Here is a 55,339-nt window from a genome sequence, read left to right as displayed (position 1 = left end):
GGGCTGACGAGCCTGCCGCCCGCTTCGCGCAGCAGGTCGCGCAAATCCCAATGCCCGCGAATGTCGCGCGCAAAGCGATCAATCGCATCGATGATGACGGTATATCCGGCGCTGCGGTTCTTCTTTAGGAAGGCTACCATCGCGCTCATGCCGGGGCGATTGGTGACGCCGCCCGTCATGCTGTCTGTGAAGACTTCATGCACATCGAACCCGGCAAAGCGCGCATATTCGCGGCATGTGGTTTCTTGTGAGCGCAGGCTCGTGCCGCGCATGCCAGCTTTCTCTTCGCTAACGCGGCAGTAGATTACGGCTGGTTTGATGTTTGAATCGGTCATGCGCTGCCTCCGTCAGGTTTCGATGCGCTCTCCATGTTGGTTGATGGAAGCAGCGTACCATTTCCGGGAACAGGGGCGGACGCCTCGTTAAACTCCGCGAAGATCAGTCCACAGAGATCAACCGAATAGCCGAGACGGGCAAAGTGGCCCATGATCGACCAGAGCGTGTGGAGGAATTCGGCCTCCTGCTGTTCGGTCATTCCAAGAACAGCGATATCCGCCCGATAATCCTCAGGATCAAACTGAGGGGCTGGGCGAGCGCCGGAGCCAGTGAAGCCGAAGAAATCAACTCGGCCTTGCCATTATTGTCTAGTATATCAATCCCGCTCATCTTCAGCCTCCTTTCCAGCTATTCTTTAAGCTGTGCTGATAATATAGAACATTTAGCGAACAAACAAGGAAATCATTCCTAATTTGTTCAGTTGCTTGCTCGATTCTTGGTTATGAAATCGCCGCTCGCAACGGTACACCAGGGCAAACTAATCAGTTTTTGCTGGTGTCAGGCCGCTGGCCCGTTAGATCTCAGAACGTTAGCGGGCCGCGGGGGCTAGGATTTATTGCAGAAAATGCATGGCAATGGCCTGATGCTCAACGTGCGGTTCTCTACCGAGGCCGCGCATGATCTGCTTTATGGCTTTTGTATCGGCTTGCCCGTGAAGAAGGTCGCGGCGATTGCCCAAGTCAGCCCGAGGGTTGCGCGGGCTGCCTATATCGCACTGCGAGACGCGCTCTCAGCGTCGCAATTCATGATCTGGCACCAGATGCGCTCGGCATCGCTTTACGATGCCACGCCCATTGATGTGCATATGTCCGTTCTAGCTGAACCAATCGCGGCTTGTTACTTCGACCGCTTCTGCCAACGGAATTACGCGCTCGGCAATAGGCAAAGCCGCCTGTGCCGGAAATGTCCGATCCCGGCAGCACTGCGCGCCGACATGGACGAAGAGGGGCGCGACCACGCACGCGGCTTGGCTGAAACGATCGTCCGCGAAGCCAGCGGCGCGCGTGCCTTTTACGCAATGCTGGGCATGCGAGAGAAGCCCTTCGCCTCTCTGCCATACCTACAGATCATGCACTACCGGACGGTGACAACTGCTCTGGACGCGGTACGAAAACGCAGTGGAGCAATCGATCTTAAAGCCGAGACACCGCTGTCACCACGGACCCTTTACAGGCGCATGGTGGATCATCTTGAAGCGTTCAAGGTGGAGGTTGGATAATCCCGGAAGGGGAGATAGCGCTCTTCGCAAGATGTGCGGTGTAGTACCGCAATCTTGGCAAGGGGGCCGCTAGCGCGCCCCCGTTGCATCCCCCAGGCTAAGGAGGCATCAACAACACTTCACTGAACTTTGGCAAGAAATTCGGCCAGGCCGTTTGGCGCGTCAGATTTGGCTGCAAAACTGGTTAATACGATTTCTGATCGGCGGACTTTAGCCTTCGGCGGCGTCAACGCACCGAAATGCGCTGTGTTGTCATTCGAGTAGTCATCTGCGAGTAAGGACAACCAACGCTCAAAAAACCAATAAGCAAACTTACCACGGTATCTTTCTGCGGGCACGAGCATCTCAAATTCTTCCCTCATACTCGCTAGAACTTCAACACTTGGTTCGGTCTCAAACTGGACAATTTCAGTTGCATTTTTTGTTGGCGGAGTGACCTCTGAGAGGCCCACTAACGCCACATCTTGAATTCGATCAGGAACATGCGTTTTGAGCTTTAGCCCCAACCGCTTTCCTACAAACAGGCGGAAATTCACATCTTTGCTAACAGCTAAAAATCTATCGTAAACACCGCTGAATATTATAACGATGGGATCGCGTATGTCCGGCCTTGAATGACAGTGAAACTCATTCTTTAGGAACTCTCGCAGCGCGTTTTCTGTAACCAAGTAATTTTCTATTGAATAGAATTCTGTCATGTAGGTGGCATCCCCACATGGATGGCCCTGCAAATCGTCAAAATCCCGATCAATAAAGAAGAAGACATTTTCTCCTAAATTGTTCATATCCGCTTCTACAGCTCTTCTAAGTTGCAAAGTTTGCCTCTTTCCAGAGCAAGGAAACGGCTCGTACTTCAATCCTGGGCGCAACCTGCTAATCCATGTGAAGTAAACTATTTTGTCGTCATTTCCTTCAAAAACAAAAATTGGTGTATTCGGGATCATAGAACGTAAGCTTATAAGGCCTATCTTCAAAACAGATGGATTTGCCCTGGAGCTTTTCAGTTCATCAATATAGGTGCTCTCGACGCGCTCAACATTTATTTCAGTCATCCAAATCTTCCAAGCCAGCTTCAGGGTCCAATTTTTGTGCGGCCTCTACATCAATTGCTAACTCGAGAGGTCGTGCGAATGGGTCCAAGGCATTGTCAAAAATGAACGGAGAATGAGTGATCGCAATAATTTGCTGACATAGTGGAGCGTTTATAACATCTGGAATGATCTCTCTTTGCCAATCCAGTGACAAAGAAAGCTCCGGTTCGTCAATAAGTACTATTTTTTTGTTTGGGTAGAGAAACAGTTTTCCGAATAGTGAGACCATTTGTTTCTCGCCAGACGATAATGCTTCTAGAGAAATTTTACGACCGGATCGCACACTCTCTGCGTAAACCTGCAGCGTCCGCCGGTCGAGACGCAACATCTTATCATCAATACCTGCAATACGGTCTCCCTTGTTGTTGTCGCGAGGCATAAAGTCCTCAGCCATTCGGGGAGACAGGTACTTGTTACAACTATCAATAAAATCTTGAACAGGTTTTTCCACTACACTGGTCGCGTCAATCACAGCGCTAAGCTTACTCAAGAAATATCTTAGAAATTTATTTGATTCTGTCGGAATTTCTCCGCCTGAATAAATCTTTTCGATGTTTGGTACGGACACATCTTGAAATGATTGAAAAGGGCCGACGCGACGGCCTTCTTTGAGCCGAGAAAAAAATAAACTGAGATCCGCTTGAGTGGGGATCGCTTCTGAATCGTAATTTCCTCTTTCCAACGTCCCGTCGATAAGCTCGTTGACAATGTCGGCACTGATTTGGCGATAGCCTTTGTTAGAATCTATCAGGATCTTCTGATTTAAATCAGAAAGTCGCTCCGAGATGTCGGCCAAACCAAATTGTATATCGCCTGAAAATAATCCAGATTTATTGAAACGAAATTTCGTTCGTTTCTTCCTTCTATACGGTGAATCTTGCTCAGCAGTCCAAGGTATTTCTATTCGTCTATAAGTGGGAAGGTATACAATCTCTGTGTCTTTAAGGACCGACGCCACGGCTTGGCTAATGGACAAAAGCTCAGGCGAATGTGCGAATGCACTAACTTTGGCCTTTTCAAGGGCTTCCACCACATCAACATGGCGATATCCAACTACGTTTCGAACCGCAGTGTAGACGGGTTCATCGTCCATAAGGCGCAAATCCAACTTGAGCCGATCAAAATCTTCTATAAGAAAAGTTAACAAGACTAGCGGATCTTGATCTGACCTACGCGCCAGTCGTGAAATTTCGCTCTCAGCTGGTATATCAAACAGGCTAATTATGTCTTCCCGGCGAAGAACGAGTTCTTTTTCTACATCACGAAGTTTGCAACGTATTTCTGTAAATATTATTTCTTTAAGCCTAGAGTATTGTCCTTTTAGAAATGCATCTAAAGCGCCAAGTAAAGTTGTTTTTCCGGACCCATTTTGAGCGATTAGGACGGTCGCAGCGTAGGGGGATGAAAGGGAAATAGACCTATAGCCATGTAACCCGTTGATGCTAAATCTCTCGACTATGGATTCTGAGGAGCCCTTGCGATAAGTCCTGGAGGTTTCATCGTCATTCTGGATCATTTGTAATGTGCCTCTAGGAACTATATTGAGATTTATTGTAGTTCATTTTCACCTTATTCTCAATGTCCACTTTTAGAACTTGCGATAGCGAATACTGAATTTAGCCTTGCAACGAGCATCGCGCAACATGCCAGAAAGCTCGGATCTGTCCCAGTAGTTTGGTAAATCGGGGGTGAAGAAGCCGTGATCGCGAGAATCGAGCAGGCCTTTGTCGCCGCCTGTGGCGCGTCGAATATCTTCCACCTGCAAGAGTGGGCGTGATTGCTCAACAAGATTATCGCCTGACCCGTTGACCTGGTTGTTGTTGACGTTGAAGCCGCGCACCATGATGGAAGTTTTGCCTGAACGATGTTCAATGTCTTTCAGCGTTTGATCGTCGGGCAGGCCGCGATAGAGCGTGTGCGCGACGGCCTTCTTCCAGAGACGGGACGTTTCGCGGCCATAGCGGGATTCGATCTGCGCAGCGGCATTTTGGAATACACCGAGGAAATTGATCCCGCCCTCACGGTAGAGGGTGAGGATTTCATGGAAGTTCGAGACGTAAAGCTGACCCCATTCCTCGCCCACAACGAGGGCGCGGAGGGGGCCGTGCGCTGAGACGAAGCGCTGGATGATTGCCGCCGTCATTGCCCCGACGAAGGTGCGACTACTATCTGACGTGGCCGATCCAATAATGAACAATGCCGTAGGCGTAGTTTTCATCTCAGCCGGATCGAATGAATTGTGCTCGGTCACTCTGCGCGCTGCCGCGCCAGGCTGGAATGCTTGCAGCCGTTCGATGACCAGCGAAGAATAGGCGTTCCACTGATCGTTCGAAGCGGTCAAACCAGCAATTTGCTGACACATGCCGGAATCGTCCTGCATCCGGTTATCACTGGCCCATATTAGAAGATCGTCAGCGATTTCATCCGCTGAGCGCCCAAAGAAATCCCACAATCCGCCGGGGGTGCAAGGCCAGCGTTCCGATGGGAAACGCGCCGTGATCTTATTATAGAGCGCAAAGGCAGAGCGTGTGCCTTGCCCGATCCAGCGATGAGCTGGGTTTGGATCAATAGGCACCAGATAGCTTGCCGCGTCATACGCGGCTTCATTCAGAATGCCATAAAGCTCAGGACGGGCCGCAATCTCGATAACACGCGAATTGATGTTGTAGCTGTCTGATGTGTAGCCGTAGAGATTACCGGGATTGATGAAGCGAACAATGTAGCCCTGCCGCTCAAGCGTTTTCCACGACACCCAGGCAAGCTCTGCATCCTTGGGATCTGTGATGATCTTGGTCAGATGCGCCGTGCGCGGCGATACAAGGTTCGGTGCAAGAAATCTGGTGAGCTTTCCCTTGCCTGCCTGCGCATCTATGGCCACGGGCTCTGTGCCGCCATAGACGACTGGCTGACCCCGAAAGAAGCCCAGCTCAATGCCTTTTCTGAGGTTTTTGTATTCACTGGGATGCTTCATTCGATCAGCCTGGACTTTCTCAAGGCGGATTCATCATCGAGGACCGCATGGCCAAGCTGGCCACTTGGATTTGCGTGAAGCATGGCTTGCAGTTGTTGCTGTGCCTGTGTCTCCGCCCGAATGCGGGCGGTGCGCATTTGCGCAGCGTCCCGCCAGGCAAGATATTGCTGGTAGCGAGATATGAGCATCCAAAGAACGTGAAGGGGGCGCGATGGGCTGCTCATGATCGACGCTCTTCCTCATCGTCCCAGGACGCATAAGTGAATGTCGGGGATGGCAGCGCATCCCGACGAGGGACATCGAGGGTGTTACTTTGTTCGTTGACCGGATGCTCGGCCGGGGCTGCGCGCCTTTGCGCGAGGACTAAGATCGCTTCGATACCAACCGAGCCGAGACAATAGCCAATCGCCATCATGACCCAGGCGGTGCTTTGCTGAAGAGGCGTGCGCATCATGATGGCGCATATCGCCACGAACAGGATCAGTGAGACTGCTCCCAAAAGGCCGCGCTTGATAAAGGCACGCGCTCGCGCTGGTTCTATGTGAATAGGGCCTAAAGCCAGTGGCTTCGACCATGCCAACGCCGCGATGATGGTCAACACAAAGGCGATGAAAGCGAAGAAGAAAAACAGCGCCATGGCCACCAACACAACGGCCATCACGATCAGGCCGATATAATCGGCGGGTTGCGCCTTGTTGTATCGTTGCTGGTTCATACCAGTACTCCCTATGAACGTTCGAGACGCAGGCCGATGGATCGCCGACGCGATTGGTCCTGCGTTTGATGGTTACGAGTGAATTTGAAGAAGCGCCCGATGTCGCCGCGCAGCTCCAGGAGCTGCTTGGCCTGAGCGCTCCGCAGCTCTTTGAAGTCCATTTGAAGCGCGGCGCGCTGTTCACGCTGCGCGTCGATCAGGCTTTGCCGCTCGTGCGTTTGTCGCTGGCGCGATTGCTCCGCTTCGTGCTCATTGGCACGGCGAACGTCGCGATACTGGCCGGTGATACGGTGCCACAGGCCGCGCAGGCCCATTGGCAGGCGCGCCGCACGCTCTCGGGTTTCTGTTTCCCATTGCACGGCCTGCCGGGTGCTGAGCGCTGCCCGTTCTGTTCGGTGCGCTTGCGTCATCGCGGATTTTGCCGCGTTCAATTCGGCGGACCGCTTCGCGAAGGACTTCTTGGATTCTTCGATATGCCGCCGGAGGGCAGGCGTCATACGCTGCCCAATTATTTCCTTGGTTTCATCGACGGATTTCAGGTGATCACCCTCGCCAAGGCGCTGGCGTACCTCATTGGTTTTGAGGTCCAGCATGCGCGGGAGGGACCAGACTTCACCCTGATGATCGAGGATGACAAAGCTGCGCTTATCGCCTCGTGCGAGAAAGAAGCCGCGTTCTGAGATGGACCGCTCGAAAGATGATGAGTTGTCAGAGCGCTGCCAGCAATCTTGCAGCGTGGATTTGAGCCAGCGTGGATCAATGCCCTGGCGTTTTGCCTGCTGCCATTCCGCCAGTGTGAAGTTGGTTGGATTACGCTCGCTTGCGCGCTCCAAACCGCGCGGCAATTTCCAGCCGTGCTCAAGGTAGAGTTCGCGCGAAACGCCCATGAGCTTTTGTTTGAAAAAGCTCATTTGCTTAGCGGTCATCGTGTCCGCATCAATGCGCGACCAGACAGCATGAGCATGGCGGCGGCCTTCTTTTTCATGAAAGACAATCGCGCGCGGTTGGTCTTCGAGGGCGAGATGTTTTTCGATGCGGCCTATGGCTTTTTCAAAATCATCCACCGACACCCGCGCGTCGGCAGGCGGGCTGAGCGAAAGCGAGAAAAGATACTGGCGGCACTTCGTGCCCTTGCTGATCGCTTCAACTTCGCGAAAAGCGTCACGCAGATTGTCAGAGGCAAAGCCGCGCAGCTCATGAACAGACAAATGCTCATTGTCATCCATCTTCATCAGGTGCGCCGCCAAATCCTGACCGCCGCCGCGTTGTGAGGCTTTGAGGATCATGCGCGGCCTCCTGCACGATGGCCGAGAGCAACCAGCAGCGCCGACCGAATTTCTTGCACAAGCGCAATCGCGGCGAGCAGTTCGGCTTCGGTTTCCGGGGTGAGGGCGAGCGCCCCGATCTCGGCGGCGCGGGCCATATCCTGCAAGGAGCGAAGAAGATCAGAGCGACCAAGCAGTGCCAGTGCCCGCGCAAGCGCCTTCTTGTCCTCTATGGCCAGGACCTTTCGGCGCTTGCGCCTCTCAGGCATCCCATCCAGAAGTTTGGCTTTGATATAGGCACCAAGCGGAGCGCCCGCAGCCTCCATAGCTAAGCGGGCGCGGTCCGTCTCGCTCAGTCTTATCGAAAAGGGCGCGAGGCGTTTTGCTCTGGCTGGGCCGGTTGTGGCGGTGTGGTTGAAAGTGCCATCTAAGGACATGGCGGCACCGGAGGCTTGCCAGCCTTCAGGTACTCAAGATGGGTGTTCCAATCGGCTAAAACCTCGAATAATTCGTTCGAAGTCGCGCCCTCAAGGCGCGCCAATAGTTTCAAAGGTTTAGCCGCAAATTGCCGTTTCAAAACGGCTATCCTACGGTCTCGGCATCGCGCCGGTCTGGCTGGCAGATGAAACCTAGCTGGCGCTTATACGCCGGTAAGGATCCGGCACCTTCATAGACATATATCCATTGCGTCAGTCGTTTTTGTGCAGGGCGCCGAAGGGTACAAAGCCGGAGGGATCGGCGTAGCAAGGGGTGTTGAAATAGCCCACCACAATGCGTTGTGGGCCGGCGTGAAATCCCGAGTCGAGGCTGTAAACGTTCTCCCTGCCTGGCTCTATGGCGGCAATGTTGACGCCGCCATTGTCGAGCCTTCGGTCCCGGGTCAGCGTCCAGCCCTTGTCCTGCCACTGCGCGTATACTTCTTCGAGAACGGCGCCGGCATCGTCATTGGCCGCCACCAGACGCGTGCCGATCCAGATGGTATAAATATCATCGCGCATACTCCCGTCCGGGGCCTGGCATCGATTGGCCCGGACCTCGAATTTTTGGCGCTCAAGCGGCACTGTTTCGAGGAAGCGCTCGATATGATCCGTGAACGCCCTCGCTGCCTCTTGACTATCCCGGTGCGGCGGGTCTGCCATCTGCGCCTCTGCTGGTAATGAACCAAGAAGCGTTGCCGTAATCAGCCCGACCGACCATGCGGCGGCTTTTCGCCCTCGTGGCAGTTCCTTGTCGTTCATTATTGTCCTCCACCGATGTCCTGCTCCATTAAGGCCACATAGCCATCCCGCAGGATGGCGAGCATGTCTCTTTGCTGGTTCACGTCATCGACCAGTTTACCCATGGCATAATTGGTGCGCCGGGAGGTGCAGTCCTCGGCATCCGGCGCCGGTCGCCGCAACTCGGCCGCTCTTTCCTTCACCTCATCCTGCTGCGCTTCGGGAAGGACCGAAAACAGGGCGATCAGAGCGTCGTAATCGATGCGATACCGGCCCGCATGGCAGACGTCAGCGTAGTCCATGTGCTGATGCGTATCATCGAGCGTGAAAACGGAACGGTTCATGAGATCGCATGCTGCCTACAATGTTTCGATTTCCGTCGCTGAGCCCGTTATAGGCAAGCGGTGGCAGGTCGGAATCGGGCGTGAGCCAGTCCAGCGGACGGATGAGGTCCAACGAGGCGGCGAGCTGCAACAGACACAGCACGCCCGCAACAGCCGCAAGGATTTTGCGGGCAGAATCCCGGGGAGCAGAGGGGCGCAGGACCGTAAAGGCGAGCCCCAGCCCGGCAACCGCCAGAACCATGCCGACAAGGTTGATTTGCTCGTCCCTGACCGTTGCGCCGTTTACGGTAACGGTCTGCGAACAGCCCAGAAAAACGAAGAATGGCAATATGCCAAGCAGAACGGCGATCAGCGGCGTTTTGAACCGTAAAAACAATATTGCCTCCTTGTAATATCGTTACCCGGCCAGCTCAGCATTGGCCGATTATTCTCGCGATATCCAACCCGTCCCCGATCCGCTTCCCCTCCACGATGAGGCAGTCGCCTTTGGCATAGGCGGCGATAACGGCTCGGGTGACGGCGGGGTCAGCACTCGTGAAGCGCGGTTCGGGCTGATTTTGGCGGGCTATCGGAAAGCCCCGCTCGTTTTTATCCGCTGAAATGGGGAAGATGCCCTGCCAGGGACACGGCGCCATATAGCACATCACCCCCGTCCGCCCGACACCCCAGAAGGAATGACCGGCATCGATATCGCGCTGGAATTCGGCGGAAAAGGCGGGCGCGGAAAGGCCAGCCAGGATGGCAACAAACAATAGCGGTTTGGCCCGATAGCTCATTTGAGGTCTCCGGATTGTTTCTGCCTGTAAGACGGCAGCGCATTGGAAAACCTTGGCCGCTCCGAAAATTTATGTCCGGGGCGCATCGAATTGCCCGCCACACGTAAGTTGGGATGCATGGATATAGCGGGCAGCTCTGCCGAAACGGCAAGCTATAGGGCAGGTGTGCCGACCGTAACGCTCCGAAGCGCCACAGTAGGAGGCCGCAATCGAGGCTGGTTCACGATGCCGCCGATCGCAATGAAATGGTGGTCAGATTGGCGAAGGCGGAACTCCAGTGATCGTCGGCGAATGCTGATGGCCGGAATATCGACTGTGGCAAGGGAGAAGCGTCGCTTCGGTTGCCCCGGAAATCCTCACTCGAACAAATCCAGGTTTTCCGATTCAATCTGTGGGAGGTCCTCGATGATGCCTTCGAGATGAGCTTTCATGGCGTGCTCGGCGCGATCGGCGTCGCGTGCGTCGATGGCGGCGATGATGGTGTGGTGCTCGGCGATCAGTGCGCCCATGGAATCGGGCTTGCGCAACTGGAGGTTGCAGACCCGGTCGATATGGGCCTTGACGTCGGCGATGACGCTCCAGGCCATGGCGCAACCCGCCCCGCTGGCCAGCGCCATGTGGAACTGCTCGTCCTCGCGCCGGAAGCGGTTGTAATCCTGAGCCTCGCTCGCCGCGGCCTGACGCTTGAGGATCGCGTCGATGGAGGCCCGCACCCAGGGATCAAAGGTGAGGCACGCCCGCCGCACCACCGCGGTCTCGATCGCCTCGCGCACGAAGCGCGCTTCCATCATTTCCCGCGCCGAAATCTTGACCACGTAAGTGCCGCGCTTGGATCGCACTTCGACAAGCTTGGACTTGGCCAGCGCGATCAGCGCCTCGCGCACCGGCTGGCGCGACACCCCGAGCCGGTCGGCGATCTCCTGCTCGGACAGGCGTGTGCCGGGCAGCAATTCGAGACGAATGATGGCCTCGCGCAAATCCCGCTCCACCTGAAACGCCGAGCTGGCGCCGACGTCTCCCAGTTTTTCCAGTCTCAATGATTCGATGTTCATGGGCGCCATTGTATCCGTTGACAACTGGAATGTACTACCATACCCTACCATACAACAGCAAAAATTGCGACCCCGAGGAGGAAGGCGAAACGCCGTTTGCCCATGAGCCAACAATCGAGCTACATCCGCCCCGACCTGGCCGATGCCCGCCTCGCCGCCCCCCGGCGCTACCGGATGGTGGTCGGCGGCAAATCGGTCGACGCGCAATCTGGCAAGCTCATCGAGCGCGAAAGCCCCGGCCATAACGGCAAGATCGTCGGCATCTGGCCCGAGGCTTCCGCCGATGATGTCAAACTCGCCATCGGGGCGGCGCGCGAGGCATTCGATAACGGTCCCTGGCCGCTTATGTCGGGGGCCGAGCGCTCGACGATCATGCTCAGGGTGGCCGATCGGATTGTCGCCCGCGCGGATGAGTTGGCGCTGGCCGAATGCCTCGAAGTCGGCAAGCCCATCACGCAGGCCAAGGGCGAAATCCTCTATTGCGCCGATCTCTGGACCTATGCCGCCGGCCAGGCGCGGGCGCTCGAAGGCCAGAGCCACAACGCTATCGGCGATGATCGCCTCGGCCTGGTCCTGCGCGAGCCCATCGGCGTCGTGGGCATCATCACCCCGTGGAACTTCCCCTTCATCATCGCGTCCGAGCGCGTGCCCTGGGCCATCGGGGTGGGCTGCACCGTGGTGCTCAAGCCGTCCGAACTCACCTCGGGAACCTCGATCATGATGGCCGAGCTGGCGCTGGAGGCGGGCCTGCCCGAAGGGGTGTTCAACGTGGTCACCGGCTATGGCGACCCTGCCGGCCAGACGCTGGCCGAGGACCCGCGCACCGACATGATCGCCTTTACCGGCTCGGTCCGGGTCGGCAGCCATTTGGCCGAAATCGCCGCCAGGCAGGTCAAGCGCGTCGGGCTGGAGCTGGGCGGCAAGGGCCCCCAGATCGTCTTCGCCGACGCCGATCTCGACGCCGCCGCGGATGGCATTGCCTATGGCGTCTATCACAATGCCGGCCAATGCTGCATTTCGGGCAGCCGGCTGCTGGTGCACGAGGATATCCGCGACGATCTTCTGGCCCGCGTCCTCGATATTTCGCGCCGCGTGCCGTTCGGCGACCCGCTCAACGAGCGCACCAAGATCGGCGCCATGATCTCGCGCCAGCATCTGCAAAAGGTCGATGGATATGTCAGGGCCGGCCAGAGCGAGGGGGCCGAAGTGCTGATCGGCGGCGCGGCCGAAAGCGGGGACGGGCTGTTCTTCCAGCCGACGGTTTTTGCCGGCGTTCGGCCCGAGATGAGCATAGCGCGCGAGGAGATTTTCGGCCCGGTGCTTTCGACCATCGGCTTTCGCACGGCGGATGAGGCGGTGGCGCTGGCCAATGACAGCGAATACGGGCTCTCGGCCAGCGTATGGTCGACCAATCTCGAAAACGCCATGCAGACCATCCGCCGGGTGCGGGCGGGGCGGTGCTGGATCAATTCGGTGATCGACGGCACCGCCGAGCTGCCCATCGGCGGCTACAAGAAAAGCGGCGTCGGGCGCGAGCTCGGCCGCTACGGGTTCGACGAATATTCCCAGTTCAAGGGCATCCACGTCACCTTCGGAAAGCCGCCGGTCTGGTTCGGCGGCTGACCGCAAAGCACGCGGAAGAAATCGGCGGCGCGTCGAGAGGGGTCGCGGCCGAAGACGATTGTCTGACACATCCAAGGGAGGAAACCGGAAATGTCATTCAAGGGACTATCCTATGCCGCCGCCGCCGGGCTCATGGGCGCTTCGCTCCTGTGCTCGACCGCCATGGCCCAGAGCGTGGGGCCGGACGAGCAGGTCACCGCGACCATGATCATCTATCTCGATCCCAGCGTTCAGTTTTTCAATCCGGTCGTACAGGGCGCGCGGGACGCGGCCGAGGCGTTCAATGTCAGCCTCGACGTGCAATATGCCAATAACGATCCGGTCCGGCAGACCGACCTGATCGAAAGCGCCACCGCCGCCGGGGTCGACGGCATCGCCGTCGCCATCTCGTCCTCGGACGCGTTCGACGATTCCATCTGCGCGGCGGTCGAACAGGGCATCATCGTCATCGGCTTCAACAATGACGACCTCGAAGGCGCGGACGGCAATTGCCGCCAGGCCTATGTCGGCATGAACGAGGAAGCGTCGGGATACGAGCTCGGGCTGCGCATGATCGATGCGTTCGGCTTGCAGGAAGGCGACGTGGTGTTCAACCCGCGCGAAATCCCCGAAGCCACCTTCGCGGTCGCCCGTGGCGGCGGCATCGAGCGGGCCATGGGCGAACACGGCATCATCGTGGAATCCGTTCGCGCCGGCCTCGATCCTGCCGAAGCCCAGAACATCATGACCCAGTTCCTGATCGCTAATCCGGACGTCAAGGCCGTGTTCGGCACCGGCTCGGTCACCTCGACCGTGGGGGCGGGCGCCATCCGCGATGCGGGGGTCGACGTGCCCTTTGCGGGCTTCGATCTCGCCGTCGAAATCGCCAATGCGGTGGAATCGGGCGAGATGTTCGCCACCATGGACCAACAGCCCTATCTTCAGGGCTATCACCCGATCGCCCAGATCGCCATGGCGGCCCGCTACGGGCTGACCCCGACCGATGTGGATACGGGCCAGGGCGCCTTCCTCGATGCCAGCCGGATCACGGCCATCAAGGACCTGATCGGCTCCTATCGCTAGGCACCATCGTTTCGCTTCCCGAACTCGTCGTCCCCGGCCAAGCCCGAGGACGACGAGCCAGATAATCCGGTGCGACGGATCGGAAACGCTCGAAATGCCCCACCGCAACGAAAACTCCAAGGGAGCCCGCTCCATGACGCCCATCGCCGAAGGCGTTTCTGCCCCACCTCCACGCGGGGCCGGCCATTATGCCCGCCGCTTCCTGGCCAATCCGGCCGGGTCCATTCTTCTGGTGTTCGGCATCATCCAGCTTGCCTGCATCATCTGGGCGCTGCTCCATCCCGACGATTTCCGCTATCTGTCGCCGCAGAACCTCGCCATCCTGATGCGCGCCGTGCCGGTGCTGGGATGCCTCGCGCTCGGAGTCGGCGTCCTGATGATCGCGGGCGAGTTCGATCTTTCAGTCGGCTCGGTCTATGCCCTGACCGCCATCGTCATGGCCGTGCAGGTCGAAGCGGGGATGAGCGCCTTTCTCGCCGCGCCGCTGGCCATCCTGATCGGCGTCGCCATCGGGGTGCTCAATGGACTGATCACGCTGCGGTTTCACCTGCCCTCCTTCATCGTCACGCTGGGCGGCCTGTTGTTCTGGCGCGGGGCGGTGCTGCTCTATAATGGTGCGGTGCAGGTGCGGTTCGACCCCGAGCCGCTCTTTTCCGATATCTTCGCGGGCACTTTGTTCGGCTTCAACGCCGCTTTCCTGTGGTTCGTCGCGCTCAGCATCGGGTTTTACGCGCTGCTGCACCATCACCGCTTCGGCAACCACGTCTTCGCCACCGGCGGCAACCGCGCAGCGGCCACCGCCATCGGCATCAATACGGGGCGGGTCAAGATCATCGCCTTCGCCATTGCCGGCGGCATGGCGGCGGCGGCGGGCATTCTCGCCACCTCCCGCGTCGGTTCGGTCCAGCCGGGCCAGGGCACGGGGCTCGAACTCCAGGCCATCGCCGCCTGCGTCATCGGCGGCCTGTCGCTGCGCGGCGGGCGTGGCTCGATCATCGGGGTGTTCCTGGGCGTATTGCTGATCCATACCATCACCAACGTGCTGCTGCTGCTGCGCGCGCCGGGCTTCTATCTCGAAATGTTCATCGCCGTCCTCATCGTGGGCGCGGCCATCCTCAACCAGCTCATCGAACGGCGGGGGACGGCATGATGGCGAACACACCCATTCTCGAACTTCACTCCATCACCAAGCGGTTCGGCGGCCTCGTGGCGCTCAACGAACTGAGCTTCCATATCGGGGAAGGCGAGGTCATCGGGCTTCTGGGCGACAATGGCGCGGGCAAATCGACCACCGTCAACCTGATCTCGGGCATCCACCGTCCCAGTTCGGGTCATCTGTCGGTCGACGGCAAGCAGACGCTGTTCACCTGCCGCACCGATTCCGCCGAAGCGGGCATCGAGACGATTTACCAGAACACCGCTCTGGTCGACGACCTCTCGATCACCCGCAACATCTTCATGGGCCGCGAGCGCACCAACGCCCTTGGCTTCCTCAGGGAAGGCGAGATGCGCGAGATCGCCATGGAGGTGCTGAAATCGGCCGTCCACATTTCGGGCATCGACAGCCCCGACAAACTGGTCGGCGATCTGTCCGGCGGGCAGAAACAGGCCGTGGCCATCGCCCGCGCCGTCTTCTTCAAGCGCCGCGTGCTGCTGCTGGACGAGCCGACCTCGGCCCTTTCGGTGCGCGAAACCGAGGCGCTGCTGGGACAGGTTCTCAAGCTCAAGGCCGAGAACGTTTCGAGCGTTCTGGTCACTCACAACATCTATCACGCCTATCAGGTCTGCGACCGCTTCGTGATCATGAGCCATGGCACGAAGGTTTTCGACGTCCTCAAGGCTGATACCGACATTGCACAATTGACAGAGTATGTGGTTCTGACATGACGATGAATTTTACCTCACGCCACGCCGTCGATCCGGTCACCGCCGCCGGCATGGACACGCGCGCCCTGCGCGAAAATTTCCTGATCGACGAGCTGTTCGCGCCCGGCGCAATCTCGCTCACCTATACCCATTACGACCGCATGATCGTCGGCGGCGCCGCGCCCACTGACCGGGCCCTGCCGCTCGAAACCATCAAGCCCACCGGCACCGAGAATTTTCTCGACCGGCGTGAGCTGATCGCCGTCAATATCGGCGGTGCGGGCATTGTCAGCGTCGATGGCACCGCCTATCCCCTCGGCGCGCGCGACATGATCTATGTCGGTCGCGGCGCAAAGACCGTCGCCTTCGCTTCGGACGATCCGGCCGCCCCGGCCAAGTTCTACCTCGTCAGCGCCCCGGCCCATGCCGACCATCCTACGCGCCATATCCGCATCGGCGACGCCAACCGCCTCGATCTTGGCGCGTCCGATACCTGCAACGAGCGCTCGATCTTCCAGTTCACCCATTCGGTCGAGACCTGCCAGCTTGTCGTCGGCATGACCACGCTGGCCTCCGGCTCGATCTGGAACACCATGCCCGCCCATATCCATTCGCGCCGCATGGAGGCCTATCTCTATTTCGACCTCGATCCCGACCAGCGCGTCATCCATCTGATGGGCGAGCCCGCCGAGACCCGCCATCTGGTTCTCGCCAACGAACAGGCCGTGCTTTCGCCCCCCTGGTCGATCCATGCGGGAGCCGGTACCGCCAATTATACCTTCATCTGGGCCATGGCCGGCGACAATGTCGATTATACCGACGTCGAACCGGTCCAGCCCGGGGACCTGTTGTGATCGACCTTTCGGCATTTTCCCTTGAAGGGAAAACCATCATGGTCACCGGCGCCAATACCGGCATCGGACAGGGCATCGCGCTGGCCGTGGTGCGCGCCGGAGGGCGCGTTCTGGCGGCCGGACGGTCCAATATGGACGACACGTCGCGCCAGGCTGCCGCCCTATCCCACATGGAAGCGCCGATCACGCCCATATTCGCCGATCTCGACCCGCTTATGCCGCCACATGCCATGCTGGACGCGGCCTGGGACGCCCATGGCCCCATCCACGGCCTGGTCAACAATGCCGGCATCATCCGCCGTGCCGATGCCCTCGATTTCACCGAAGAGGACTGGGACGACGTCATGGGCGTCAATCTGAAAGCGGCGTTTTTCCTCTGCCAGGCCTTCGCGCGTCGCGTGGTGCAAACCCCCGGTGCAACAGGGAAAATCGTCAACATCGCCTCAATGCTGAGCTTTCAGGGCGGTATCCGCGTCGCCTCCTATACCGCGTCCAAATCCGGTATTATGGGTTTGACCAGACTTCTGGCCTGCGAATGGGCCCAAAAAGGCATAAACGTCAACGCCATAGCCCCGGGTTATATCGAAACCAACAACACCGAAGCCCTCCGCAACGACCCGGATCGAAACACCCAGATTCTGGGGCGCATCCCCGCCGGCCGCTGGGGCGAACCGTCCGACATTGGCGACGCCGCGGTCTTCCTTCTGGCCTCCGCATCCAATTATATGCATGGCGCCACCATCCCCGTCGACGGCGGCTGGTTGGCGCGATAGGGAACCCAAATGACTGATATCAAATTATTTTCTCAATACGACGAAACCCCCTGGACAATTGCGCCCGACGGCAATCAGCGGCGGGTTCTGCTACACACGCCCCAATTGATGCTGGTGGAATTCGGCTTCGAAAAAGGCGCTATCGGCGCCCTGCATTCTCATCCCCACGTTCAGGCCAGCTTCATCGCCGAGGGCCGCTTTGAAGTCACGATCGATGGGACGAGCCAAATCCTTGAACAAGGTGGGACTTTCATTGTCCCTTCCGGCCTCGTGCATGGCGTCAAAGCCTTGGAAAAAGGTCACCTCGTCGACAGCTTCACCCCGGCACGTGAGGATTTCATCACCGATTGATAAGTGGCCCCGACCGATCCGCGAAAGGCCTTTCGTCACAAAGAGAGCGGACACGCCAGGTAGGGAGGCCACTTGCCCAGAGCGGTTCTGGCTTTGACGGAATCGGCGTCTCACCCCGCTCGTCACCCTCGCGCTTGACGCGAGGGTTCTTTGTTTGCGGATCTGTCGCAAGAGCCCTCGCGTCAAGCGCGAGGGTGACGACCGGGAAAGATACGTCTCCACGCCATAGGCGATAGCCTTGCGAGGAAGAGGACACGAATGCCACCGCTTCCATGAAAAGCTGAAACGCCCTAGCGCCGGTAGCTGACCGATCGGAACGTTCCGTCCGAACCCGCGATGTTCGTTTCCATATGCGGAATGATATCGGTGTTGTGCGCCGATGCACAACTCCAGCGATCCGCGGCCCGATGCACGACGAAGGACAGGATGGTGTGGCGCGGGGCAGGTGCAGAAATCCCTGACGCGGATGCTTGTCCCTCGAGACGGAGCTTGGCATGCACGACCGCAATGCTGGGCGACAGGGTCTTCACCTTCATTCGGACGAGGCGCAATGTCGATTGGCCGAAGATGTGCGCGAAGCCATAGGCATGCGCCTTTCTTATCTCGTCGCGATTGTGCCACCATAGTCCCGTGACGTTGACGAACTCGGCGTCCTCATCGAAAAGCGAGGCCAGCTTTTCGGCATCCCGTCGGGCCCAGGCCTCGACAAAGACCTTGGCGATACTTTCCGGTTCGTCGAGCGGGCTGTAGCTCATGGCCTTCCCATAATCTTCAGTGTCCAACCTTCTGATTATTCGCAACGCTATAGAGCGCGTTTGCGCGGTTGAGGTGGTCGCTCATCTGTTGGGCGGCGCGCTCCGCGTCTCCGCTCTCGATAGCGTCGAGAATGGCGGTGTGCTCGAGAATGGTGAGGTCTTCATGGCCCGGACTGCGCACCAGATGCGCATGAAATTTCGCAAGCCAGGAGAAAAGCGCTTCGCTCAGAGCGGCGAAGATCGGATTGCCGCTGATCCGGGCAATTTCGAAGTGAAAATGCCCGTCCAGCTCCATAAATTCCGGAGCCGAATGGGCAACGTTCTTTTGCTTGTCCACCAGCCGCCGCATTTCATCGATCTGCAATTGCGTGCGGCTGCGAGAGGCAATGCGTGCCATTTCCATCTCAAAAGTCAGTCTTGCCTGCTTGAGGTGATCCAAGCTGCTTTCCGAGTGAGACAGCACGTGGTGCATGGTCTGACCCATCTGCAGGATCGCCTGCTCCAGTGAGGGCTGGGCGACCTTTGGCCGTTCGCCATGCCGGATTTCGATCAGCCCCATCCGTTGCAAATTCTGCATCGCCTCGCGGATTGCCGGCCGTCCTACCTGATAGAGCGCCATGAGCTCGCGTTCGGACGGGAGAGGGTCCCCAGGGGCAACATCGCCATTCTGGATCTGAGCCAGCAGCCGCTCTTCAATCTGATGAGAAAGCTTGCGGCGGATAATGGGCTCCGGCGGCCTGATAGTCATTCGATCTGTTCCTTTGGGGCCGTCAGCAAGGCGTTCCACAACACAACACTGCTTGCCCTTGCGGCCCCCGCAAATTTGGTTACGCCATTATACCAGTTTGATTTTCCCTGCAAACAACGGCCGAGGCTTGTCGCGGCACTATAACTGGTATAATGACCGTACCACAATGTGTCGAACTCGTCGTTGGGCATCGTAAAGAACGTGCGGCATTTGCCGGAATTGGGAGTGAAAAAATGACGAAAATCGCGCTGTTGGGCGCCGGTGGTAAGATGGGCGTCCGGCTGTCGAAAAACCTGCAGGGCTCGCGATTTGATGTCGCCCATGTCGAGGTGTCGCCCGAAGGGCAGGCGCGTCTGCTTGACGAGGTGGGGGTGGCCTGTGTCGATCGCAGTGCGGCGCTGGCCGGCGCCGAGGTCGTCGTCCTGGCTGTTCCCGACCGGCTCATCGGCAAGATCCTGCATCAATTCATCGATGAGGTCGAAACCGGCACGGTGATCGTGATGCTCGATGCCGCCGCTCCGCATGCCGGCGAACTGCCCGAGCGTGAGGATGTGAGCTATTTCATCACCCATCCGTGCCATCCGCCGCTGTTCAATGACGAAACGGATTTGGCGGCCAAAAAGGACTATTTCGGCGGCGTCGCGGCCAAGCAGCACATCGTCTGTGCTTTGATGCAGGGGCCGGAGGAGCATTATGCGCTCGGCGAGGAGGTGGCGCGGACCATCTATAAGCCGGTCATGCGGGCGCATCGCTGTACGGTCGAGGCGATTGCCATCCTCGAGCCGGCGCTTTCCGAAACCATTGGCGCCACCCTGTCGCTTGCCCTTCGCGAGGCGACCGACGAGGCCGTGCGCCGTGGCGTGCCGAAGGAAGCTGCCCGCGACTTCATGCTGGGGCATCTCAATATCGAGCTCAGCATCGCTTTTGAGGAATTTCCGGAAGGCAAGTTTTCCGACGGCGCCTTGCAGGCCATCGCCGCTGCCCGCCCGGTGATCTTCAAGGAGAACTGGCTGGATGCCATTTTCGCGCCGGAGGCCGTATTGGCTTCGGTGAAGGAAATCTGCAATCCGCCCGGCGCGGATTCCTGAGGGAATCGGGCGCTGCCGAAAGGTGCGCCGGGGGAGGCGATCCGGGTGACTGTGGACAACGTTCTGGACATTTATGGCACGATGCAGCCCCCGGCGGAGCTGCGTCGTCTCAATGTTGGCAGGCTTGAGCTCTGCTTGGGGGAGGGCGCTGTTCGCGGCCTCTTCTGGGATGGCGTGGAGGTTTTACGGGGCGTCGACTACCCCGTTCGGGACAGCAATTGGGGAACCTTTTCCGCCCAGACCCTGGACGAGGAACTGCAGCAGACGAACGCGGCCTTCACCTATCGCCGCCGGTTTCGCACCGGAGACGGTAAGCTGGAGGGCACTTTCTCCCTGGTTTGCTCCGGCGAGGGAGCAGTCTGTCTCGTCTTCGATCTCGATGTGCTTGACGCGATCGAAATCAACCGCGCTGGCTTCGTCATCCTGCACCCCGTTACCGGCTTCGCCGGCGCGCCGATACGCGTCGGGCACACCGATGGCCGGGTTGAGGACAGCGCCTTTCCCGATCCGATTTCAGCCGGCCAGCCATTGTTCGATATTGCGTCCATTTCTCAGTCGATCAACGGCGTATCCGCCAGGATCGACTTTGCGGGCGAGGTGTTTGAAATGGAGGATCAGCGAAACTGGTCCGACGCCTCGTACAAGACCTATTGCCGCCCGCTGTCGTGGCAGCGCCCCTATATCCTCGCGCCAGGCTCCCATATTCGCCAATCCATCGACATCACCATCGGAGGCGAGGGCGTCGTCCAGGCCGGCGCCGCTTCGGCAGCCCTTGCTCTCGGCTCCTCGACCTATCGGCCGGTTCCCGAAATCGCTCTTGCCCTGGAAGATGGGTGGCAAGGCACTTCGTCGGCATTGGAAGCTTTTGCCGACCTGCCGGCGCTCCTCCGCCTCGATCTCACCGACCGGCGATGGCCTGAGGCGCTGCATGCTCTTCTCAAATCCATCTCATCCTCGGACCTGGATCTGGAAGTTGTCCTGCCGGACGGCGCCGATGACGCTGGACAATGTCTGCGGCGATTGCACGATTATATGGACGATGCGTCTCGCATCCCACGATGTCTTGTCGCCCTGCCTGCCGCCTATCTCAAAAGCTATCAGCCGGACGGCGCCTGGCCGACAAGCCTGTCTCCAGTTGACGCTGCTTCTATGGCCCGCGGCATTTTCAGGAAGTCCCTGATCGGGGGCGGTGTTCTGACCAATTTCACCGAGCTCAACCGGTATCCGGCCGCCGCCTCTGCGGGCGATTTCGTGACCCATAATACTACGGCCATCGTCCACGCCGCAGACGATCGCTCGGTGATGCAAAGCCTGGAGGCCTTGCCTCACATTTTTGCAAGCGCCGAGAAACTGGCGGCAGGGCGGCCATATCGTCTCGGCCTGGTGTCCATCGGCATGCGTTCCAACCCCTATGGCGAAGATGTCGCGGACAATCCGGAACGCATTCGTTGTCCCATGGCGATGCATGACCCGCGCCAGCAAGGTTTGTTCGCTGCCGCTTTCATGGTCGGCGCCGTTGCGGCCACTCAGGCCAGCGGCGTTGAATCTCTGGCTTTGGCAGCGCCATCGGGTCCCTTCGGTCTGGTGGAGGGGCAGCGCATTTTTCCCGCCTATCATGCCTTTTTGGGGCTCAGCCGTCTCGCTGGGCTCGACCGGCGCGCTGTGGAAGCGCCGGACTGGTGCGCCGCCGTGGCCGCGCGATCGGGTGACACGGAGAGCGTCATCCTGGCCAATCTGACGCCGGACCCGCAACGCATCTTCTTGCCGCGAACCGCGCGCTATGTGGTCCTCGATCGGGCGCAAAATGCTGCCCAATGGCTGAATGAGAGCCCTCGGCAATCCGGCACCGCCATCGCTCTTGGCCCCTATGCCGTGGCTTTTGCCAGTAGCGGAACCGGCGACTTGTTCCGGAATAAATCATGAGCGTCCGGCCACCTGCCTATTGTCCAGCCCAGCCGTTCCCTAACTTTCATGCGGAAGGATCGTCCTCGTGAGTGATCGCATCATTGCTCATTATCTGATCGAAACGGCCATCGATGTCCGCAAGGCAGCCGAAATCATGGCTGGCGAGCAATCGTCGGGCACTTTCGTTGCCGTCCCGGGCGAAACGCCCGAACTCACCGCGCGCGCGGGCGCCCAGATCGTGGCGTTGGAAATGCTCGATACCGTCGAGCACCCTTCCTTGCCGGGCGCCAAGCCGGCTGCCGCCGGCGGCCGCTATCAACGCGCCCGCGTGACCCTGTCCTGGCCGTTGGCGAATATGGGCCCGTCCTTGCCTAACCTGATCGCCACAATTGCCGGCAATCTTTTCGAGTTGCAGCAATTCTCCGGTCTTCGCCTGCTCGACATCGAGCTGCCCGCCGCGTTTTTTTCGGCATATCAGGGGCCGCAATTCGGCGTCGCTGGTACGCGGGCGCTGACTGGCATCGACGCTGGCCCGCTGATTGGCACCATCGTCAAACCTAGCGTCGGCTTCGGACCCGCGGAAACCGCAGCGCTGGTGAAAGTGCTGTGTGACGGCGGCATCGACTTCATCAAGGACGATGAATTGCAGGCGAACGGCCCTCATTGCCCGTTTGAGGAGCGCGTGGATGCCGTCATGGCCGTCATCGACGCCCATGCCGACCGCACCGGCAAGAAGGTCATGTTCGCGTTCAATGTGACCGGTGACCTCGATGAGATGAAACGTCATCACGACCTCGTCCTCGAAAAGGGCGGCACCTGCGTCATGGCCAGTCTCAATTCGGTGGGTCTGGTGGGGATGATCGAACTTCGCCGACATGCACAATTGCCCATCCACGCCCATCGCAACGGTTGGGGCTACCTGTCGCGCCATCCGCTTCTGGGTTGGTCCTATGTCGCTTGGCAAAAAATCTGGCGTCTGGCCGGCGCCGACCACATGCATGTCAACGGTCTGCGCAATAAGTTCTCAGAGGATGATGCAAGCGTTACTGCTTCCGCTCGCGCCTGTCTTACGCCGATGTCGGAGCAATCGCCCTGCATCGCGATGCCGGTCTTTTCCTCTGGCCAGACGGTAAGCCAGCCACCCGACACCTATGCGGCGCTGGGTTCTCTCGATCTAATCTATGCCGCCGGCGGCGGCGTGGTGGCGCATCCCGATGGCATCAGCCAGGGGGTCCAGAGTCTCCGCGAAAGCTGGCAGGCTACTGTCGCCGGCGTTCCCCTGGCAAGCTATGCCAAAGACCATCCCGCTCTGGCGCGCGCTTTGGAAAGATTGAGCAGATGACCATTCCTGGCAATGGTCGCCTCATCTCCTGGTATGGCGACGATTATACGGGTTCCGCGGCAGTTCTCGAAGTTCTCGCCTTTGGCGGGGTGGAATCAGTGCTGTTTCTCGATGTGCCGAGTGCAGAGCAATTGGCGGCATTCCCGAATGTGCGTGCCATCGGCATTGCCGGCGTGGCGCGGTCCTGCTCGCCGACCTGGATGGACGAGCATCTGCCCCGGGTTTTCGGGGCCCTTGCGATGCTCGAAACGCCCCTGGTTCATTACAAAATCTGCTCGACGCTGGATTCCTCTCCGGAGATCGGCTCGATCGGACGAGCGGCCGATATAGCCTTGCCTATTTTGAACAGCACCTGGTCCCCGATGCTCGTCGCAGCCCCTCCGATCGGCCGCTATCAGGCATTTGGGCATCTTTTCGCCAGTTCGAATGACGGGATCACGCGCCTCGATCGCCACCCGGTCATGAGCCGGCATCCGGTGACCCCCATGAAGGAGAGCGATGTTGCGCGTCACATCGCGGCCCAGACGACGCTGAAGACCGGCTGTGTCGACCTGTTGGGTCTGCGTGCAAGGGATAGAGGTTTCGCTGCTCTCGAAACTATCCGCGCCCAGGGGGCCCAGCTCATAACGCTCGATACGATCGATCATGCCGACCTCGTGGCCGCGGGGCAGTTGATTTGGGAATGCCGGTCCGAAGCGCCGCTGGTTCTGGGCTCACAAGGGGTGGAATACGCCCTCATCGCCTATTGGAACGCCATTTCCGCCTTGTCCGAACGGCCAATGCCGCCGGGAGCCGGAACTGTCGCCCAGATCGCAGCCGTTTCCGGCTCGGTGTCCGCAATTACTGCTGAGCAGATCGAGTGGGCGCGCAATAACGGATTTGGCCTGGTCGCTTTCGACGCCGCCTCTATCGCCAATCCGGCGGATCTGGATATTGCTGTCGAGAGCGCGGTCAGCGAAGCCAAAGCCGTGCTGTCGACGGGGCAGAGCGTCCTCGTACACAGCGCCCGAGGCCCCGACGATCCCGCCGTCGCAGCCTTCCGCGCAGCCATCGGCGCCTCCACACTCGATTTGGCGGAGGCCAATTCGATAATTGGCATCGCGCTGGGGCAGGTCCTGAAACGGCTGCTGGCACAAGCCAGCATTTCAAGAGCCGTGGTTTCCGGGGGCGACACCTCCGGCCATGCCACGCAGCAATTGGGGGTTCACGCGCTGACGGCGCTGGCGCCCACTATTCCGGGGGCGGCGCTTTGCGTTGCTCATGGATCCCTAAATCGTCCGCTGCAACTGGCGCTCAAGGGCGGCCAGATGGGGACGCCCGACTATTTCGGTTGGATCAGATCCGGCGGTGGCGCTGCCTATAAGGACGGCCGGAGCTAGCCATGTTCCGTCAACTGGTATAATGACATGAACTTTAAGAACTGGTCTTATTCAGGACCTGTTTCGATAGGAGGAGGAGTGAACATGAAAAAAATACTCGCACACGCGATGGTTGGCAGCGCCCTTGGTACTTTGGCGTTTATTGCCACCCCGGCCTTCGCGTCGCCGGAAGCGCCGGTCATTGCCCTGGCCAATTCGTTCTACGGCAATACCTGGCGCCATCAGATGGTGGAGGCCTTTGAAGAGGCCGCCGAGGAAGCCAAGGCGGCGGGCCAGATTGCCGATTACATCGTGCTCAATGGCGACGGCAGCGTCGTTCAGCAGAACAGCCAGATGGCCGAGCTGATCCTCAAAAATGTCGACGTCATCGCTATCAATGCGGCGTCCGAAACCGCGGTAAATGGCATGATCGAGCGCGCCTGTGCCGCCGGTATCATTGTCATCAGCTTTGACTCGGTAGCCTCCGCTCCCTGCAACTATCAGTTGAATTTCGATTTCCTCGGCTACAAGGCCGAGCAGGCCGAAGCCGTCATGCAAATGATCGGCGGCAAAGGCGATGTGATTGTGGTTCGCGGCGTTGCCGGGTCGGCGCCGGATGAGGCCATGTACACCGCCCAGCAATCGGTGCTTGAACAATATCCGGACGTGAATGTTGTCGCTACAGTTTATGGTCAGGCAACGGCATCGGTCGCACAATCGGCCATCGCCAACGTCCTGCCAAGCCTGCCGCGTGTCGACGCGGTTCTGGGGCAGGGCGGCAGCGATGACGTCGGTATCGCCCAGGCATTTCTACAATATGGCGGTGAATATGAAGGCGCCATGCCGATTATCGAAGGCGGCGGCGGCACTGACTTCGTTCGTTGGTGGGCGGAAGCCAATGAAGAATACGGCTATGAGACGATTTCAATGAACACGACCCCGGGCATTGGCGGCGCTGCGTTCTGGCTCGGCCTCTCGCTGCTTCAGGGTGCCGAGGCGCCCCAACAAATGCTGATGCCGGTAGCCACGGTCACCAACGAGAATCTGGCGGATTATGCTGATGTCCCTCCGGGCCGGATCATCAGCCCCTCCTATTCGCTGGAATGGGTGCAGACCAATCTGCTGTCGGAATAGCCCTCGCCCGAACGCCAGGCATCTCCGGAGGCCCAACGGGGCCTCCGGTAATATTTCCAACTGAAGGTTGCTACATGCCCGCTGCGGTTGCCCCTGCACCATTGACCGATATTCCCTCGGTCCATCGCGCTCCAGATTTTCTTGTTCTCAAGGATATCACCAAGAGCTATGGGCCCACCTTGGCGAATGCCAAGATCGATCTCACCGTGGCGCGGGGCGAAGTGGTGGGGCTGGTCGGCGGCAACGGCGCCGGCAAATCGACGCTCATGCGCATTCTCTGCGGCGCGACGCCACCGACACTGGGCGAGATTGCGATTGCCGGGGAGCGTATCCCGTTTGCCGGCTACAATGCAGCCGTCGCCCAAAGGCACGGAATCCGCATGGTGCATCAGGAATTGTCCCTTTGCACCAATCTTTCTGTTGTCGAAAATTTCTTCATCGAAGCGCCGGCAGGGAGCAATGCGGCACCCGGTTGGCGCCGCCGCTATCGCGACCGGGCGCAATCGGCGCTGGACGATGTCTTCCCCGAGCACCGCATCGATGTGAGCGCCGCCATTTCTCGGCTGAATATCGGCGAACGCCAGATGGTGGAAATCGCGCGGGCTTGCGCCACGCCCGGCGTACAATTGATCATTCTGGATGAGCCGACCTCGTCGCTTGGTCCCGAGCGGTCCAGCCAGTTGCGCACCTATATTACCCGCCGCGCCGCCGAAGGCATGTCGTTCATTTTCATCAGTCACAAGCTCAACGAGATCATCGCGGTGGCCAGCAGCATAGCGCTGCTCCGCAATGGCCAGCTTGTCTGGCGCGGAGACGCGGTGGAAGCCTCCGCCGAGCAATTGGTCACCCTCATGGGGGGCTCCCAAGACATTGCGCAGGTCGACCGCAACCTCCCCCTCGCCGCCAGCGGCGAGGCCCTGATCACGATCGATCCGAGCTGGCGTACCGACAATGGCGGCGTCATCGAGCTTCGCCGGGGCGAAACCATCGGCCTTGCCGGGCTTGAGGGGAGCGGCCAGGCCGAACTTCTCCATGCCATTTTCCAGGGCAATCGGCCCGGCGTGAAGAGGCACGCGGACGCCAATTTCGTGACTGGCGACCGCAAGAAGGAAGGCATTTTCCCGTTATGGGATGTCCTTTCCAACATTTCCATCGGCCGCTTGTCCAAGCGCCAAGGGCTCTCCTGGATATCGGCGAGCGCCGAGCAATCCGCCGCGGTGGAGGCTGCATCAAGATTGCGCCTCGATCCGGAACGGATGATCTCGGGAATTACCGAGCTGAGCGGCGGCAACCAGCAAAAGGCGCTCGTCGCGCGCTCGCTGGTGAACGACGCTCCCATCATCCTGCTGGACGATCCGATGCGCGGCGTCGATATCGCCACCAAGCAGGATTTCTACAAACTGGTTGATGACATCGTTCCAACCGGCCGCATCATGGTCTGGCACACCACTGAAGACCGGGAGCTTTTGACAGCAGATCGCGTGCTGGTCTTGTCTCGCGGGAAGATCGTGCGCGAACTCGTCGGCGACGAGATTACCGAAGCGTCCATCGTCGAGGCCTCGTTCACCAGCGAAACGGCCGGGCAAGCCGCGATCGAGCGTCCGGCGTTTGACTGGCGCCGCCTCTTCGTTACCGCCATGCCCTATATCAGCCTGGCCATCGTCTTCGCGCTCATGGTCCGGTCGAACCCCATGGTCGCGACGTCTTTCGGTCTCGATCTGTTGCTCATGCCTGCAGTGGCCTTGGCGCTGGTGGCAATCGCACAGATGTTCATCGTTGGCGGCAGCGAGATTGACCTCGGGGCAGGGGCCTTTGCCGGTCTCGTCAGCGTTCTCAGCGCCACCCTGCTCTTTGAGCAGCCGCTTCTTGGGGCCGGCTGCATTGCGCTGGCGGTGCTGGGATATGCCGGCATGGGCGCGATCATCCAGACCCGAAAGATACCGGCCATCGTCGTCACCCTCGGGGCGTCCTTCATATGGCTGGGCATCGGGCTGTCCATCCAGCCGACGCCCGGCGGCAGCAGCCCGGCCTGGCTTGCCGCCATCGTCAATTGGTCGCTGGGCGGCATTCCCACCGCCATTATCCTGCTGGTATCCGTCGCAGCCATGGCGCTTTTCATCGATCGTACCCCGCTGGGCGTCGTGCTGCGCGGCTTCGGCAACAATCCCGCTGCCATGACCACCAGCGGCTGGTCGGCGCTTCGCTTTGGCGTCATCCGCTATCTCATCGGAGGCCTGTTCGCCGGTGCCGCCGGCATGGTGCTGACCGCCATCAATACCGCCAGCGACATCAATTCGGGGAGTTCATATACCCTGCTCAGCGTCGCGGCGGTGGTCATGGGCGGATGCGCCCTTTTCGGCGGCATCATCTCGCCGCTCGGCGTGGTGGTCGGCGCGGTAACCCTATCCTTGATCGGTGCTCTGCTCGGCATCCTGAATGTGTCCAGCGATTTCAACGCCGCCACCCAGGGCGGGGTTCTCCTCGCCATTCTGGCGCTGCGCAGCCTCGCCAGCCAGGATACGGAGGAAAACTGATGGACACCCTGCGTTATTTCACGAGAACCAACCGCTGGGTCTGGTCCGCAATAGCGGTGGTGCTGCTCTGGCTGGTGCTGGCCCTGGTGACCGGCCGCTGGAGCCTGGCCAGCCTCTCCGGCATAACCCTGTCGGCCTCGTTTCTGGCGCTGGCCGGGCTGGGCCAGATGATGGTGGTCACCACGGGCAAGGGCAATATCGATCTTTCGGTCGCGACGGTCATGACCCTCAGCGCCTATATGGGCATGCTGATCATCCGCGGCTCCGACGAGATGCTGTTTGTCGGGCTATTGGCCACGCTTGGCCTGGGCATTGCCGTGGGCCTCGTCAATGCCCTGCTGGTGATCGCGGTCCGCATCCCCGCTATCATTGCCACGCTGGCATCCGGCTATATTCTGGCGACGGCTACCCTTCTGGCCAATCGTTCGCTGCAGGGGGCCACGGTAAGCCCGCTCCTCAGGCAGTTTGCCAGCGGCCGGCTCATGGGCATCCCCAATATGGCCCTGGTCGCCATGGCTCTGGCGATCTGCCTTGCCATCATTTTGCGCAAGACCGCCTATGGGCAGCAATTGTCGGCCGTCGGGCAGAACCGTAGCGCGGCAGCTCTTGCCGGCATCAAGGTCAATCGGGTGGTTGCGACGGCCTTTGTCGTCTCATCCGTTTTGGCGGCGTTCAACGGCCTGTTGCTCGGGGCCTATGTCGGCGGCGCCTTCCTGGAAATGGGACAGCCTTACCTTTTGCAATCGGTGGCGGTGGTGGTCATCGGCGGCACCCTGATCTTCGGCGGTTCGGCGACGGCTGCCGGCACCCTGTTTGCCTCTGTGCTGCTGGTTCTGGTGGTCACGCTGATGCAAATCATGGGCCTGCCCCGCGGTACGCAGGACATGATACAGGGCGCCGTGGTCATTTTGGTCCTGGCCATGGCCGTGCAGGGGGGCGCGTTCTCCAGACCTAAAGCCAAGGCCAAGACGGCTTGAAGGACTTCAATTATCCCAGCCTGCCGTCCCGGATATTCTCGGCCAGGGGTGCGGGGCGCGCGACCGGGGTTTTGATCGCGATGGTGCGGCCGTCGCGGGCGGCATGCTCGAAGGCTTCCATGACCTCCAGCACGTGCAGAGCCAATGCGCCATTGGCGCGGTGCGGGCGGTTATCGAGAATGCCCAGCGCCATGTCGGCCACGCCCAGCGAGCGGTAATTGCCATCGGCATAGCCCTGCTCGACCGCGACCGGCACCCAGTCCTGCTCGCGTCCGCGCTGGCGCACTTCCACCTGGCCGCCGAAGAAATTCGGGTCGGGCACGATCAGGCTCTGCTCGGTGCCGTAGATTTCCAGCGGCGGATGTTTGTGCGCCGCCACGTCGAAGCTCATGGCGATCTGCACGATGGCGCCATTGGCAAAGCCCAGCGAGCCGGTGACATGGGTGTCGATCCGAACCGGCACTTTCTGGCCCTTTTTGGGTTCGGAGGTGATGGTCCGCTCGTCCCTGAGACGCGAGGACATGGCCGATACCCGGGCCACCGGCCCCAGCAGGTTGACCAGGTCGGTAATGTAATAGGGTCCCATATCGAGCATCGGCCCGCCGCCCAGATCGTAATAAAAGGCCGGATCGGGATGCCAGCTTTCGTGGCCCGGGCATTGGAAGAAGGCGGTGCCGCCGACGATCTGTCCCAGCGCGCCGCTATCGACAATGGCGCGGGCCTGCTGGTGCGAACCGCCCAGGAACGTGTCGGGGGCCGAGCCGATCCGCAAGTCCGCCGCCTCGGCGGCGTCGAGCAGTCTGCGCCCTTCGGCGAAGGTGATGCCCAGCGGCTTTTCCGAATAGACATGCTTGCCGGCGGCGAGGCATTTGAGCCCCACCCCGACATGGGCGCGCGGAATGGTGAGATTGACCACCAGCGCGATTTCGGGATCGGCCAGCAGGTCGTCGACGCTCAGGGCCTTCAGGCCGAATTCGCTGGCCCGGGCTTGCGCTGCATCCTCCCGCATATCGGCCAGGCCCCTGACATCGAGCATGGCGAAGCCCGGCAGGCCATCCTTGCCCAGAATAGCCTTGAGATAGGCCGAAGAAATATTGCCGGTGCCGATGAAGCCGATGCCGAGACGCTTGGCGGACATGCGCGACGATTCTCCCTGATATGCGGGCACGAAGCTAGCCCGACGCCGAAGCAGGCGGAAGTGGATTTGTGTGATTTTTGGGGAGGGCGCCCGGTCCAGTTATTTCGGAACGTGAGGCCCTAAGCCTCGTCTCTCTCTCGGATCGTCCCCCTCGCCTCTCTCTCAGACCGTCACCCTCGCCTCTCTCTCAGACCGTCACCCTCGCGCTTGACGCGAGGGCTCTTGCGGCGGATTCCACAAACAAAAACCCTCGCGTCAAGCACGAGGGACGAGCGTGGGGAGGGGGCAAGAGCAAGAAAAACGGGGCTTTCGCCCCGCTTTTCCGTTCCGGTCAGGTGACCAGGAAGTAGATGATGATCAGCCAGATGGGGACGCCGAGCAGCCAAAGCGCGAGACCTCTGAACATGGATTTTCTCCTTTCTCGGCGGGTTTAGAAGCGGCGGAACACGTCGGCGAAGACGGTGTTGCGGTCGCGGTGATTGCCGCCCTTCTGGGCCGCCCAATAGGCGCCGATGGCCGAAACCAGCGACGAGGCTGCCAGCAGGAACGCGGCGATGATGGCCGTGTTGCGGGCGATGCGTGCCGCCTCGATGGCATCCTGGCGCGCGGCCTCGACATTGGCGATGGTCTGGTCGACCCGGGCCTGCGCCTCGTCCGGCGTCAGGGTCGTATTGGCCGCCACCACATTGGCGAGATAGGTGCGGTCTTCGGGGGAGATCGTGCCGTCATTCAGCGCCGCCTGGGCAAAGATGCGTCCGGCCTCGTCGCGGGCCACGCCCGGATCGACCGGATTGTCGGCGCGGAACAGGCCGTCGATGAAATAGGCGTTGGGATCGACGACATCCTCGGCGACGTTCGAAGCTGCGACAGTTGCCGTGGCGGCGGCACTGCCCATGGCGCTGGCCACGGCGCCGAGGCCGCCCACGGCCAGGATGGCGCCGACAAGCATGCCACCGCCCCAGACCAGGAGGCCATGGGCACCATCGCGCATGTCGCTCTCGTCTTCCGTGGCGTCGAAATGGCGACGGCGCAGCCGGCCGGTAACATAGGCGCCGGCCATGAAGCTCGAAATCTGCACCCACAGGAACCAGCTGGCGGCGGCGATGCCGATGAGCACGGCCGGAGCGCCGGCGCGGGCATTGAAGTCGACGAAATTAAGCCCGATGGCCGAGCCGAAGCTGATCAGCACCAGCGAAATGGCCGAAGCGAAGATGATGCCGGCGAAAATGGCCGGCCAATCGACATAGCCGGATGCTTCGCGGCCTTCGGCGGCGCCGGTTTCCACAATGGCGATGCCGGACGGTGTTTCAATGCTCATGTTCTGTCCTCCTCTGGGCCGGGCTCATGCGAGGCCGATAAAGGACAGGATGGCCATGACGATAACCACCAGGCCGACGAGATAGACGATGCTGTTCATAGGAAAAGCCCTCTTGTTGTGACGCTGGACAAGTCTTGGAGCTGCCGACCCGACCCTGGCGGATCGGAACAGGCTCCAGTGCGCAATCAACTGCTTAGGGCGAGATTTCGTTCCGCGCGGCCCGGCCCAAACGAAACGGGCGGGGATCGCTCCCCGCCCGCTGGTTCGGCAATTGGACGATTTTACTCCAGCCCGTCGGTCACCACGGTGGTATAGGCGCCCTCGGGCGTTTCCGTGATGATGTTCTGGTCGAGCAGCGCCTGCACGGTGCGCTCATAGGTTTCCATGTCGAGCGCGGCGTCGTCGGGATCGACCAGCTTGGTCACTTCGTTGACCATATAGAATTGGTGATCATATTCGGCCGCGCCGGTATCGTCGGCCTCGACCACGATCTCGGCGGCTTCTTCCGGGTTGTCGAGCGCATAGGCCCAGCCCTTCATCGAGGCCCGGACAAAGCGGGTATAGGCGTCGACCTTGGCCGGATCGTCGAGGCTGTCCTCCATGACGTAGAGCCCGTCCTCGAGCAGGTCGTTGCCCATCTCGGTATAGTTGAAGATGGTCAGGTTGTCCGGGCCATAGCCGGCATCGAGCGCCTGTCCATATTCGTTATAGGTCATGACCGAGATGCAATCGGCCTGGCCCTGGATCATCGGCTGGACGTCGAAGCTCTGTTGCAGGACGGTGACGCCGCCTTCCGAGCCGTCGGTGGCCAGGCCCAGCTTGTTCATCCAGGCGAAGAACGGATATTCATTGCCGAAGAACCAGACGCCCAGCGTATGGCCGGGGAAATCGGCTTCCGAGGTGATGCCGGTTTCGGTCGGGCAGATCATCATCAGGCCCGAGCGCTTATAGGGCTGGGCGATGTTGACCAATGGCACGCCGCTTTCGCGCGCCGCCATGCCGGCCGCCATCCAGGTGACGATGATATCGGCGCCGCCGCCGGCGATCACCTGTTCCGGCGCGATATTGGGTCCGCCGGCCAGGATGGTGACGTCGAGGTCTTCCTCGTCGTAGAAGCCCTTGGCCTCGGCGACGAGATAGCCGGCAAACTGCGCCTGCGTCACCCATTTGAGTTGCAGCGTCAGCGCATCGGCGGCCATGGCGGCCGGGGCGGCGGACAGCGCCAGCGCGCCGGCCAGAAGTCCCGTGATGATGTTCTTCTTCATTGTCGTTCCCTTTTCCCTTTTACGCCCGCCCACCACGGACGGACGGATGCCAGAAGGTGACGCCCCTTTCGATGAGGGCGATCACCCCGTAGAAGGCGGACCCCGCGACCGCCGCAACGGCGATCTCCGCCCAGACCAGGTCGATGGCGAGACGCCCCACCCCGGTCGAAATCCGGAAGCCCATTCCCACGACGGGCGTTCCGAAAAATTCCGCTACGATTGCGCCGATCAAGGCCAGAGTCGAGTTGATCTTGAGGGCGTTGAATATGAAGGGGCCCGCAGCGGGAAGCCTGAGCTTCATAAGGGTCTGCCAATAGGAGGCGGCATAGGTTTCCATCAGGTCGCGTTCCATGGACGAGGCGGCATTGAGCCCGGCCACGGAATTGACCAGCATGGGAAAGAAGGTCATGGCGACGACGACCGCCGCCTTGCTCTGCCAGTCGAAGCCGAACCACATGACCATGATCGGCGCGATGCCGATGATCGGCAGCGCCGACATGAAATTGCCGATCGGCAGCAGCCCCGCCTTGAGGAAGGGCGAGCGGTCGACGGCGATGGCGACGAGCAGCCCGGCCAGACAGCCAATGGCATAGCCGGGCAGCACCGACTTGATGAAGGTCTGCACGAAATCGGCCCAGAGGATATTGGTCTCGGCGGCCAGCCGCGCCCCGATGGACGATGGCGGCGGCAGCAGCACCGGCGGCACATTGGCGCCGCGGGTGACCACTTCCCAGACCACCAGCAGCGCCAGCCCGAAGATCACCGGGATGAGGAGCCCGGTTCCGGTTTCGGGCAATTGCCCCGCCCTGATGGCGGCAGACAGCCGTTCGACGAACAGCCAGGCAAAGGCCCAGGCCGATACCAGCGCCAGCCAGTAATGTCCCGGCATGACCCCGCCCGGCAGCGCCGCGATCAGCGCCACGGCGCCCAGAACCGCCAGCCCGCCGTCGAGCCAGAGGCCGAGCGGCACGGCCAGGCGCAGCAGCGACAGCCCGCCCAGCGCGAAGAACAGGGCCAGTAGCGGCGCCTCGCTCAGGCTGGTGAGGCTGAACGCCAGCCCGGCTAGCGCCGCAATGCCGCCGGCCAGCGCCAGCACCTGCTGTAATGGGGTGAGCGATTTCATCATGCCCTTACCCCCATGCGTCCGTTCGCCCAGCGTTCGGCGCCGCCGACAATGGCGACCAGCACCGCCGCGAGCCCGGCGGCCAGGAACAGGGCCGCCCAGATCTGGATGGTCTGGCCGTTATAGGAGCCGGTGAGCAGCCGCACGCCCAGCCCGCCGCCCGAGGCATTGGACAATTCGGCCACCACCGCCCCGATCAGCGAGATGGCGATGCCCACTTTCATCGAGGCGAACAGGAACGGCATGGCGGCCGGCCAGCGCAGCTTCCAGAACAATTGCCAGCCATTGGCGTCATAGGTGCGCATCAGGTCGAGCTGGATCGCTTCGGGCGAGCGCAGGCCCTTGACCATGCCGACCACGACGGGGAAGAAACTCAGATACATCGAGATCAGCGCCTTGGGCACCAGCCCGGTCAGCCCCACCGCGCCCAGTCCCACCACCACCATCGGCGCCACCGCCAGGATGGGGATGGTCTGGCTGGCGATGATCCAGGGCATGAGCGAGCGGTCCGAGGCATCGTTGTGGATGATCGCCACCGCCAGCACCACGCCCAGGGCCGTGCCGAAGCCGAAACCCAGCAGTGTCGCCGACAGCGTGATCCAGCCATGATAGGCCAGCGAGCGGCGCGAGGTGATGTCCAGCGCGATGGTGGCGTTCCAGATTTCGCTGGCCACCTGATGCGGCGCCGGCAGCACCGGCTTGTCCTGCGCCCAGGTCTGGGCGGCGAATTCGGTGAAGGGCACGTTTTCGAGCCCGGCCCGGCCGTTAAGAATATTCTGCCAGGGCGCGTTCATCGGAATCGCCGCGGCGTACCAGATGACGAGTATGGCGATGAGGATGGTGAGGATGGGCAAGGTACGGTTCATGTCGCCACCCCGCGCGCGATGCGCCCTTCTCCCCTCTCCCCTGGTGGGAGCGGGCCAGCAGTTCTGCGTTCAGCAAAATTGCAGGGTGAGGGGGGCTCTCCGCCCCTCGCATCCGCATGGACGGATCGCGAACCCCTCATCCGCCCCTCCGGGGCACCGTCTCCCACAAGGGGGAAAGGAACGCCGGCACGGGTGAGGCCATACCCCATCACGCCACCTCCTCATAGGAATGCCCGGCCCGCAGCCCGTCGCGCACCCGCGCCGCGATTTCGAGGAATTCCGGCGTCTCGCGAATGTCCAGCGGCCGTTCGCGCGGCAGGGTGCTTTCGATGATATCGGTCACCCGGCCGGGACGCGGCGACATCACCACGATCCTGGTCGACAGATAGACCGCCTCGGGAATGGAATGGGTGACGAAGCAGATGGTCTTCTGGGTGCGATCCCAAAGCTTCAAAAGCTCGGAATTGAGATGATCGCGCACGATCTCGTCCAGCGCCCCGAACGGTTCGTCCATCAGCAGCAGGTCGGCGTCGAAGCTCAGCGCCCTTGCGATGGAGGCCCGCTGCTGCATGCCGCCGGACAGCTGCCAGGGAAATTTCTTCTCAAAGCCGGCCAGATTGACCAGGTCCAGCGTGCGCTTGACCCGCTCGGCCTGCTCGGCGGCCGAATAGCCCATGATTTCGAGCGGCAGCGCCACGTTCTTCTCGATATTCCGCCAGGGATAAAGTGCCGCCGCCTGGAAGACATAGCCATAGGCCCGGCTCTTGCGTGCCTCTTCCGGCGTCTGCCCATTGATGCTCAGCGTGCCCGAAGTGGGCTTTTCGAGGTCGGCAATAGTGCGCAGGAACGTCGTCTTGCCGCAGCCCGAGGGGCCGATAAAGGAAACGAAGTCGCCCTTTTCAATGGTGAGGGTCACGTCGGACAGCGCCACGACGTCGCCGTCCCCTGCGGGGAAGGTCAGCCCCAATTGGTCCGCGCGGATCACCGGGGCGGTCCCTGCCGCTGCCTGTCCTGCGCTGTTATCGATCGTCCCGGCCAATAGCCCACCCCTATTTTTTATTCCCGCCGGACAGGTCCGTCCGGCAGCCTTGTCGTTCTTGCAAGCTCCGTGCCGTTCCCGGGAAGCGCAGGTCTTTGCCTCTGCTCGCTTCCTCTCCCTTGTGCACGTGCCTCATTATTGGTCAGTATGCCGAGAATTATACCCCACTTGCCGGAATGCCTGTCCGCTCAACCTTGCGCGGCGCGACGATTTCCTTCCACTGGCTAAGCGCGCGGTTCACAGGATTCTTGGCCTCGCGGGCCACGAACTTGCCATGGCCCGGCTCCGCCTTCACCTCGTTTTCGGCCACCGACACCTTGCCTCGGCTCAGCACGTAGCGGGGCAGGCCGGTCACTTCGAAGCCTTCGAACACATTATAGTCGATCACCGATTGCTGGCTTTTGGCCGAGATCGTCTTGCTGCTTTTGGGGTCCCAGACCACGAGGTCGGCATCGGCGCCCACCATCACCGCCCCTTTTTTCGGATAGAGATTGAGGATCTTGGCGATATTGGTCGAGGTCACCGCCACGAATTCGTTGGGCGTCAGCCGGCCGGTATTGACCCCTGCCGTCCACAGCACCGGCAGCCGGTCCTCCAGCCCACCGGTGCCATTGGGAATCTTGGCGAAATTGCCGATGCCGGTGCGCTTCTGCTCGGAGGTGAAGGCGCAATGGTCGGTGGCCACGCAGGAGAGCGAGCCCGCCTGCAGCCCGGCCCAGAGCGAGTCCTGATGCGCCTTGTTGCGGAAGGGCGGCGACATCACCCGCCGCGCCGCATGGTCCCAATCGGGGTTGAAATATTCGCTCTCGTCCAGCGTCAGATGCTGGATCAGCGGCTCGCCATAAACGCGCATGCCCTTCTGCCGCGCCCGGCGGATGGCTTCATGCGACTGCTCGCAGCTGGTATGCACCACATAGAGCGGCACGCCCGCCATATCCGCCAGCATGATGGCGCGGTTGGTGGCTTCGCCCTCCACTTCCGGCGGCCGCGAATAGGCATGGCCTTCCGGGCCGTTATTGCCTTCGGCCAGCAGCTTTTCCGTCATTGCCGCGACCACGTCACCGTTTTCGGCATGCACCAGGGGCAGGGCGCCGAGGGCGGCGCAGCGCTGGAAGCTGGCGAACATCTCGTCGTCGTTCACCATCAGCGCGCCCTTATAGGCCATGAAATGCTTGAAGCTGGTAATGCCGCGATCGACCACTTCGGCCATTTCCTCGAACACCTGCTCGCCCCACCAGGTGATGGCCATGTGGAAGGAATAATCGGTGCTCGCCTTGCCGGCCTTGTTGTCCCACATCTTGAGCGCCTCGAGCAGGCTCTGGTCGGGATTGGGCAGGCAGAAATCCACCACCATCGTAGTGCCGCCGGCCAGCGCGGCCCGTGTGCCGCTCTCGAAATCGTCGGCCGAATAGGTGCCCATGAACGGCATTTCCAGATGCGTATGCGGATCGATGCCACCGGGCATGACATAGCAGCCACTGGCGTCGAGAACCTCGTCGCCGGACAGGTTCTGCCCGATCTCGACGATCACATCGCCCTCGATCTTCACATCGGCTTCATAGCTGAGGTCTGCCGTAACGACAGTGCCGCCCTTGATAATCGTGCTCATGATGCGTTTTCCTCTCGTCTTTTAGACCCTTCATCCATCTCCCCGAGAGAGAGCAGAACGGACCGAGCCATTATTGAAGCTTTGGCGCTATCGGAGGCGCGCATCCCTCTTATTCCTCTCCCCCTCGGGGAGAGGGTGGCCGAAGCGAAGCGGAGGTCGGGTGAGGGCGAACCCTCGATCACGCCAAGGATGGCCGACAGCACACCCTCCCGATTGCCCGTCACCTCGTTGTTCCAGAACCGCAGAACGGCATAGCCCTCGGCATTGAGAAATGCCGTTCGCCTCTCATCGGCAGCATTTTCCGCATGCTGCCCGCCATCGAGTTCGACGATCAATGCAGCCTCGCGGCAGGCGAAATCGGCGAAATACGGGCCGACCGGAAATTGCCGGACGAATTTATGCCCGGCCAGCCCGCGATTGCGCAGCACGTACCAGAGCCGGTTTTCGGCAATGGACGCATTGCGGCGCAATTGGCGGGGCCGGGTGGTCATGGAAAAATGCCCTCACCCGTCTCGCGCTTCGCGCGATCCACCCTCTCCCCGAGGGGGAGAGGAATAAGAGCGAGCGCCGGACCATTCTTCTCCCCCTCGGGGAGAAGGTGGCGCGCAGCGCCGGATGAGGGGGCCTTAACTCTCACTCTACAATCCCCGCCGTCTCGACCACCGCGTGGAACAGCACATCGGCTCCGGCGGTTGCCCATTCCTTGGAAATGTCTTCCGCCTCATTATGCGAGAGCCCGTCCACGCAGGGGCACATGATCATCGTCGCCGGCGCCACCTTGGCGGCCCAACAGGCGTCGTGGCCGGCGCCGGACACGATGTCCATATGGCTGTAGCCGAGCTTTTCGGCCGCCTCGCGCACCCGCGCCACCAGCTTTGGATCGAAGGTGACGGGATCGAAATGCCCCACCGCTTCCATGGCATAGTCCACGCCCAGATCGGCGCAGATGGCCTGCGCCTGCGCCTCGATCCGCTCGCGCATGGCGGTGAGCTTGGCCAGTTCGGGCGAGCGGATATCGACGGTGAACACCACCGTGCCGGGCAGCACATTGCGTGAATTGGGGGAGAACTGCATCTGCCCGACTCCGCCCACCGCGCCCGGCTGGTGCTCCATGGCCACCGCCTGCACCATGTCCAGGATCCGCGCCATGGCCAGCCCGGCATTGACGCGCATCTTCATCGGCGTCGAGCCGGTATGGGCTTCCTTGCCGGTCAGGGTGAATTCGAGCCACCACAGGCCCTGGCCATGGGTGACGACGCCGATCTGCTTGTTCTCTGCCTCGAGGATCGGTCCCTGCTCGATATGATATTCGAAATAGGCGTGCATCTTGCGCGCGCCCACCTGCTCCTCGCCGCGCCAGCCGATGCGCTCCAGCTCCTCGCCGAAGCTCTTGCCCTCCCGGTCCTGGCGGGAATAGGCGTAATCCTGGCTCAGCACTCCGGCAAATACGCCCGAAGCCAGCATGGCCGGGGCGAAGCGCGCGCCTTCCTCGTTGGTCCAGTTGGTGACGACGATCGGATGCCTGGTGCGGATATTGAGATCGTTGAGCGAGCGCACCACTTCGAGCCCGGCCAATACCCCCAGCACTCCGTCATATTTGCCGCCGGTGGGCTGGGTATCGAGATGGGAGCCGACATAGACGGGCAGGGCGTCCGGATCGGTTCCGGGTCGCGTCATGAACATGGTGCCCATCTGGTCGACGCCCATGGAAAGGCCGGCCTGTTCGCACCAGCTCTGGAACAGCTCGCGCCCCTGCTTGTCGGCATCGGTCAGCGTCTGCCGATTATTGCCCCCGGCAATGCCCGGCCCGATCTCGGCCATTGCCATCAGGCTCTCCCAGAGCCTGTCGCCATTGATCCGAAGGTTTTCGCCGGGAGAGGTCATGATGCGCGCTCGTCGTGATGGTCGGAACGAAAAAGCCCCGCCGCCGCATTGACGCGGGCGGCAGGGCCGGGAGAACTCATGAATGAGCGGGCAAGGCCCGCTCCGCAAGGAGAGGGAGAACGGGCCAGCGATTTGTGGATGACGCTGACCATCTTGTCCCTACTTCACGCTGGGAAAGCTGAATTCCGCGCCGCCCTTGATGCCGGCGGGCCAGCGGGTGGTGACGGTCTTGAGCCGCGTATAGAAATGCACGCCTTCCGGTCCATAGATGGCATGGTCGCCGAACAGGCTCCGCTTCCAGCCGCCGAAGGAGTGATAGGCCACCGGCACCGGGATCGGCACGTTGATGCCCACCATGCCCACTTCGATCTTGTCGGCGAAGTCGCGGGCGGCGTCGCCGTCGCGGGTGAAGATCGCCGTGCCATTGGCATATTCATGGCCATGGATGAGGTCGACCGCGTCCTTGAAGCTGTCGCGGCGCACCACCGACAGCACCGGGCCGAAGATTTCGTCCTTATAGATGTCCATATGCGGCTCGACATCGTCGAACAGGGTGCCGCCGACATAATAGCCGTTTTCATAGCCCTGCAGCGTGAAGCCGCGGCCATCCACCACCAGCTTGGCGCCCTGTTCCTCGCCCTTGTCGATATAGGAGACGATCTTGTCGCGGTGCATCTTGGTGACCACCGGACCCATTTCGGCGTCCTTGTCGGTGGCCGGGCCGATCTTGAGCGCCTCGACGCGGGGCTTGAGCTTGGCCACCAATGCGTCGGCGGTTTCCTTTCCAACCGGCACCGCCACCGAAATGGCCATGCAGCGCTCGCCGGCCGAGCCGTAGCCGGCGCCCATCAGCGCATCGGCCGCCTGGTCGAGATCGGCGTCGGGCATGATGATCATGTGGTTTTTGGCGCCGCCCAGGGCCTGCACGCGCTTACCCGCCGCCGTGCCGCGCTGATAGACATATTCGGCGATCGGAGTGGAGCCGACGAAGCTCACCGCGCTGATATCGGCATGGTCGAGGATGGCGTCCACCATCTCCTTGTCGCCATGGATGACGTTGAGAATGCCCTCGGGCAGCCCGGCATCCATGAACAGGTTCCAGGCCAGCATGGACGCGGAGGGGTCGCGCTCAGAGGGCTTGAGGATGAAGGCATTGCCGCAGGCAATGGCCGCCGGATACATCCACATCGGCACCATGGCCGGGAAGTTGAACGGGGTGATGCCGGCCACCACGCCCAAAGGCTGGCGATCCGAATAGGTGTCGATATTGGGCCCGACATTGCGGGAGAATTCGCCCTTGAGTAATTGCGGAATGCCGCAGGCATAATCGACGCAATCGATGCCGCGCGCCACTTCGCCCAGCGCGTCGTCATGCACCTTGCCATGCTCGCGCGAAATGGCGCGCGCCAGCTCGTCGGCATGCTGGTCGAGCAGTGCCTTGAATTTGAACATGATACGAGCGCGCTTCATCGGCGGGGTATGGCCCCAGGCCACCTGTGCCGTTTTCGCCGAGGCCACCGCCGCGTTCAGCTCGTCCGGCGTCGACAGCGGCAATTCGGCGCTCTGCTCGCCCGTCGCCGGATTGAACACCGGTACGCGCCGCGTCGAGCTGGAGACATAGCGCTTGCCGGCTACGGCGTTTTCAATGACCTGCATCAGCCAATCCTCTTCTTAACGGGAACAAAAATTCTATATTTTTCATCATAGAATGTTTGTTCCGATTTACTCAAGCGCCTTGAGGATGCCCGCGAGCGTGGAAACGATCTGGTCGATCTCTTTTTCCGAAACGATCAGCGGCGGCGACAGCGCGATGATATCGCCGGTGGTGCGGATCAGCAGACCCTGCTCATAGGCCTTGAGGAAGGCGGCGAAAGCCCGCTTGGTCGGTTGTCCGGCAATCGGCTCCAGTTCGATGGCGCCGACCAGGCCGATATTGCGGATATCGATGACATGCGGCAGCCCCTTGAGGGAATGCAGCCCGTCCTCCCACACTTTGGCCAGCTCCTGGCCGCGGGTCAGCAGGCCCTCTTCCTTGTAGGTTTCCAGCGTCGCCACGCCTGCGGCGGAGGCAATCGGATTGCCCGAATAGGTATAACCGTGGAAGAATTCGATCAGATGTTCCGGCCCGCTCATGAAGGCGTCGTGGATCTCCTTGGAGACCAGCACCGCGCCCATGGGGATGACGCCATTGGTCAGGCCCTTGGCGGTGATCATGATATCGGGGATGACGCCGAAATAATCCGCCGCGAACGGGGTGCCCAAGCGCCCGAAGCCGGTGATCACCTCGTCGAAGATCAGCAAGATGCCGTGCTTCCTGGTGATCTCGCGCAAGCGCTTCAGATAGCCCGGCGGCGGAATCAGCACGCCGGTCGAGCCGGCCACCGGCTCGACGATCACTGCGGCAATGGTCGAGGCGTCATGCAGGGTGACGATGCGCTCCAACTCGTCCGCCAGGTCGGCGCCATGTGCCGGCTCGCCGCGCGAAAAGGCGTTCCTGGCAAGGTCGTGGGTATGAGGCAGGTGATCGACGCCGGTGAGCAGCGTACCGAACATCTTGCGGTTGGAGACGATGCCGCCCACCGAGATGCCGCCGAAATTGACCCCATGATAGCCGCGCTCGCGCCCGATCAGCCGGAAGCGGCTGCCATCGCCCTTCACCCGATGATAGGCCAGCGCCACCTTGAGCGCCGTTTCCACCGATTCCGAGCCGGAATTGGTGAATAGCACATGGTCCAGCCCTTCGGGCGCCAGGTCCACCAGCCGATTGGCCAGCTCGAACGCCTTGGGATGCCCCATCTGGAAGGCCGGCGCGTAATCGAGCTCGGCGGCCTGATTGGCGATGGCCTCGACGATTCTGGGCCGTGCATGGCCGGCATTGACGCACCACAGGCCCGCCGTGCCGTCCAGCACCTGCCGTCCGTCGCTGGTGGTATAGTGCATGTCCTTGGCGGCCACGAACATGCGCGGGGATTTCTTGAACTGCCGGTTTGCCGTGAACGGCATCCAGAAGGCGCTGAGGTCGTTCGGCGCAACGTTGGATGTAGTGGACAAAAAACTCTCGCTCCCGATCATATTGGGCTGGTTTTTCGTTTGGGGCTTGACGTTGGCAAGTGAACCCAAGAAATTTTGACCAGTTGGAAAAATGTTAGCATCCCTACACATTCCCGCAAGGCGAAAATGGCACCGCGAAAAATGAAAGCCGTCGAGCAGCCGATTTCGGCCCGGAAGGGCGCCGGCAGCCGCGTCCCGGGGCGGTCACGGCCGCTGACCCGCATCCAGAAGGAAAAGCAGGACATCATCCTCGAAGCGGCGCTGGAAGTGTTTTCGGTCCACGGCTTTCGCGGCGCCACCATCGACCAGATCGCCGAAGTGGCGGGGATGAGCAAACCCAACCTGCTCTATTACTTCCCCAAAAAGGAAGAGATTCACCGAAGGCTGATTTCGACCCTGCTCGATACCTGGCTGGCGCCATTGCGCGAAATGAACGATGGCGGCGACCCTTTCGGCGAAATCCGCTCCTATATCCGCCGCAAGCTGGAAATGGCCCGCGACTTTCCGCGCGAAAGCCGGCTCTTCGCCAATGAAATGCTGCGCGGCGCCGAACATGTCAGCGACATGATCGAGATCGATCTCAAAAATCTTGTCGATGACAAGGCCAAGGTGCTGCTCGCCTGGATGGACCAGGGCAAGCTGGTGCGCACCGATCCCTATCACCTGATCTTTTCCATCTGGGCCACCACCCAGCATTATGCCGATTTCGACGTTCAGGTCCGCGCCGTGCTCGGTCCCGACCGCAACGGCGACAACCGCTTCGACGACGCCGCCCGCTATCTCGAACAGGTCTTCATGCACGGCCTCGCCCCCAAACCGCGCGCAGACGGGTAGGGGAGGCCTCTCGGCTCCGGCGGGAGAGGCGCGGCCGCCTATAGCCTTACCCGGAACCATCGCCCTGCGCCTCCCTCCCCCTTGAGGAGGAGTGTTTACATAGGGCACTTCGAGCTAAGTTGTCTCGGGACGTGAGACCCTTAGCCCCCTCCCCCCTTGAGGGGAGGGAAGGGGAGGGGGTGCTGCGGTTCCTACACATCCGGCAGCCTCGTCCCTGGCTCCGACACCCCCACCCTCAATCCCTCCCCTCAAGGGGAAGGGGGGATGGAGCCACACGCCTCGCGTCAACTCAGTCTTAAACCATTCACTGCGCAGCGCTTCTCGCGGCCAGACTGGACGTCGCCCTCGAACCAATAACCATCCAAAAAATCCCCTCCACCCCCCATTAACCCCGGCCGGGTCATCCTAAGCCCCACCCGCCCAAAGGACCTCTCCCGTGTCGTCTTCCACGCTCAATCTCCGTGACCGGCACTGGTTCATCCTGATCTGGTCGCTGGTCGCCGTCGCGCTGATTGTCCGCAGCTTCGCCACCAATGCCGGTGCTCCGCTCTTCATCGATACCGACGATGCCATGCACATGGTCGTGGCCCGCGATTTTCTCGCCGGGCAGGGCTGGTACGATCCTATCCAGCATCGGCTCGACACGCCCTATGGCGCCGATATCCATTGGTCGCGGCTGGTCGATCTGCCGCTGGCTGGCTTGCTGGCTTTTTCTTCTCTCCTGTTCGAACCGCAGGCGGCCTTGGCGGTCACCGGCACGATCTGGCCGCTGCTGCTGCTGGGCCTGCTGCTCTGGCTTTCCAAGCGCGTGACCTTCGAACTGGTCGGGCGCGAGGGTCTATTGCCCGCCTTGGCGCTGCCCATTCTCGCCCCCGCCGTCCTGGCCGAATTCCTGCCCGGGCGAGTGGACCACCACAATGTCGTCATCGTGCTGACCATGGCCTGCCTGCTGGCGACGCTGCTGGCCCTGCACCGTCCGCTCTGGGCCTGGCTCGCCGGCCTGGCCGCCGCCACGGCGCTGTCCATCGCCGTCGAGGCCATACCCGGCGTCGTCGCTACGATCCTGGCATTCGGCCTGGCCTATGCCGCCGATCCGGCCCGCGCCGTCAATCTGCGCCGTTTCGGGCTCGGCTTTGCCGGCTTCATGCTGGTTCATTTCCTGCTGGCCCGGCCGCCCGGGCGCTGGCTGGAAGCGGCCTGCGACGCGATTTCGCCGGTCTATGTGCTGGCGGCGCTGGCAATCGGCGGCGCCTATCTCCTGGTCTCGATCCTGCCGGCGCCGCGGGTGCTCTGGCAGCGCCTAGCCCTATTGTCCAGCATGGGCCTGGCCGCCGCCGCCCTGGTGGTTCTCGTCTATCCGCAATGCCTCGCCGGCCCCTATGCCGCGCTCGATCCCTGGCTGCGCGACAATTGGATCGCCGCCATTGTCGAGGCTCAGCCCTGGCATCAAGCGCTGGCGACAATGCCCGCCTATGCCATCGGCGTCGCCGTGCCGATCCTGCTCGGTCTGCTCGCCGGGCTGGTCGCCTGCCGCTTCGACGCGCGGCACCGCCTCGCCTGGCTGATCCTGTTGGTCTTCATCACCTGCACCGCCTTCATCATGCTGGCCCAGATACGCGGGGCCCGGCTGGCCGTGTTGCCGGCGGTTCCGGCCGCCGCCTGGCTGATCGTCATGGCACGGCGCGCCTATCTGGCCCATCCGCGCCTGCCGCGGATCATGGCGCTGCTCGGCGCCTGGCTGGCCGCCTGCGGCCTGGTCCTGGTGCTGCTGGTCAATCTGGTGCTCGGCCTCATGCCGCAGGGCGGTGGCCCTGCCATGGCCGAAACGCGGGAAGGCCGCATGGCGTGTCTCGCTCCCGCCGCCTTCGCCGACCTGCGGGCGCTGCCGCCGGAGCGGATCATGGCGCCCATCGATTTGGGCGCCCATATCCTGCTCGAAACGCCGCATGCCGTGGTCGGCGCGCCCTATCATCGCAACCAGCGGGGTCTGCTCGACACGTTCCGCTTCTTCAATGGTCCCGCCGCCACCGCCCGCCGCATCGCCGAGCAACGCGGGCTCGGCCTGCTGGTCACCTGCGAGGCCTTGCCCGAAATGCATGGGCCGGCGCGCGACGAGCCCGGCACCGTTCTCAATCTGCTGGCCAATGATATTCTGCCGGACTGGTTGGTCGACGTCTCCGTCGGCGGCCCGCTCAAGGTCTATGCCATCCTGCCTTGATTTACTCCGGTGCCCGGTGCCGGATCGGGATTTTATGCCAATCCCAGTTCCAGCCGCTTCTTGCGGCTGAGTCGGCCCGCCACCAGCCGGTGCGCCTCCCTGATATAGGCCCTGACCTCGTCGTCGCTCAGGGCGCTTTCATGGGAAATGGCCACCCATCGGGCGCGGGCGAAATAGGGCGCCGGGCGGATGCCGGGCATTTCGGTCATCAGTTCGAAGGCCATGTCCGACACTTTGAGCCAGACCTCGCCGGGATCGCGATCGAGCAGGCAGAAAATCCTGCCGCCCACCTTGGCCACCGAATCGTCGCGCCATTGCCGCACCAGCTCGGCGGCGGGCAGGCCCAGCACGAAGGCCTCGAATGCGGCGCGGTGCATGATCGGCAGATGGGACATGGCTGGAGTTAACAGTCTGCTAGCCAATTGGCCCCCAGGGTGAGGGACTGGGGGCCTTTGCCAACACGGCATTACTTGGCGGGCAGGTAGCGAATACTTGCTATTGGGCGGCCACGCCGAGCCCGATCGGGCAGCTCACCCCGGTGCCCGCCAGCCCGCAATAGCCATTGGGATTCTTGGCCAGATATTGCTGGTGATAGGTCTCGGCATAATAGAACGGCCCGGCCGGCCCGATCTCGGTGGTGATCGGTCCCAGGCCCTTGGCCTTGAGCGCCTCGCCATAGGTTGCGCGGCTTTTCTCAACGATTTCAGCCTGTTGCGGCGTGGTCGTATAGATGGCCGAGCGATATTGCGTGCCCATGTCATTGCCCTGACGCATGCCCTGTGTCGGGTCATGCTCCTCCCAGAAGGTCTTGAGCAGGGTGTCGAGACCGATAATTTTGGGATGATAGACCACTTTGACCGCCTCGGTATGGCCGGTCAGACCGGAGCAGGCTTCCTCATAGGTCGGGTTGGGCGTATGCCCGCCCTGATAGCCCACGGCGGTGACGATCACTCCTGGCAATTGCCAGAATAGCCGCTCGGCTCCCCAGAAGCAGCCCAGGCCGAAATAGATGGTCTCGGCACCTTCGGGATAGGGTCCCTTGAGCAGCTCGCCATTGACGAAGTGATTGGGTTCAATGGACATTTCTTCGGCGCGGCCGGGCAGGGCCTCGGCGGCGGAAGGCAGGTTTGTCGGCTTGTGGCGGAAGAACATCTGGTGCTCCTTTCGACCCGATATATGGTGTCTGGCCCGGCGGAATTACAGGGTCTAGATCTGTTCCTGCCGCAGGAAACGCTCGCGCCGCGGCCGGCGCCCCGCCAGGGCCAGCACCAGGCCCGGTACGGCCAGCACGGCAAAGGCCGGATAACTCAGCAATGCCTGCAGCATAACCTCGAGCAGATCGGCGAAAAAGCGGCTGTCGAAGAAGCTCGAAACCGTCTCCAGGCTGGCAATATGCAATTGCGACCAGGCTTGTCCGAGGCTGGTAAAGACGATGACATTGGCGGCCAACGACCTGGTGCCGTCGATTACAAGAAAAATCAGCGCCAAGCCAATAAGCCAGGTGCCCAATAGTCTGAAGACAAGCCGCATCCATTTTTCCTGTGCTTGCCAGGTTCAAGTCGAGCCGGCCCCGACCCGCTCCCCTCAGCACCAAACCCTTGTGACACGCCAAAACCGTACAATACAAGATGCGATTTCATCTCGGAAAAAACAATCGCCTACCGGCGAAGTGATCCCTTGCGCCGGCAAAGATCATGGGTATATTGCGCCACGCTCGCAACGGCCCTCCGGGGTTGCGTCTCCGGCATCATAGCCCAGACACGCGCGACGCGGAGAGATGGCCGAGTGGTCGAAGGCGCACGCCTGGAAAGTGTGTAGGCGGGGAACCGTCTCGAGGGTTCGAATCCCTCTCTCTCCGCCACTTCGGTATAAAACCGGGAACGCCGATTCCCGCCGATTTCCCTCCTTTTGTGGCTATCAGCGCCCTCAACAGCGTGTTTTTGCTGCCGTTGATGTAGATCGCATCGTCCGCGACCTCGACATGCTGGGCGAAAGCCCGGACGTGATCCCGCCGATAACCGCCCTTTCCGAGCCGAAGCCCGGTCCGCGCTTCGCTCGCCAGCTCCCGCACGGCCGCGCCTGTGAGGCCCTTATGGGCCGAGCTTTTCAGCATGGCCTCGGTCCTTACGGCGTCGGCCCGTGCCTGATCCCGTATCGCCGTAAGGCCCGCGATGCGTTCGCCGAGGGCGGATTCGGCCGGGTCGAGCGAACCCGCCTCGATAGCCTCGTAGAGCCGCTTTAGCCGCATATCGGCCTCGGCCGCGCGCTGGTTCAACTCGGTGATGTGCTGGCTGCGCCGCTCGACGCTCTCCTGCCGGCGATCCAGCAGCGAGGCGAGCACGTCTTCGATCCGCTCGGGGTCCAGCAGCCTTTCCTCGATGTGGCTGACCACGATGCGGTCCAGCTTGTCCATCGGGATCGCGCGGCCCTTGCAGCCGGTTTCGCCCTGCCGTGCCCGGATCGAACAGGCATAGTAGCGGTAGCGGCCGTTCTTGCCCGTGCGCAGCGTCATGGCCCCACCGCAATTGCCGCAATAGCAAATGCCGGTCAGCAGGTTCGGGCCGCTGACGACGCGCGGCGGCGTCACCTTCGGATTGTTGACCTGCAACCGCTTCTGCACCGCCTCGAATATCTCAAGGTCGATCAGCGGCGGCACCGCGACGGTGACGACTTCTTCCTCGGGCTTCACCTCGCCTTTCTTGGACCGGCGGTTGAACCGATGTTCGCCGATATAGGTGCGGCGGGTCAGGACGCGGTGAAGCTGGCCGATGCCCCAACGTCCGCCGCTGCGGGTGAACATGCGGTTCCTGTTGAGGTAGCTGACGATGTTCTTGACGCCCATGGGGCCGGACGTGCCGTCGCCTTCCAATGCTAGGCGGAAGATCATCCGCACGGTGTCGGCGTGCAGCGGGTCGATTTCCAGCTTCTTCTTCATCTTCGTGCCGCGCTGCTCGGCATCGACGACGCGGTAGCCGATGGGCGGCAGCGAGCCATTCCAGAAGCCTTGCCGCGCGTTCTCCTTCAAGGCGCGCAGGACGTGCTTGGCGTTCTCCTTCGACTGGTATTCGTCGAACAGTGACATGATCCGCCGCATCATCTGGTGGATCGGATCGTCGCCAAGCTCCTGCGTCATGGATACGAGCTTGACGCCGTTCTTCGCCAGCTTCCGGTAGTAGTATTCCATTTCAAATTCGTCGCGGAAGAACCGCGAGAAGCTATGCACCACCACCACGTCGAACGCTGGCGGCTTCGACGTGCCGGCTTCGATCATGCGCTGGAACTCGGGGCGGCGGTCGTTGGTCGCCGATGCGCCCGGCTCGATGAAGGTTTCCACAAGCTGATAACCGCGAGACTCGCAATAGGCTTCGCCCTGCCGCTTCTGGTCGGGGATCGACACGTCATGCTCGGCTTGCCGCGCCGTCGAGACGCGCAGATAGAGCGCGGCGCGCAGGGCGACGTGTGGGGAATGAATGTTCATAGCGCGCCTCCTTTCGCCGCGCGGCGTTCGAGCAAGGGCAACGCCAGTTCAACACGGTCATGGACAACCTTGGGCGCGAGCTTGCGGCCTTCCTTCTCCAAGCGGACAAGGCCGTAGCTCTCCATCGTCTTCATGGTGCGTGACAGGTTGGATAAGGCCCGGCCGGTGATCTCCGAAAGTTCCTCCAGCGAGGCCGGAGCTTTCTCGGCGATGACGCGCAGCAGTTCGCGGTTCCCGGCCGACAGCACCTTGGCGAAGGATTCGGTTGATGTGAACCACACCTTCGGATCGTCCGCCGCCGGCTTTTCCTCGCCGCGCGCGATCCGCATGGTGCGGGCCTTCATCTCGTCGTAGCCGGCAATCCCAACTTTCAATGTGGTCATAGGGCACCTCGCTCCTTCAATACCGCGTCCACCGCCTGCCAGAAGTCGGCCAGCAGCGTGGCCGCATCCTCGTAGGCGTAGGGCTTCACGGTCTGGAGGCGGTGTCGATGGTCCATCGGCTCGCCCCTCCTGCCTCGGCCGACCGGATGGGCATTATCGAAGCCGACCAGCCGTTCGCCCGAAGGCCCGTGAAGCGTGAGCGAGTAATCGAGGCCGCGCGGCTTTTCCGGCGATGCCGGAACGCGGGTGATAACGAACTTCACCCAATGGCCGCCCTCGGGATCGACAACGAGCACCTGTCCGTCGAGGTCCAGAAGCGTGTCGAGGCTCGGGTCACGTTCCTCGCTCATGACTTATCCTTATCACTTTCTGATAAGTATGGCAAGGATTTATTCTCGGCTTCAAGGTCGATTGGGCCGAAAAGGCGGTCGAGCACATGACCGAAATACCGCTCGAAGATTTGTAGTTCTTCCTCGGTGATCGGCACCTTTTCGGGCCAGTCGTCGAAGACCGGCAGCGTCTCAACATCGACGATGCGAAGCGGCGAGCTGCGGCGTTCCCGGCCGTCTGGCGTGGGTTCGTCGGCGTAGTCGAAAAGATCGTCGGGAAGTGCTTCGGGGACCGGGTGTCGCGGTCGCCCTTTGCGGGCGCGGCGGCGCTCTGCGCACATGGAATCCTCCTTGGTTCTGGTGGATTCCGGGGCGCAATAGGCCCCGGAATTAGGCGAACCATGGAGGGCAGTCGGCGGCCTGTAGCGTGCCGCATTTGCGTCTATGCGCTGGCGGCACCCCTGCCGGGATGGGACTTAGTTGGCGGCTCGCCGCGCTCTCGCAAACCCCCGATCCGTTGCGATGAACCGCTCCAGCATCGGCACGATGAGCCTGACGGGATCGGCGACAGGCTGGCCCGTCTCGCGCGCCAGCACTTCGGCATAAGCGACCAGATCGCGGTGGAGCGGCGCGGGCAACTCCACCGTCACCTTGACGGGCTTGTCGTCTGGCAGCGGGCCGAGTTTCAGCCTGGTCATGGTCAACCTCCTGCCGGCTCGAACACAAGATCGCGGGTGACGATAATCCTGACCGGAAAGCCGGGCCGGATCGTCAGCGTCGGCGCGACCTGCAACTGGCGTTGGACGATCTGCTGGCCGGCCTGATTGACGGTATCCTGCGCCCCGTCGCGGATGGCGCGGATCAGCCGGTCCTCGTCGCTGGTCGCCAGCTCGGTGCCGACTGCGAGCAGCGTGGACAGCCCTGCGGCCTTCATCAGATCCCACCAATGATAATCGACGCCATCCTCAAGGCCAGCATAGCCGCTGGCGTCCGCGCCCGGCAGGCGTTCCAGAACGATGGACCGGCCGCCCGGCAGGATCAGGCGATTCCAGACCAGCAACACGCGACGCTGGCCGAAGGTCACGCCGTCATTGTATTGGCCGATGATGCGGGTGCCTTGCGGGATCAGCAGCAGCGAGCCGGTCGGGCTGTCATAGACGTTCTCCGTCACCTGCGCGGTGATCTGGCCGGGCAGATCGGAACGGATGCCGGTTATCAGCGCAGCGGGGATCACGGCCCCGGCCTGAAGGATGTAGGGCGATGCCGGCGGCGCAACGCGATCCGGGGCGACGGTCTGCCGGTCCACGGGTCCATTGAGAAATGCCGCGTGGCGATCCTGTGTCGCGGGCTGCCCGCCGAGGCCAAGCCCGGCAAGGCCGGGCATGGCGGTGCCGGCTGGCGCTCCCCTGCGGGGGCCGGACTGGAAAAAGACGTTGCTCAAGCGCGCGGCTTCTTCCTCGGCCCTGCGGCGTTCTTCCTCTGGATCGACGGCGGGCGTCGTGATTGCCGGCGTTACAATGGGCTGCCCCCGGTTCTGCGCGTCGAGGATCGGGCGGCCGAGGTCGCCGGGTAGCGCCGGGCCGAGCGCCGGGCCGCTATAGTCGCGCGGCAGGCCAGACAATCCGTCCGCCGTGGGGCGGTTCTCGGTCGAATAGAGTTCGTCCCCTCCCGGTCCTGCATCGCGGGTCTGGAGCGCATAGATCAGCGCCCCGCCGATGCCGAGAAGCGCGACGGCTCCGACGCCTGCCAGCATCTTGCGCGATAGGCGCGTGACACGGGGCGTTTCGGCGCGCAGGCGCATGGGGGCGGCGGTATCGGTATCGCTCATGAGGACGATCCTCCCGTGGTCGTGCTGGCTGGCTCTGCTGCGGCCTGCGTCGGGTTGGTGCGGACGATCCTGACGACCTGCTGGCGGTTGCCGCTGCCAAGGCGCAACTCGGCCGCGCCGAACAGGCGGTCCACGATCAGGACGTTCTGGTGGATGCGGGAATTGACGATCTGCGGCTCGCCGTTCGCGCCAAGCACGAAGATCGGCGGCATTTCGCCCTGCACAATCCCGGCCGGGAAGACGACATAGACGCGGCGTCCATCGTCGAACACCGAAACCGGCCGCCATGGCGGGCTGTCGCCCTGCACCTGCAAGCCATAGCGATAGTTCCGCGCAGCCTCGGCCGGGATGATTGGCGCGGCCGGGACGGCGCGGCGCTGGCCGGGCGTTGCGGGATAGGACCATGCGACGGAAGGCATGTAGAGCGATTCCCGCGCGCGCAGTTCGATCATGTAGGTGCGTCGGTCGGTGGTGACGACAAGGTTGGTGGAAATGTCCGGCCGTGTCGGCTTCACGAGGATATGGACACGGCGGTTCGCACCGCTGCCGCTCTCGGTGTCGCCGATGATCCAGCGGGCGGTGTCGCCGGCTGCAATCGGCCCCGCGCCGGTCAGACTCTCGCCCGGCTCCAGCGCAATGGTCGTGATCTGCCCGACTGCGGCATAGACCTGATAGAGCGCGCCTTCGCTCCACGGATATATCTGGATGGCGTTGTAGTAGCCTTCCCGGCGCGGCTCGACGCGGGCGGCGGCATTGGCGTTCTCGACGCGGCCGGTTGGCGTGCCTGCGGCGGTGCCGCCGCGCGCCACGGTCCATGCCGGGGGCACATGCAGCGGCCGAGGCGTGTTGTCGGTTGCCGCCACCTGCACGGTCGGCAGCGGCGGCACGCTGGCGTCGTAGCTGAATTGCGGCGTCCGGTTGGTCGCGCAGCCTGCCAAAGTAATTGCCACCGCCGACGCAAAAATCGCATAGGTTAGCGACTTCAGGATCAGTAAGGAGGAACCGACAGAATGGATTCTGTGCCGACGATTGTTGCCCGGTATATCGACGCCTACAACAGGATGAATGTTCAGGCGATGCTCGACTGCCTGTCGGGCGACGTTCGGTTTATCAACAGATCGAACGGAGAGATGACGAACGAAACGCACGGGATCGAGGCATTTCGCGCGCTGGCGGAACAGGGCGTCCAGTTGTTTGCTGAAAGAGAACAGACGATCCTCGACTGCATCGCCATAGACGACCGTGCAGCGGTGCGCATCGGCTATCGCGCCAAGGTCAAAACCGATCTGCCCAACGGCTGGAAGGCCGGGCAGGAGATCGAGATGACGGGCACCTCGTTCTTCATGATCTCCGAGGGGAAGATCAGCGAAGTGATTGATGCAAGCTGACGCTTTCATTGGCTCATCTCCCGCGACCACGAAATTGCATTGACGTATATTCCCAACGGATTGGCGCGCAGGCGCTCGGCGTCGCGCGGGGGCTGGATGACGATGGTGAGAATAGCCGTCCATCGTTCGGTCGTGGAAAGCTGGCCGTTCTCGAAATGCCTTTCCGTCCACGCCACGCGGAAGCTGTTGGGCGAGGCCCGGATGACGCTCGACACCTCGACGGCGACTTGGCTCCGGCCGACGCGGGTGAAGGGATCATTGGTGCGGGCGTAGTCGTTCAATGCCGCCGCACCGCGATCCGTGGTCCACTCATAGGCGCGAAGCCAGTTCTGGCGGACAATGATCGCGTCGGCCGGGATCGCGCGGACCTGCTCGATGAAGCGGCCGAGATGGAACGCGATCTGCGGATCGGTCGGGCGATAGTCGGCGCTCGCGGGGGCGACGGTCTGCGCCTGACCGAGATTATCGACCTGAACGACCCAAGGCACCACGGTCCCACGTGCGGACTGCCAGACCAGCGCCGAGGCAAAGCCGGCCGAAAGGATCAGGGAGCCGAAGGCCATGAGCCTCCAGTTCCTCGCCTGCACGCGGGCCGAGCCGATACGCTCGTCCCATGCCTGCGCGGCCTTCTGATAGGGCGTCTCGGGTTCGGGCGATTTGCCGTAATGGGTTGCTGGTCGTTTGAAGATGCTCATGAGCGGTCACTTTCGGAAAGGTTGACGGAGGAACCGGAGCCGTGGCTGTCGCCGGAGCGGACGGCATGGGCGGTCATGGTGGTGCCATGGTTCATGGCCTGCCGGCGCTGCATCCGCTGCGCCCAAGCCGGAGGACCGCCGGCCGGGCTGGATGGCGCGGCTGCGGGATCGGCACTCGCACCGCCGACCGTGCCCATGGTGGAGCTGCCGCCAGTCGCGCCGAAGCCGGCCTTTACGCCAGCGGAGAAGCTGGATTTGACGCTTTCGCTTGCGCGGGATGTTGCGCTGGAGGCTGCGCGTTTGAGCGGCGAGACGGCGGCCGAGCCTGCCGCTCGGGCGACACCGCCGAGGCCGGAGGCAACGCCCGCCGCGCCGGACTGGCCGAGCGAGCCGACGCTATAGGCAGCGGTCGCCGCGCCCGCGGCGGTCGCGCCGCCGCGGACGGCCGCGGCCCCACCGGACAGAGCAGCAGCGCCGCCCTTCGCGGCAAGCATGGCCCCGCCGCCAGCCGCCGCGCCGCCGGCAAGCACCATGCCGCCAGCGGCGAGGCCCGTGCCAACGGCCGCGCCTGCGCCGAGTTGCGGCCCGCCCGAAACGATGCCGTTGGCGATACCGGGGCCGAAGATGCCGAGGCCAAGCAGCGACAGCGCGGCGAGCACAATCGCCATCGCGTCGTCGATGGTCGGGGTCGCCCCGCCGAAACCGGCCGTGAATTGCGAGAACAGTGTCGAGCCGATGCCGATGATGACGGCGAGGACCAAGACCTTGATGCCGGACGACACTACGTTGCCAAGCACCTTTTCAGCCATGAAGGCGGTCTTGCCGAACAACCCGAACGGGATCAGCACAAAGCCGGCTAGCGTCACCAGTTTGAACTCGATCAGCGTCACGAAAAGCTGGATCGCCAAAATGAAAAAGGCCAGCACCACAAGCGCCCATGCGAACAGCAGGCAAGCGATCTGGATGAAATTCTCGAAAAAGCTGATCCAGCCCATCAGGTCGGAAATGGAATCGAGCAGCGGACGGCCGGCGTCGAGGCCGGTCTGCGCGACGCGGCCCGGCCGCATCAGATCGGTGACAGAAAAGCCGGTGCCCGACGCCATGAGGCCAAGGCCGGCGAAGCTCTCGAAGACGATCCGGGCGAGGTTGTTCCAGTTAGAAATGATGTAGGCGAAGACGCCGACGAACAGCGTCTTTTTCACCAAGCGCGCGATGATGTCGTCATCCGCGCCCCATGCCCAAAAGAGCGCGGCGAGCGTCACGTCGATCACGATCAGGGTGGTGGCGATGAAGGCGACCTCGCCGCCGAGCAGGCCGAAACCGCTGTCGATGTAGGAGGTGAATACGCCTAGAAAAGAGTCGATGACGCCCGTGTTGCCCATGGTCAGCGCCCTTCGCTGGATTGCGGTGCGGCGGGCGCTGGCGTGCGGCCGAGGAAGCGGTCGCGGGATTCAGCCCATGCGGCGAGGCAGTCGGCGTCGCTTGCCGCCGCCTCGCCGAGCTGCTGGCAACGGCGCAGGCTTTCGCGCAGCGGATC

General features: G+C 61.7%; 57 protein-coding genes, 1 tRNA gene and 2 pseudogenes (2 of these 60 cut by a window edge). 19 read left to right on the top strand and 41 right to left on the bottom strand.

Going from position 1 to position 55,339, the window contains the following annotated elements; genetic code table 11:
* From O9Z70_RS16285 to O9Z70_RS11935, 3 genes and pseudogenes are all read right to left on the bottom strand, one after another.
* A pseudogene (locus O9Z70_RS16285) lies at window positions 1–272 on the bottom strand (recombinase family protein) (its annotated part extends 424 nt beyond the left edge of the window); the annotation flags it as partial.
* A 59-nt stretch (window positions 273–331) separates the two neighbouring features.
* Window positions 332–535, bottom strand: coding sequence for a hypothetical protein (locus tag O9Z70_RS11940; protein ID WP_286019674.1), 204 nt, complete (start codon window positions 533–535; stop codon window positions 332–334).
* Complete coding sequence (locus tag O9Z70_RS11935; RefSeq protein ID WP_286019673.1) at window positions 532–666, bottom strand: hypothetical protein; 135 nt, start codon at window positions 664–666, stop codon at window positions 532–534. Before O9Z70_RS11935 ends, O9Z70_RS11940 begins: the two co-directional genes overlap by 4 nt.
* A gap of 235 nt (window positions 667–901) precedes the next feature.
* Here O9Z70_RS11935 and O9Z70_RS11930 point away from each other — a divergent pair, with 235 nt between their 5' ends.
* On the top strand, window positions 902–1,555 hold the full coding sequence (locus O9Z70_RS11930) for a hypothetical protein (protein ID WP_286019672.1): 654 nt from the start codon (window positions 902–904) through the stop codon (window positions 1,553–1,555).
* Window positions 1,556–1,674: 119 nt separating this feature from the next.
* Here the strand turns inward: O9Z70_RS11930 and O9Z70_RS11925 are convergent, their stop codons facing one another.
* The 12 genes from O9Z70_RS11925 to O9Z70_RS11870 all read right to left on the bottom strand — a co-directional run bounded on the left by O9Z70_RS11925 (window position 1,675) and on the right by O9Z70_RS11870 (window position 10,986).
* The gene (locus O9Z70_RS11925) at window positions 1,675–2,607 is read right to left on the bottom strand and encodes a DUF4435 domain-containing protein (protein WP_286019671.1); all 933 of its coding nucleotides are present in this window, start codon (window positions 2,605–2,607) and stop codon (window positions 1,675–1,677) included.
* The gene (locus tag O9Z70_RS11920; RefSeq protein ID WP_286019670.1) at window positions 2,600–4,162 is read right to left on the bottom strand and encodes an AAA family ATPase; all 1,563 of its coding nucleotides are present in this window, start codon (window positions 4,160–4,162) and stop codon (window positions 2,600–2,602) included. The genes O9Z70_RS11925 and O9Z70_RS11920 overlap by 8 nt, the downstream gene beginning before the upstream one ends.
* Window positions 4,163–4,234: 72 nt before the next feature.
* The gene (locus O9Z70_RS11915) at window positions 4,235–5,617 is read right to left on the bottom strand and encodes a type IV secretory system conjugative DNA transfer family protein (protein WP_286019669.1); all 1,383 of its coding nucleotides are present in this window, start codon (window positions 5,615–5,617) and stop codon (window positions 4,235–4,237) included.
* Window positions 5,614–5,841, bottom strand: coding sequence for a hypothetical protein (locus O9Z70_RS11910; RefSeq protein WP_286019668.1), 228 nt, complete (start codon window positions 5,839–5,841; stop codon window positions 5,614–5,616). Before O9Z70_RS11910 ends, O9Z70_RS11915 begins: the two co-directional genes overlap by 4 nt.
* On the bottom strand, window positions 5,838–6,332 hold the full coding sequence (locus O9Z70_RS11905; protein ID WP_286019667.1) for a hypothetical protein: 495 nt from the start codon (window positions 6,330–6,332) through the stop codon (window positions 5,838–5,840). Before O9Z70_RS11905 ends, O9Z70_RS11910 begins: the two co-directional genes overlap by 4 nt.
* 11 nt (window positions 6,333–6,343) lie before the next feature.
* The gene (locus O9Z70_RS11900) at window positions 6,344–7,618 is read right to left on the bottom strand and encodes a relaxase/mobilization nuclease domain-containing protein (RefSeq protein ID WP_286019666.1); all 1,275 of its coding nucleotides are present in this window, start codon (window positions 7,616–7,618) and stop codon (window positions 6,344–6,346) included.
* The gene (locus O9Z70_RS11895) at window positions 7,615–8,034 is read right to left on the bottom strand and encodes a hypothetical protein (RefSeq protein ID WP_286019665.1); all 420 of its coding nucleotides are present in this window, start codon (window positions 8,032–8,034) and stop codon (window positions 7,615–7,617) included. Before O9Z70_RS11895 ends, O9Z70_RS11900 begins: the two co-directional genes overlap by 4 nt.
* Before the next feature lie 252 nt (window positions 8,035–8,286).
* On the bottom strand, window positions 8,287–8,835 hold the full coding sequence (locus tag O9Z70_RS11890; RefSeq protein WP_286019664.1) for a hypothetical protein: 549 nt from the start codon (window positions 8,833–8,835) through the stop codon (window positions 8,287–8,289).
* Window positions 8,835–9,158 carry a hypothetical protein gene (locus tag O9Z70_RS11885; protein WP_286019663.1) on the bottom strand — a complete coding sequence of 108 codons (324 nt, stop codon included), beginning with the start codon at window positions 9,156–9,158 and terminating at the stop codon, window positions 8,835–8,837. The genes O9Z70_RS11890 and O9Z70_RS11885 overlap by 1 nt, the downstream gene beginning before the upstream one ends.
* The gene (locus O9Z70_RS11880) at window positions 9,130–9,534 is read right to left on the bottom strand and encodes a hypothetical protein (protein ID WP_286019662.1); all 405 of its coding nucleotides are present in this window, start codon (window positions 9,532–9,534) and stop codon (window positions 9,130–9,132) included. Before O9Z70_RS11880 ends, O9Z70_RS11885 begins: the two co-directional genes overlap by 29 nt.
* A 34-nt stretch (window positions 9,535–9,568) precedes the next feature.
* Complete coding sequence (locus O9Z70_RS11875) at window positions 9,569–9,934, bottom strand: hypothetical protein (RefSeq protein ID WP_286019661.1); 366 nt, start codon at window positions 9,932–9,934, stop codon at window positions 9,569–9,571.
* Between the two features lie 356 nt (window positions 9,935–10,290).
* On the bottom strand, window positions 10,291–10,986 hold the full coding sequence (locus O9Z70_RS11870) for a GntR family transcriptional regulator (protein ID WP_286019660.1): 696 nt from the start codon (window positions 10,984–10,986) through the stop codon (window positions 10,291–10,293).
* A gap of 102 nt (window positions 10,987–11,088) precedes the next feature.
* Here O9Z70_RS11870 and O9Z70_RS11865 point away from each other — a divergent pair, with 102 nt between their 5' ends.
* The 7 genes from O9Z70_RS11865 (at window position 11,089) to O9Z70_RS11835 (ending at window position 17,515) form a co-directional block, all read left to right on the top strand.
* Window positions 11,089–12,609, top strand: a complete 1,521-nt coding sequence (locus O9Z70_RS11865; protein ID WP_286019659.1) for an aldehyde dehydrogenase family protein — start codon at window positions 11,089–11,091, stop codon at window positions 12,607–12,609.
* A 90-nt stretch (window positions 12,610–12,699) separates the two neighbouring features.
* Window positions 12,700–13,671, top strand: coding sequence for a sugar ABC transporter substrate-binding protein (locus O9Z70_RS11860; protein WP_286019658.1), 972 nt, complete (start codon window positions 12,700–12,702; stop codon window positions 13,669–13,671).
* Between the two features lie 202 nt (window positions 13,672–13,873).
* Window positions 13,874–14,821 carry an ABC transporter permease gene (locus O9Z70_RS11855; RefSeq protein WP_502870200.1) on the top strand — a complete coding sequence of 316 codons (948 nt, stop codon included), beginning with the start codon at window positions 13,874–13,876 and terminating at the stop codon, window positions 14,819–14,821.
* Entirely contained in the window at window positions 14,821–15,558 is a 738-nt protein-coding gene (locus O9Z70_RS11850; RefSeq protein WP_286022006.1) for an ATP-binding cassette domain-containing protein, read from the top strand. The genes O9Z70_RS11855 and O9Z70_RS11850 overlap by 1 nt, the downstream gene beginning before the upstream one ends.
* Before the next feature lie 2 nt (window positions 15,559–15,560).
* Window positions 15,561–16,391 carry a 5-dehydro-4-deoxy-D-glucuronate isomerase gene (gene kduI / locus O9Z70_RS11845; RefSeq protein WP_502870127.1) on the top strand — a complete coding sequence of 277 codons (831 nt, stop codon included), beginning with the start codon at window positions 15,561–15,563 and terminating at the stop codon, window positions 16,389–16,391.
* A gap of 38 nt (window positions 16,392–16,429) precedes the next feature.
* A complete protein-coding gene (gene kduD, locus O9Z70_RS11840) occupies window positions 16,430–17,164 on the top strand; it encodes a 2-dehydro-3-deoxy-D-gluconate 5-dehydrogenase KduD (protein WP_502870199.1) in 735 nt (244 codons plus the stop codon).
* 9 nt (window positions 17,165–17,173) lie between these two features.
* Window positions 17,174–17,515: a cupin domain-containing protein gene (locus O9Z70_RS11835; RefSeq protein WP_286019654.1), complete on the top strand. Its 342-nt coding sequence runs from the start codon at window positions 17,174–17,176 to the stop codon at window positions 17,513–17,515.
* Window positions 17,516–17,805: 290 nt separating this feature from the next.
* Here the strand turns inward: O9Z70_RS11835 and O9Z70_RS11830 are convergent, their stop codons facing one another.
* Window positions 17,806–18,270 (bottom strand): SgcJ/EcaC family oxidoreductase, encoded by a 465-nt coding sequence (locus tag O9Z70_RS11830; protein WP_286019653.1) that lies wholly within the window; start codon window positions 18,268–18,270, stop codon window positions 17,806–17,808.
* Window positions 18,271–18,286: 16 nt separating this feature from the next.
* A complete protein-coding gene (gene nanR / locus O9Z70_RS11825) occupies window positions 18,287–19,018 on the bottom strand; it encodes a transcriptional regulator NanR (RefSeq protein ID WP_286019652.1) in 732 nt (243 codons plus the stop codon).
* Between the two features lie 233 nt (window positions 19,019–19,251).
* Between nanR and O9Z70_RS11820 the strand changes: the two genes are divergently transcribed.
* The 7 genes from O9Z70_RS11820 (at window position 19,252) to O9Z70_RS11790 (ending at window position 29,356) form a co-directional block, all read left to right on the top strand.
* On the top strand, window positions 19,252–20,106 hold the full coding sequence (locus O9Z70_RS11820; protein ID WP_286019651.1) for a phosphogluconate dehydrogenase C-terminal domain-containing protein: 855 nt from the start codon (window positions 19,252–19,254) through the stop codon (window positions 20,104–20,106).
* A gap of 45 nt (window positions 20,107–20,151) precedes the next feature.
* Complete coding sequence (locus tag O9Z70_RS11815) at window positions 20,152–22,029, top strand: D-apionate lactonase family protein (RefSeq protein ID WP_286019650.1); 1,878 nt, start codon at window positions 20,152–20,154, stop codon at window positions 22,027–22,029.
* Between the two features lie 67 nt (window positions 22,030–22,096).
* Window positions 22,097–23,353, top strand: coding sequence for a ribulose-bisphosphate carboxylase large subunit family protein (locus O9Z70_RS11810; protein WP_286019649.1), 1,257 nt, complete (start codon window positions 22,097–22,099; stop codon window positions 23,351–23,353).
* Entirely contained in the window at window positions 23,350–24,732 is a 1,383-nt protein-coding gene (locus O9Z70_RS11805; protein WP_286019648.1) for a four-carbon acid sugar kinase family protein, read from the top strand. Before O9Z70_RS11810 ends, O9Z70_RS11805 begins: the two co-directional genes overlap by 4 nt.
* A gap of 108 nt (window positions 24,733–24,840) precedes the next feature.
* Window positions 24,841–25,845, top strand: a complete 1,005-nt coding sequence (locus O9Z70_RS11800; RefSeq protein ID WP_502870198.1) for an ABC transporter substrate-binding protein — start codon at window positions 24,841–24,843, stop codon at window positions 25,843–25,845.
* 74 nt (window positions 25,846–25,919) lie between these two features.
* Window positions 25,920–28,379, top strand: coding sequence for an ATP-binding cassette domain-containing protein (locus O9Z70_RS11795; protein WP_286019647.1), 2,460 nt, complete (start codon window positions 25,920–25,922; stop codon window positions 28,377–28,379).
* On the top strand, window positions 28,379–29,356 hold the full coding sequence (locus tag O9Z70_RS11790) for an ABC transporter permease (RefSeq protein ID WP_286019646.1): 978 nt from the start codon (window positions 28,379–28,381) through the stop codon (window positions 29,354–29,356). The genes O9Z70_RS11795 and O9Z70_RS11790 overlap by 1 nt, the downstream gene beginning before the upstream one ends.
* Window positions 29,357–29,366: 10 nt before the next feature.
* Here O9Z70_RS11790 and O9Z70_RS11785 read toward each other — a convergent pair whose 3' ends face one another.
* From O9Z70_RS11785 to aptA, 11 genes are all read right to left on the bottom strand, one after another.
* Window positions 29,367–30,494, bottom strand: a complete 1,128-nt coding sequence (locus O9Z70_RS11785) for a Gfo/Idh/MocA family protein (protein ID WP_286019645.1) — start codon at window positions 30,492–30,494, stop codon at window positions 29,367–29,369.
* Window positions 30,495–30,924: 430 nt separating this feature from the next.
* On the bottom strand, window positions 30,925–31,812 hold the full coding sequence (locus O9Z70_RS11780) for a hypothetical protein (RefSeq protein ID WP_286019644.1): 888 nt from the start codon (window positions 31,810–31,812) through the stop codon (window positions 30,925–30,927).
* Window positions 31,813–32,093: 281 nt separating this feature from the next.
* On the bottom strand, window positions 32,094–33,077 hold the full coding sequence (locus O9Z70_RS11775; RefSeq protein WP_286019643.1) for an ABC transporter substrate-binding protein: 984 nt from the start codon (window positions 33,075–33,077) through the stop codon (window positions 32,094–32,096).
* A 19-nt stretch (window positions 33,078–33,096) separates the two neighbouring features.
* Entirely contained in the window at window positions 33,097–33,966 is an 870-nt protein-coding gene (locus O9Z70_RS11770; protein WP_286022004.1) for an ABC transporter permease, read from the bottom strand.
* A gap of 233 nt (window positions 33,967–34,199) precedes the next feature.
* The gene (locus O9Z70_RS11765) at window positions 34,200–35,066 is read right to left on the bottom strand and encodes an ABC transporter permease (protein ID WP_286019642.1); all 867 of its coding nucleotides are present in this window, start codon (window positions 35,064–35,066) and stop codon (window positions 34,200–34,202) included.
* A gap of 208 nt (window positions 35,067–35,274) precedes the next feature.
* Entirely contained in the window at window positions 35,275–36,051 is a 777-nt protein-coding gene (locus O9Z70_RS11760) for an ABC transporter ATP-binding protein (RefSeq protein ID WP_502870126.1), read from the bottom strand.
* Between the two features lie 211 nt (window positions 36,052–36,262).
* Entirely contained in the window at window positions 36,263–37,714 is a 1,452-nt protein-coding gene (gene hydA, locus O9Z70_RS11755) for a dihydropyrimidinase (protein ID WP_286019641.1), read from the bottom strand.
* The gene (locus O9Z70_RS11750; protein WP_286019640.1) at window positions 37,711–38,205 is read right to left on the bottom strand and encodes an endonuclease domain-containing protein; all 495 of its coding nucleotides are present in this window, start codon (window positions 38,203–38,205) and stop codon (window positions 37,711–37,713) included. Before O9Z70_RS11750 ends, hydA begins: the two co-directional genes overlap by 4 nt.
* Window positions 38,206–38,347: 142 nt before the next feature.
* Window positions 38,348–39,598 (bottom strand): Zn-dependent hydrolase, encoded by a 1,251-nt coding sequence (locus O9Z70_RS11745; RefSeq protein ID WP_286019639.1) that lies wholly within the window; start codon window positions 39,596–39,598, stop codon window positions 38,348–38,350.
* Between the two features lie 159 nt (window positions 39,599–39,757).
* On the bottom strand, window positions 39,758–41,254 hold the full coding sequence (locus O9Z70_RS11740) for a CoA-acylating methylmalonate-semialdehyde dehydrogenase (RefSeq protein WP_286019638.1): 1,497 nt from the start codon (window positions 41,252–41,254) through the stop codon (window positions 39,758–39,760).
* A 66-nt stretch (window positions 41,255–41,320) separates the two neighbouring features.
* A complete protein-coding gene (gene aptA, locus O9Z70_RS11735) occupies window positions 41,321–42,601 on the bottom strand; it encodes an omega-aminotransferase AptA (protein ID WP_286022002.1) in 1,281 nt (426 codons plus the stop codon).
* A 174-nt stretch (window positions 42,602–42,775) separates the two neighbouring features.
* Here aptA and O9Z70_RS11730 point away from each other — a divergent pair, with 174 nt between their 5' ends.
* Entirely contained in the window at window positions 42,776–43,483 is a 708-nt protein-coding gene (locus O9Z70_RS11730) for a TetR family transcriptional regulator C-terminal domain-containing protein (protein ID WP_286019637.1), read from the top strand.
* 436 nt (window positions 43,484–43,919) lie between these two features.
* Window positions 43,920–45,701, top strand: a complete 1,782-nt coding sequence (locus O9Z70_RS11725; RefSeq protein WP_286019636.1) for a hypothetical protein — start codon at window positions 43,920–43,922, stop codon at window positions 45,699–45,701.
* 32 nt (window positions 45,702–45,733) lie between these two features.
* Here the strand turns inward: O9Z70_RS11725 and O9Z70_RS11720 are convergent, their stop codons facing one another.
* From O9Z70_RS11720 to O9Z70_RS11710, 3 genes are all read right to left on the bottom strand, one after another.
* Window positions 45,734–46,096, bottom strand: a complete 363-nt coding sequence (locus O9Z70_RS11720; protein WP_286019635.1) for an MmcQ/YjbR family DNA-binding protein — start codon at window positions 46,094–46,096, stop codon at window positions 45,734–45,736.
* A gap of 100 nt (window positions 46,097–46,196) precedes the next feature.
* Window positions 46,197–46,853 (bottom strand): peptide-methionine (S)-S-oxide reductase MsrA, encoded by a 657-nt coding sequence (msrA, locus tag O9Z70_RS11715; RefSeq protein WP_286019634.1) that lies wholly within the window; start codon window positions 46,851–46,853, stop codon window positions 46,197–46,199.
* A gap of 54 nt (window positions 46,854–46,907) precedes the next feature.
* Window positions 46,908–47,231, bottom strand: coding sequence for a hypothetical protein (locus tag O9Z70_RS11710; protein WP_286019633.1), 324 nt, complete (start codon window positions 47,229–47,231; stop codon window positions 46,908–46,910).
* A gap of 241 nt (window positions 47,232–47,472) precedes the next feature.
* Here O9Z70_RS11710 and O9Z70_RS11705 point away from each other — a divergent pair.
* Window positions 47,473–47,562, top strand: a tRNA-Ser gene (locus O9Z70_RS11705).
* Between the two features lie 576 nt (window positions 47,563–48,138).
* Here the strand turns inward: O9Z70_RS11705 and O9Z70_RS16280 are convergent.
* The 7 genes and pseudogenes from O9Z70_RS16280 to trbG form a co-directional block, all read right to left on the bottom strand.
* Window positions 48,139–49,179, bottom strand: a pseudogene (locus tag O9Z70_RS16280) (recombinase family protein); the annotation flags it as partial.
* Window positions 49,176–49,562, bottom strand: coding sequence for an HVO_A0114 family putative DNA-binding protein (locus tag O9Z70_RS11690; RefSeq protein WP_023516013.1), 387 nt, complete (start codon window positions 49,560–49,562; stop codon window positions 49,176–49,178). The pseudogene O9Z70_RS16280 and the gene O9Z70_RS11690, both read right to left, overlap by 4 nt.
* Entirely contained in the window at window positions 49,559–49,912 is a 354-nt protein-coding gene (locus tag O9Z70_RS11685) for a toxin-antitoxin system TumE family protein (RefSeq protein ID WP_023516014.1), read from the bottom strand. The genes O9Z70_RS11690 and O9Z70_RS11685 overlap by 4 nt, the downstream gene beginning before the upstream one ends.
* Complete coding sequence (locus tag O9Z70_RS11680; RefSeq protein WP_023516015.1) at window positions 49,909–50,232, bottom strand: hypothetical protein; 324 nt, start codon at window positions 50,230–50,232, stop codon at window positions 49,909–49,911. Before O9Z70_RS11680 ends, O9Z70_RS11685 begins: the two co-directional genes overlap by 4 nt.
* A gap of 135 nt (window positions 50,233–50,367) precedes the next feature.
* Window positions 50,368–50,589 (bottom strand): DUF2274 domain-containing protein, encoded by a 222-nt coding sequence (locus tag O9Z70_RS11675; RefSeq protein ID WP_023516016.1) that lies wholly within the window; start codon window positions 50,587–50,589, stop codon window positions 50,368–50,370.
* A gap of 2 nt (window positions 50,590–50,591) precedes the next feature.
* Entirely contained in the window at window positions 50,592–51,719 is a 1,128-nt protein-coding gene (locus O9Z70_RS11670) for a TraB/TrbI/VirB10 family type IV secretion system protein (protein ID WP_023516017.1), read from the bottom strand.
* Window positions 51,716–52,669, bottom strand: a complete 954-nt coding sequence (gene trbG / locus O9Z70_RS11665; RefSeq protein ID WP_245290330.1) for a P-type conjugative transfer protein TrbG — start codon at window positions 52,667–52,669, stop codon at window positions 51,716–51,718. Before trbG ends, O9Z70_RS11670 begins: the two co-directional genes overlap by 4 nt.
* 60 nt (window positions 52,670–52,729) lie before the next feature.
* On the opposite strand from trbG, the gene O9Z70_RS11660 reads away from it, so the two are divergent.
* Window positions 52,730–53,107 (top strand): nuclear transport factor 2 family protein, encoded by a 378-nt coding sequence (locus tag O9Z70_RS11660; protein WP_024269984.1) that lies wholly within the window; start codon window positions 52,730–52,732, stop codon window positions 53,105–53,107.
* A 5-nt stretch (window positions 53,108–53,112) separates the two neighbouring features.
* Here O9Z70_RS11660 and trbF read toward each other — a convergent pair whose 3' ends face one another.
* The 3 genes in view from trbF to trbK-alt are tightly spaced (at most 2 nt apart) and all read right to left on the bottom strand, a layout consistent with a single transcriptional unit that may run on beyond the window.
* Window positions 53,113–53,802: a conjugal transfer protein TrbF gene (gene trbF, locus O9Z70_RS11655; protein WP_023514515.1), complete on the bottom strand. Its 690-nt coding sequence runs from the start codon at window positions 53,800–53,802 to the stop codon at window positions 53,113–53,115.
* Complete coding sequence (gene trbL, locus O9Z70_RS11650; protein ID WP_023514516.1) at window positions 53,799–55,184, bottom strand: P-type conjugative transfer protein TrbL; 1,386 nt, start codon at window positions 55,182–55,184, stop codon at window positions 53,799–53,801. Before trbL ends, trbF begins: the two co-directional genes overlap by 4 nt.
* 2 nt (window positions 55,185–55,186) lie before the next feature.
* On the bottom strand, window positions 55,187–55,339 hold the 3' portion of the coding sequence (gene trbK-alt / locus O9Z70_RS11645; RefSeq protein ID WP_023514517.1) for a putative entry exclusion protein TrbK-alt. 135 nt of this gene lie beyond the right edge of the window; only the last 153 of its 288 coding nucleotides appear in the window; its start codon lies off the right edge, out of view — the gene reads right to left on this strand; it ends in the stop codon at window positions 55,187–55,189.

Origin of the sequence: Devosia sp. YIM 151766, assembly GCF_030285925.1 — a bacterium.
Classification (GTDB): Bacteria; Pseudomonadota; Alphaproteobacteria; order Rhizobiales; family Devosiaceae; genus Devosia.
The sequence above is the reverse complement of the archived record's forward strand: the minus strand, read 5'-3'. Positions and strand labels throughout refer to the sequence as shown.

Bases quoted from the DNA above. Each gene is read 5' to 3' on its own strand.
- O9Z70_RS11940 (WP_286019674.1), bottom strand. From the start codon at position 535: ATGACCGAACAGCAGGAGGCCGAATTCCTCCACACGCTCTGGTCGATC.
- O9Z70_RS11935 (WP_286019673.1), bottom strand. From the start codon at position 666: ATGAGCGGGATTGATATACTAGACAATAATGGCAAGGCCGAGTTGATT.
- O9Z70_RS11930 (WP_286019672.1), top strand. From the start codon at position 902: ATGCATGGCAATGGCCTGATGCTCAACGTGCGGTTCTCTACCGAGGCC.
- O9Z70_RS11925 (WP_286019671.1), bottom strand. From the start codon at position 2,607: ATGACTGAAATAAATGTTGAGCGCGTCGAGAGCACCTATATTGATGAA.
- O9Z70_RS11920 (WP_286019670.1), bottom strand. From the start codon at position 4,162: ATGATCCAGAATGACGATGAAACCTCCAGGACTTATCGCAAGGGCTCC.
- O9Z70_RS11915 (WP_286019669.1), bottom strand. From the start codon at position 5,617: ATGAAGCATCCCAGTGAATACAAAAACCTCAGAAAAGGCATTGAGCTG.
- O9Z70_RS11910 (WP_286019668.1), bottom strand. From the start codon at position 5,841: ATGAGCAGCCCATCGCGCCCCCTTCACGTTCTTTGGATGCTCATATCT.
- O9Z70_RS11905 (WP_286019667.1), bottom strand. From the start codon at position 6,332: ATGAACCAGCAACGATACAACAAGGCGCAACCCGCCGATTATATCGGC.
- O9Z70_RS11900 (WP_286019666.1), bottom strand. From the start codon at position 7,618: ATGATCCTCAAAGCCTCACAACGCGGCGGCGGTCAGGATTTGGCGGCG.
- O9Z70_RS11895 (WP_286019665.1), bottom strand. From the start codon at position 8,034: ATGTCCTTAGATGGCACTTTCAACCACACCGCCACAACCGGCCCAGCC.
- O9Z70_RS11890 (WP_286019664.1), bottom strand. From the start codon at position 8,835: ATGAACGACAAGGAACTGCCACGAGGGCGAAAAGCCGCCGCATGGTCG.
- O9Z70_RS11885 (WP_286019663.1), bottom strand. From the start codon at position 9,158: ATGAACCGTTCCGTTTTCACGCTCGATGATACGCATCAGCACATGGAC.
- O9Z70_RS11875 (WP_286019661.1), bottom strand. From the start codon at position 9,934: ATGAGCTATCGGGCCAAACCGCTATTGTTTGTTGCCATCCTGGCTGGC.
- O9Z70_RS11870 (WP_286019660.1), bottom strand. From the start codon at position 10,986: ATGAACATCGAATCATTGAGACTGGAAAAACTGGGAGACGTCGGCGCC.
- O9Z70_RS11865 (WP_286019659.1), top strand. From the start codon at position 11,089: ATGAGCCAACAATCGAGCTACATCCGCCCCGACCTGGCCGATGCCCGC.
- O9Z70_RS11860 (WP_286019658.1), top strand. From the start codon at position 12,700: ATGTCATTCAAGGGACTATCCTATGCCGCCGCCGCCGGGCTCATGGGC.
- O9Z70_RS11850 (WP_286022006.1), top strand. From the start codon at position 14,821: ATGGCGAACACACCCATTCTCGAACTTCACTCCATCACCAAGCGGTTC.
- kduI (WP_502870127.1), top strand. From the start codon at position 15,561: ATGAATTTTACCTCACGCCACGCCGTCGATCCGGTCACCGCCGCCGGC.
- kduD (WP_502870199.1), top strand. From the start codon at position 16,430: ATGGTCACCGGCGCCAATACCGGCATCGGACAGGGCATCGCGCTGGCC.
- O9Z70_RS11835 (WP_286019654.1), top strand. From the start codon at position 17,174: ATGACTGATATCAAATTATTTTCTCAATACGACGAAACCCCCTGGACA.
- O9Z70_RS11830 (WP_286019653.1), bottom strand. From the start codon at position 18,270: ATGAGCTACAGCCCGCTCGACGAACCGGAAAGTATCGCCAAGGTCTTT.
- nanR (WP_286019652.1), bottom strand. From the start codon at position 19,018: ATGACTATCAGGCCGCCGGAGCCCATTATCCGCCGCAAGCTTTCTCAT.
- O9Z70_RS11820 (WP_286019651.1), top strand. From the start codon at position 19,252: ATGACGAAAATCGCGCTGTTGGGCGCCGGTGGTAAGATGGGCGTCCGG.
- O9Z70_RS11805 (WP_286019648.1), top strand. From the start codon at position 23,350: ATGACCATTCCTGGCAATGGTCGCCTCATCTCCTGGTATGGCGACGAT.
- O9Z70_RS11800 (WP_502870198.1), top strand. From the start codon at position 24,841: ATGGTTGGCAGCGCCCTTGGTACTTTGGCGTTTATTGCCACCCCGGCC.
- O9Z70_RS11795 (WP_286019647.1), top strand. From the start codon at position 25,920: ATGCCCGCTGCGGTTGCCCCTGCACCATTGACCGATATTCCCTCGGTC.
- O9Z70_RS11790 (WP_286019646.1), top strand. From the start codon at position 28,379: ATGGACACCCTGCGTTATTTCACGAGAACCAACCGCTGGGTCTGGTCC.
- O9Z70_RS11785 (WP_286019645.1), bottom strand. From the start codon at position 30,494: ATGTCCGCCAAGCGTCTCGGCATCGGCTTCATCGGCACCGGCAATATT.
- O9Z70_RS11780 (WP_286019644.1), bottom strand. From the start codon at position 31,812: ATGAGCATTGAAACACCGTCCGGCATCGCCATTGTGGAAACCGGCGCC.
- O9Z70_RS11775 (WP_286019643.1), bottom strand. From the start codon at position 33,077: ATGAAGAAGAACATCATCACGGGACTTCTGGCCGGCGCGCTGGCGCTG.
- O9Z70_RS11770 (WP_286022004.1), bottom strand. From the start codon at position 33,966: ATGCCGGGACATTACTGGCTGGCGCTGGTATCGGCCTGGGCCTTTGCC.
- O9Z70_RS11765 (WP_286019642.1), bottom strand. From the start codon at position 35,066: ATGAACCGTACCTTGCCCATCCTCACCATCCTCATCGCCATACTCGTC.
- hydA (WP_286019641.1), bottom strand. From the start codon at position 37,714: ATGAGCACGATTATCAAGGGCGGCACTGTCGTTACGGCAGACCTCAGC.
- O9Z70_RS11750 (WP_286019640.1), bottom strand. From the start codon at position 38,205: ATGACCACCCGGCCCCGCCAATTGCGCCGCAATGCGTCCATTGCCGAA.
- O9Z70_RS11745 (WP_286019639.1), bottom strand. From the start codon at position 39,598: ATGACCTCTCCCGGCGAAAACCTTCGGATCAATGGCGACAGGCTCTGG.
- O9Z70_RS11740 (WP_286019638.1), bottom strand. From the start codon at position 41,254: ATGCAGGTCATTGAAAACGCCGTAGCCGGCAAGCGCTATGTCTCCAGC.
- aptA (WP_286022002.1), bottom strand. From the start codon at position 42,601: ATGCCGTTCACGGCAAACCGGCAGTTCAAGAAATCCCCGCGCATGTTC.
- O9Z70_RS11730 (WP_286019637.1), top strand. From the start codon at position 42,776: ATGGCACCGCGAAAAATGAAAGCCGTCGAGCAGCCGATTTCGGCCCGG.
- O9Z70_RS11720 (WP_286019635.1), bottom strand. From the start codon at position 46,096: ATGTCCCATCTGCCGATCATGCACCGCGCCGCATTCGAGGCCTTCGTG.
- msrA (WP_286019634.1), bottom strand. From the start codon at position 46,853: ATGTTCTTCCGCCACAAGCCGACAAACCTGCCTTCCGCCGCCGAGGCC.
- O9Z70_RS11710 (WP_286019633.1), bottom strand. From the start codon at position 47,231: ATGCGGCTTGTCTTCAGACTATTGGGCACCTGGCTTATTGGCTTGGCG.
- O9Z70_RS11690 (WP_023516013.1), bottom strand. From the start codon at position 49,562: ATGACCACATTGAAAGTTGGGATTGCCGGCTACGACGAGATGAAGGCC.
- O9Z70_RS11685 (WP_023516014.1), bottom strand. From the start codon at position 49,912: ATGAGCGAGGAACGTGACCCGAGCCTCGACACGCTTCTGGACCTCGAC.
- O9Z70_RS11680 (WP_023516015.1), bottom strand. From the start codon at position 50,232: ATGTGCGCAGAGCGCCGCCGCGCCCGCAAAGGGCGACCGCGACACCCG.
- O9Z70_RS11675 (WP_023516016.1), bottom strand. From the start codon at position 50,589: ATGACCAGGCTGAAACTCGGCCCGCTGCCAGACGACAAGCCCGTCAAG.
- O9Z70_RS11670 (WP_023516017.1), bottom strand. From the start codon at position 51,719: ATGAGCGATACCGATACCGCCGCCCCCATGCGCCTGCGCGCCGAAACG.
- O9Z70_RS11660 (WP_024269984.1), top strand. From the start codon at position 52,730: ATGGATTCTGTGCCGACGATTGTTGCCCGGTATATCGACGCCTACAAC.
- trbF (WP_023514515.1), bottom strand. From the start codon at position 53,802: ATGAGCATCTTCAAACGACCAGCAACCCATTACGGCAAATCGCCCGAA.
- trbL (WP_023514516.1), bottom strand. From the start codon at position 55,184: ATGGGCAACACGGGCGTCATCGACTCTTTTCTAGGCGTATTCACCTCC.